58 protein-coding genes and 1 pseudogene (1 of these 59 cut by a window edge) are annotated in these 57,671 nt (G+C 41.1%); 28 read left to right on the forward strand and 31 right to left on the reverse strand.

The annotated features are described in order from the left end of the window. Window positions 1-231 carry the 3' portion of a 1,2-dihydroxy-3-keto-5-methylthiopentene dioxygenase gene (locus C2M30_RS14460; RefSeq protein ID WP_105172150.1) on the forward strand. The gene continues 312 nt to the left of window position 1, outside the view, so only the last 231 of its 543 coding nucleotides appear in the window; its start codon lies off the left edge, out of view; its stop codon occupies window positions 229-231. A 295-nt stretch (window positions 232-526) separates the two neighbouring features. On the opposite strand, the gene mtnA is transcribed toward C2M30_RS14460, so the two are convergent. Then, on the reverse strand, window positions 527-1,549 hold the full coding sequence (mtnA, locus tag C2M30_RS14465; protein ID WP_105172151.1) for an S-methyl-5-thioribose-1-phosphate isomerase: 1,023 nt from the start codon (window positions 1,547-1,549) through the stop codon (window positions 527-529). A 121-nt stretch (window positions 1,550-1,670) separates the two neighbouring features. On the opposite strand from mtnA, the gene mtnK reads away from it, so the two are divergent. Next, on the forward strand, window positions 1,671-2,873 hold the full coding sequence (gene mtnK, locus C2M30_RS14470; protein ID WP_105172152.1) for an S-methyl-5-thioribose kinase: 1,203 nt from the start codon (window positions 1,671-1,673) through the stop codon (window positions 2,871-2,873). Between the two features lie 156 nt (window positions 2,874-3,029). On the opposite strand, the gene C2M30_RS14475 is transcribed toward mtnK, so the two are convergent. Next, window positions 3,030-3,698, reverse strand: coding sequence for a DUF2306 domain-containing protein (locus C2M30_RS14475; RefSeq protein ID WP_105172153.1), 669 nt, complete (start codon window positions 3,696-3,698; stop codon window positions 3,030-3,032). 148 nt (window positions 3,699-3,846) lie between these two features. On the opposite strand from C2M30_RS14475, the gene C2M30_RS14480 reads away from it, so the two are divergent. Next, window positions 3,847-5,043 carry a helix-turn-helix domain-containing protein gene (locus C2M30_RS14480; RefSeq protein WP_105172154.1) on the forward strand — a complete coding sequence of 399 codons (1,197 nt, stop codon included), beginning with the start codon at window positions 3,847-3,849 and terminating at the stop codon, window positions 5,041-5,043. A 76-nt stretch (window positions 5,044-5,119) separates the two neighbouring features. Here the strand turns inward: C2M30_RS14480 and C2M30_RS14485 are convergent, their stop codons facing one another. Then, window positions 5,120-7,081, reverse strand: a complete 1,962-nt coding sequence (locus C2M30_RS14485; protein ID WP_105172155.1) for a methyl-accepting chemotaxis protein — start codon at window positions 7,079-7,081, stop codon at window positions 5,120-5,122. 114 nt (window positions 7,082-7,195) lie between these two features. On the opposite strand from C2M30_RS14485, the gene C2M30_RS14490 reads away from it, so the two are divergent. After that, a complete protein-coding gene (locus C2M30_RS14490; protein ID WP_105172971.1) occupies window positions 7,196-8,257 on the forward strand; it encodes a hypothetical protein in 1,062 nt (353 codons plus the stop codon). Between the two features lie 97 nt (window positions 8,258-8,354). Here the strand turns inward: C2M30_RS14490 and ltaE are convergent, their stop codons facing one another. Then, window positions 8,355-9,356: a low-specificity L-threonine aldolase gene (ltaE, locus tag C2M30_RS14495; protein WP_105172156.1), complete on the reverse strand. Its 1,002-nt coding sequence runs from the start codon at window positions 9,354-9,356 to the stop codon at window positions 8,355-8,357. Between the two features lie 247 nt (window positions 9,357-9,603). On the opposite strand from ltaE, the gene C2M30_RS14500 reads away from it, so the two are divergent. From C2M30_RS14500 to C2M30_RS14520, 5 genes are all read left to right on the forward strand, one after another. Then, window positions 9,604-10,308, forward strand: coding sequence for an ABC transporter ATP-binding protein (locus C2M30_RS14500; RefSeq protein ID WP_105172157.1), 705 nt, complete (start codon window positions 9,604-9,606; stop codon window positions 10,306-10,308). Window positions 10,309-10,330: 22 nt separating this feature from the next. Then, a complete protein-coding gene (locus C2M30_RS14505; RefSeq protein WP_105172158.1) occupies window positions 10,331-12,346 on the forward strand; it encodes a TonB-dependent receptor in 2,016 nt (671 codons plus the stop codon). 3 nt (window positions 12,347-12,349) lie between these two features. Further along, window positions 12,350-13,750, forward strand: coding sequence for a DUF3526 domain-containing protein (locus C2M30_RS14510; RefSeq protein WP_105172159.1), 1,401 nt, complete (start codon window positions 12,350-12,352; stop codon window positions 13,748-13,750). Further along, window positions 13,747-15,084 (forward strand): DUF3526 domain-containing protein, encoded by a 1,338-nt coding sequence (locus C2M30_RS14515; protein ID WP_105172160.1) that lies wholly within the window; start codon window positions 13,747-13,749, stop codon window positions 15,082-15,084. Before C2M30_RS14510 ends, C2M30_RS14515 begins: the two co-directional genes overlap by 4 nt. A 143-nt stretch (window positions 15,085-15,227) precedes the next feature. Then, window positions 15,228-15,710 (forward strand): DUF2938 family protein, encoded by a 483-nt coding sequence (locus C2M30_RS14520; RefSeq protein ID WP_105172161.1) that lies wholly within the window; start codon window positions 15,228-15,230, stop codon window positions 15,708-15,710. Here C2M30_RS14520 and C2M30_RS14525 read toward each other — a convergent pair. From C2M30_RS14525 to C2M30_RS14540, 4 genes are all read right to left on the reverse strand, one after another. Continuing rightward, window positions 15,663-16,343 (reverse strand): GNAT family N-acetyltransferase, encoded by a 681-nt coding sequence (locus C2M30_RS14525; protein WP_105172162.1) that lies wholly within the window; start codon window positions 16,341-16,343, stop codon window positions 15,663-15,665. The two genes, C2M30_RS14520 and C2M30_RS14525, sit on opposite strands and share 48 nt — an antisense overlap. A 7-nt stretch (window positions 16,344-16,350) precedes the next feature. After that, the gene (locus C2M30_RS14530) at window positions 16,351-16,803 is read right to left on the reverse strand and encodes a DMT family transporter (protein WP_105172163.1); all 453 of its coding nucleotides are present in this window, start codon (window positions 16,801-16,803) and stop codon (window positions 16,351-16,353) included. Further along, complete coding sequence (locus C2M30_RS14535) at window positions 16,800-17,426, reverse strand: nitroreductase family protein (protein WP_105172164.1); 627 nt, start codon at window positions 17,424-17,426, stop codon at window positions 16,800-16,802. The genes C2M30_RS14530 and C2M30_RS14535 overlap by 4 nt, the downstream gene beginning before the upstream one ends. 82 nt (window positions 17,427-17,508) lie before the next feature. Further along, window positions 17,509-18,105: a Crp/Fnr family transcriptional regulator gene (locus C2M30_RS14540; protein ID WP_105172165.1), complete on the reverse strand. Its 597-nt coding sequence runs from the start codon at window positions 18,103-18,105 to the stop codon at window positions 17,509-17,511. Between the two features lie 226 nt (window positions 18,106-18,331). On the opposite strand from C2M30_RS14540, the gene C2M30_RS14545 reads away from it, so the two are divergent. Continuing rightward, complete coding sequence (locus tag C2M30_RS14545; RefSeq protein WP_105172166.1) at window positions 18,332-19,957, forward strand: endonuclease; 1,626 nt, start codon at window positions 18,332-18,334, stop codon at window positions 19,955-19,957. Window positions 19,958-20,057: 100 nt separating this feature from the next. On the opposite strand, the gene C2M30_RS14550 is transcribed toward C2M30_RS14545, so the two are convergent. Together C2M30_RS14550 and C2M30_RS14555 are read right to left on the reverse strand one after the other, a co-directional pair. Then, window positions 20,058-21,116, reverse strand: coding sequence for a Kelch repeat-containing protein (locus C2M30_RS14550; RefSeq protein ID WP_105172167.1), 1,059 nt, complete (start codon window positions 21,114-21,116; stop codon window positions 20,058-20,060). A 255-nt stretch (window positions 21,117-21,371) separates the two neighbouring features. Then, entirely contained in the window at window positions 21,372-21,608 is a 237-nt protein-coding gene (locus tag C2M30_RS14555; RefSeq protein ID WP_010558272.1) for a glutaredoxin domain-containing protein, read from the reverse strand. Window positions 21,609-21,692: 84 nt separating this feature from the next. Between C2M30_RS14555 and C2M30_RS14560 the strand changes: the two genes are divergently transcribed. Beyond that, on the forward strand, window positions 21,693-22,598 hold the full coding sequence (locus C2M30_RS14560) for an AraC family transcriptional regulator (RefSeq protein WP_105172168.1): 906 nt from the start codon (window positions 21,693-21,695) through the stop codon (window positions 22,596-22,598). A gap of 3 nt (window positions 22,599-22,601) precedes the next feature. Here the strand turns inward: C2M30_RS14560 and C2M30_RS14565 are convergent, their stop codons facing one another. Together C2M30_RS14565 and C2M30_RS14570 are read right to left on the reverse strand one after the other, a co-directional pair. Beyond that, window positions 22,602-23,069: a YHS domain-containing (seleno)protein gene (locus tag C2M30_RS14565; RefSeq protein ID WP_105172169.1), complete on the reverse strand. Its 468-nt coding sequence runs from the start codon at window positions 23,067-23,069 to the stop codon at window positions 22,602-22,604. A 132-nt stretch (window positions 23,070-23,201) separates the two neighbouring features. Beyond that, on the reverse strand, window positions 23,202-23,999 hold the full coding sequence (locus C2M30_RS14570) for an ion transporter (RefSeq protein ID WP_010558275.1): 798 nt from the start codon (window positions 23,997-23,999) through the stop codon (window positions 23,202-23,204). A 210-nt stretch (window positions 24,000-24,209) separates the two neighbouring features. Between C2M30_RS14570 and C2M30_RS14575 the strand changes: the two genes are divergently transcribed. From C2M30_RS14575 to C2M30_RS14580, 3 genes are all read left to right on the forward strand, one after another. Further along, window positions 24,210-24,749, forward strand: coding sequence for a hypothetical protein (locus C2M30_RS14575; protein ID WP_234004743.1), 540 nt, complete (start codon window positions 24,210-24,212; stop codon window positions 24,747-24,749). A 62-nt stretch (window positions 24,750-24,811) separates the two neighbouring features. After that, complete coding sequence (locus C2M30_RS21810; protein WP_234004744.1) at window positions 24,812-24,979, forward strand: hypothetical protein; 168 nt, start codon at window positions 24,812-24,814, stop codon at window positions 24,977-24,979. Between the two features lie 137 nt (window positions 24,980-25,116). Beyond that, on the forward strand, window positions 25,117-25,566 hold the full coding sequence (locus C2M30_RS14580; RefSeq protein WP_105172170.1) for a hypothetical protein: 450 nt from the start codon (window positions 25,117-25,119) through the stop codon (window positions 25,564-25,566). Between the two features lie 298 nt (window positions 25,567-25,864). On the opposite strand, the gene C2M30_RS14585 is transcribed toward C2M30_RS14580, so the two are convergent. The 11 genes from C2M30_RS14585 to C2M30_RS14635 all read right to left on the reverse strand — a co-directional run bounded on the left by C2M30_RS14585 (window position 25,865) and on the right by C2M30_RS14635 (window position 36,822). Then, window positions 25,865-26,323 carry a hypothetical protein gene (locus tag C2M30_RS14585; RefSeq protein ID WP_105172171.1) on the reverse strand — a complete coding sequence of 153 codons (459 nt, stop codon included), beginning with the start codon at window positions 26,321-26,323 and terminating at the stop codon, window positions 25,865-25,867. Between the two features lie 79 nt (window positions 26,324-26,402). Beyond that, window positions 26,403-26,852, reverse strand: coding sequence for a hypothetical protein (locus tag C2M30_RS14590; RefSeq protein ID WP_105172172.1), 450 nt, complete (start codon window positions 26,850-26,852; stop codon window positions 26,403-26,405). A gap of 447 nt (window positions 26,853-27,299) precedes the next feature. Beyond that, window positions 27,300-28,592 carry a methyl-accepting chemotaxis protein gene (locus tag C2M30_RS22070; RefSeq protein WP_105172173.1) on the reverse strand — a complete coding sequence of 431 codons (1,293 nt, stop codon included), beginning with the start codon at window positions 28,590-28,592 and terminating at the stop codon, window positions 27,300-27,302. A 289-nt stretch (window positions 28,593-28,881) separates the two neighbouring features. Next, window positions 28,882-29,670: a hypothetical protein gene (locus tag C2M30_RS14600; protein WP_105172174.1), complete on the reverse strand. Its 789-nt coding sequence runs from the start codon at window positions 29,668-29,670 to the stop codon at window positions 28,882-28,884. A gap of 295 nt (window positions 29,671-29,965) precedes the next feature. Next, window positions 29,966-31,588 (reverse strand): chitinase, encoded by a 1,623-nt coding sequence (locus C2M30_RS14605; protein WP_105172175.1) that lies wholly within the window; start codon window positions 31,586-31,588, stop codon window positions 29,966-29,968. A gap of 635 nt (window positions 31,589-32,223) precedes the next feature. Continuing rightward, entirely contained in the window at window positions 32,224-32,763 is a 540-nt protein-coding gene (locus C2M30_RS14610) for a hypothetical protein (RefSeq protein ID WP_105172176.1), read from the reverse strand. Beyond that, the gene (locus C2M30_RS14615; protein ID WP_105172177.1) at window positions 32,763-33,029 is read right to left on the reverse strand and encodes a hypothetical protein; all 267 of its coding nucleotides are present in this window, start codon (window positions 33,027-33,029) and stop codon (window positions 32,763-32,765) included. The genes C2M30_RS14610 and C2M30_RS14615 overlap by 1 nt, the downstream gene beginning before the upstream one ends. A gap of 492 nt (window positions 33,030-33,521) precedes the next feature. Next, window positions 33,522-33,902: a GFA family protein gene (locus C2M30_RS14620; RefSeq protein WP_105172178.1), complete on the reverse strand. Its 381-nt coding sequence runs from the start codon at window positions 33,900-33,902 to the stop codon at window positions 33,522-33,524. A 72-nt stretch (window positions 33,903-33,974) separates the two neighbouring features. Beyond that, on the reverse strand, window positions 33,975-34,193 hold the full coding sequence (locus C2M30_RS14625) for a hypothetical protein (RefSeq protein WP_105172179.1): 219 nt from the start codon (window positions 34,191-34,193) through the stop codon (window positions 33,975-33,977). After that, a complete protein-coding gene (gene drt5 / locus C2M30_RS14630; protein ID WP_105172180.1) occupies window positions 34,190-35,674 on the reverse strand; it encodes an antiviral reverse transcriptase Drt5 in 1,485 nt (494 codons plus the stop codon). The genes C2M30_RS14625 and drt5 overlap by 4 nt, the downstream gene beginning before the upstream one ends. Before the next feature lie 425 nt (window positions 35,675-36,099). Next, window positions 36,100-36,822, reverse strand: coding sequence for a hypothetical protein (locus C2M30_RS14635; RefSeq protein WP_158683461.1), 723 nt, complete (start codon window positions 36,820-36,822; stop codon window positions 36,100-36,102). 202 nt (window positions 36,823-37,024) lie between these two features. Between C2M30_RS14635 and C2M30_RS14640 the strand changes: the two genes are divergently transcribed. Beyond that, window positions 37,025-37,321: a DUF6482 family protein gene (locus tag C2M30_RS14640; protein ID WP_105172182.1), complete on the forward strand. Its 297-nt coding sequence runs from the start codon at window positions 37,025-37,027 to the stop codon at window positions 37,319-37,321. Between the two features lie 28 nt (window positions 37,322-37,349). On the opposite strand, the gene C2M30_RS14645 is transcribed toward C2M30_RS14640, so the two are convergent. Continuing rightward, window positions 37,350-37,793 (reverse strand): hypothetical protein, encoded by a 444-nt coding sequence (locus tag C2M30_RS14645; protein WP_105172183.1) that lies wholly within the window; start codon window positions 37,791-37,793, stop codon window positions 37,350-37,352. Here C2M30_RS14645 and C2M30_RS14650 point away from each other — a divergent pair. Together C2M30_RS14650 and C2M30_RS14655 are read left to right on the forward strand one after the other, a co-directional pair. Beyond that, complete coding sequence (locus C2M30_RS14650; RefSeq protein ID WP_105172184.1) at window positions 37,778-38,977, forward strand: PQQ-dependent sugar dehydrogenase; 1,200 nt, start codon at window positions 37,778-37,780, stop codon at window positions 38,975-38,977. The two genes, C2M30_RS14645 and C2M30_RS14650, sit on opposite strands and share 16 nt — an antisense overlap. A 184-nt stretch (window positions 38,978-39,161) precedes the next feature. Next, window positions 39,162-39,938, forward strand: a complete 777-nt coding sequence (locus C2M30_RS14655) for a substrate-binding periplasmic protein (protein WP_105172185.1) — start codon at window positions 39,162-39,164, stop codon at window positions 39,936-39,938. Between the two features lie 8 nt (window positions 39,939-39,946). On the opposite strand, the gene C2M30_RS14660 is transcribed toward C2M30_RS14655, so the two are convergent. The 4 genes from C2M30_RS14660 to C2M30_RS14675 form a co-directional block, all read right to left on the reverse strand. Beyond that, complete coding sequence (locus C2M30_RS14660) at window positions 39,947-40,600, reverse strand: XRE family transcriptional regulator (RefSeq protein WP_105172186.1); 654 nt, start codon at window positions 40,598-40,600, stop codon at window positions 39,947-39,949. A gap of 181 nt (window positions 40,601-40,781) precedes the next feature. Beyond that, window positions 40,782-41,285, reverse strand: a complete 504-nt coding sequence (locus tag C2M30_RS14665) for a YgjV family protein (RefSeq protein WP_105172187.1) — start codon at window positions 41,283-41,285, stop codon at window positions 40,782-40,784. A 70-nt stretch (window positions 41,286-41,355) separates the two neighbouring features. Then, window positions 41,356-41,931 carry a Crp/Fnr family transcriptional regulator gene (locus C2M30_RS14670; protein ID WP_105172188.1) on the reverse strand — a complete coding sequence of 192 codons (576 nt, stop codon included), beginning with the start codon at window positions 41,929-41,931 and terminating at the stop codon, window positions 41,356-41,358. Beyond that, on the reverse strand, window positions 41,928-42,959 hold the full coding sequence (locus C2M30_RS14675) for an NAD(P)H-dependent flavin oxidoreductase (RefSeq protein ID WP_105172189.1): 1,032 nt from the start codon (window positions 42,957-42,959) through the stop codon (window positions 41,928-41,930). The genes C2M30_RS14670 and C2M30_RS14675 overlap by 4 nt, the downstream gene beginning before the upstream one ends. 392 nt (window positions 42,960-43,351) lie before the next feature. On the opposite strand from C2M30_RS14675, the gene C2M30_RS14680 reads away from it, so the two are divergent. Beyond that, window positions 43,352-44,734 (forward strand): Na+/H+ antiporter NhaC family protein, encoded by a 1,383-nt coding sequence (locus C2M30_RS14680; RefSeq protein WP_105172190.1) that lies wholly within the window; start codon window positions 43,352-43,354, stop codon window positions 44,732-44,734. 59 nt (window positions 44,735-44,793) lie between these two features. Here C2M30_RS14680 and C2M30_RS14685 read toward each other — a convergent pair whose 3' ends face one another. Further along, window positions 44,794-45,852 carry a peptidase M42 gene (locus C2M30_RS14685; RefSeq protein ID WP_100914701.1) on the reverse strand — a complete coding sequence of 353 codons (1,059 nt, stop codon included), beginning with the start codon at window positions 45,850-45,852 and terminating at the stop codon, window positions 44,794-44,796. Window positions 45,853-46,096: 244 nt separating this feature from the next. On the opposite strand from C2M30_RS14685, the gene C2M30_RS14690 reads away from it, so the two are divergent. The 3 genes from C2M30_RS14690 (at window position 46,097) to C2M30_RS14700 (ending at window position 48,824) form a co-directional block, all read left to right on the forward strand. Beyond that, window positions 46,097-47,398 carry a hypothetical protein gene (locus tag C2M30_RS14690; RefSeq protein ID WP_105172191.1) on the forward strand — a complete coding sequence of 434 codons (1,302 nt, stop codon included), beginning with the start codon at window positions 46,097-46,099 and terminating at the stop codon, window positions 47,396-47,398. Between the two features lie 228 nt (window positions 47,399-47,626). After that, window positions 47,627-47,935 carry a hypothetical protein gene (locus C2M30_RS14695; protein WP_105172192.1) on the forward strand — a complete coding sequence of 103 codons (309 nt, stop codon included), beginning with the start codon at window positions 47,627-47,629 and terminating at the stop codon, window positions 47,933-47,935. A gap of 124 nt (window positions 47,936-48,059) precedes the next feature. Beyond that, complete coding sequence (locus C2M30_RS14700; protein WP_158683463.1) at window positions 48,060-48,824, forward strand: substrate-binding periplasmic protein; 765 nt, start codon at window positions 48,060-48,062, stop codon at window positions 48,822-48,824. A 60-nt stretch (window positions 48,825-48,884) separates the two neighbouring features. On the opposite strand, the gene C2M30_RS14705 is transcribed toward C2M30_RS14700, so the two are convergent. Next, a complete protein-coding gene (locus C2M30_RS14705; RefSeq protein WP_158683465.1) occupies window positions 48,885-50,099 on the reverse strand; it encodes a hypothetical protein in 1,215 nt (404 codons plus the stop codon). A 347-nt stretch (window positions 50,100-50,446) separates the two neighbouring features. Between C2M30_RS14705 and C2M30_RS21825 the strand changes: the two genes are divergently transcribed. From C2M30_RS21825 to C2M30_RS14725, 5 genes are all read left to right on the forward strand, one after another. Beyond that, complete coding sequence (locus C2M30_RS21825) at window positions 50,447-50,629, forward strand: BlaI/MecI/CopY family transcriptional regulator (protein WP_234004745.1); 183 nt, start codon at window positions 50,447-50,449, stop codon at window positions 50,627-50,629. Between the two features lie 28 nt (window positions 50,630-50,657). Beyond that, the gene (locus C2M30_RS21830; protein WP_234004746.1) at window positions 50,658-50,822 is read left to right on the forward strand and encodes a hypothetical protein; all 165 of its coding nucleotides are present in this window, start codon (window positions 50,658-50,660) and stop codon (window positions 50,820-50,822) included. 162 nt (window positions 50,823-50,984) lie between these two features. Then, entirely contained in the window at window positions 50,985-52,136 is a 1,152-nt protein-coding gene (locus tag C2M30_RS14715) for a M23/M56 family metallopeptidase (RefSeq protein WP_158683467.1), read from the forward strand. Window position 52,137: 1 nt separating this feature from the next. Then, window positions 52,138-53,394: a M23 family metallopeptidase gene (locus tag C2M30_RS14720; protein ID WP_105172196.1), complete on the forward strand. Its 1,257-nt coding sequence runs from the start codon at window positions 52,138-52,140 to the stop codon at window positions 53,392-53,394. Between the two features lie 298 nt (window positions 53,395-53,692). Next, a complete protein-coding gene (locus C2M30_RS14725; RefSeq protein ID WP_105172197.1) occupies window positions 53,693-55,342 on the forward strand; it encodes a hypothetical protein in 1,650 nt (549 codons plus the stop codon). 49 nt (window positions 55,343-55,391) lie between these two features. Here C2M30_RS14725 and C2M30_RS14730 read toward each other — a convergent pair whose 3' ends face one another. Next, window positions 55,392-56,273 carry a LysR family transcriptional regulator gene (locus tag C2M30_RS14730; RefSeq protein WP_105172198.1) on the reverse strand — a complete coding sequence of 294 codons (882 nt, stop codon included), beginning with the start codon at window positions 56,271-56,273 and terminating at the stop codon, window positions 55,392-55,394. A 106-nt stretch (window positions 56,274-56,379) separates the two neighbouring features. On the opposite strand from C2M30_RS14730, the gene C2M30_RS14735 reads away from it, so the two are divergent. After that, window positions 56,380-57,027, forward strand: coding sequence for a peroxiredoxin-like family protein (locus tag C2M30_RS14735; RefSeq protein ID WP_105172199.1), 648 nt, complete (start codon window positions 56,380-56,382; stop codon window positions 57,025-57,027). 286 nt (window positions 57,028-57,313) lie between these two features. Then, window positions 57,314-57,525 (forward strand): annotated as a pseudogene (gene cspE / locus C2M30_RS14740) (transcription antiterminator/RNA stability regulator CspE). Window positions 57,526-57,671 lie beyond the last annotated feature (146 nt).

The following is a 57,671-nucleotide window of genomic DNA, read 5'->3' on the forward strand; positions in this document are numbered from 1 at the left end:
CGCTTTTTTGTCAAAGGCCAAGGTTTATTCTGCCTGCATTTAGACGACAAAGTGTATCAAGTGCTTTGCCAGCAAGGTGATTTAATTTCAGTGCCGGCTAATACTAAGCATTGGTTTGATATGGGCAGCGATCCTGAGTTTACCGCAATTCGTTTTTTCAATAACGAAGCGGGTTGGGTAGCACAAAGCACCGAAAGCAAGATTGCCAATGAATTTCCAATCTTGGATTAGAGCGTGTTGGTCTTTATGGTCTAAATTCTGTTCAAATCCAAAGCGTTTTGATCGCGGCGTTGCTTTGTAGGCCTAGCAAGCTAAGTCAAGAAGCAACAACAAAGAACAAAACGCTTTGGGTTGAACCTGTTAGGCAGCGTCTGTTTGGCGTTTATACTGCGTTATCGTTCATTTATGTAGAGTAACTACAATACAATCACTCTGCCTTGTCTAAATGCCAAACAAACTGCTGCAGAAATAGACAGCAAAGGTCAACACGCTCTAAGTAGAGCACCGAATGGTGCTCTTCTTATATTTAGAGCTGTTTTAACACGCCGTCTTTTACTTGCTGTAAATTGTAAACGCCGGTATCAAGTACCCAACCCGTCACCAACTGTGCTGGCGTTACATCGAAGGCAGGGTTAAATACCTTGGCATTGTTTGGTGCCCATTGGCACTCACCAAAGCTACCACTGACACCTTTTACTTCAGCATCAGCACGCTCTTCAATTGGGATATATTGACCACTTTCACAGTCAATATCCAGGGTGGTAATTGGTGCAACCACATAAAACTCAACATTATGAAAATGTGCCAGCACGGCTAAATTATAGGTGCCGACTTTATTGGCAAAATCACCATTAGCTGCAATGCGATCTGCACCCACAAAAATCTTATCTACTTTACCCGCAGCCATTAAACTGGCGGCCATATTGTCACAAATAAGGGTGTACGGAATTTGCCAACTTTCAAGCTCAAATGCCGTTAAACGACCGCCTTGCAGTAATGGGCGTGTTTCATCCACCCAAACATGAATATCACCGTATTTTTGATGGGCGTGGTGAATTACCCCAAGTGCCGTACCTACCCCTGCTGTTGCCAATGCGCCCGTATTGCAGTGAGTTAAAATATTATCGCCCGGTTTTACAAGCGTTGCACCTAGGCTTGCCATGGATTCACACAGCGCAATATCTTCATTAAATAGCTGCTCGGCAGTTGCTACTAATGCGTCAACAAAATTATCTTGAGCTAATGCTTGGCGCATACGCTTCATGCAATGCATTAAATTAACCGCAGTTGGACGGGTTGCCTCTAAATCATTTATTGCCTCTGCAAGTTGGCTATGAGATTCACCTTGCTCTGCTAAATGGGCAACTAATAGGGTTGCAGCTAAACCAATTAGCGGCGCCCCACGCACTTTTAATGTCAAAATCAATTCTTGCATCTCAGGTACACTGTTACACACATGCCAATGCTGCTGGTGTGGTAAAAGGTACTGATCTAAAACGAATAACTGTCCGCCTTGATATTTAAGACTGCGTGCGAGCAAATTTTGCATGCTGTGAAACTCCAAACTATTAACGCGCTCATTTTACACCAAGACACAAAGAAGTATAGACATCTAAACATTCATCGGTATAGAATTCCGTAATTATCTGTATTTTTGAATAGCGAACACCATGGCTGACTATATTGCTTTTGATAATGAGCGTGCACTTAACTATGTTGCACAGTTAAACGAATTTTTTGCCCCTAATGCTCAATTAACCTGTAATGAGTTTGGTGATGGCAATCTCAATTTAGTCTTTCGCATTGCTGATGAAAGCGGTAACAGCATTATTTTAAAGCAGGCATTACCCTATGCCCGTTGTGTTGGTGAGTCGTGGCCTTTAACCCTTGATAGAGCGCGTATTGAAGCGGCGGTGCTTGAAAAACATGGTGCGGTGTGCGAACCATACACAGCAAAAGTGCTGCACAAAAATACCGAACTTGCCCTAACCATTTTGGAAGATTTAGGCCATATGGCGATTTTGCGTGGCGAACTAAACCATGCAACAACCTTTCCAAATTTAGGCAGCCAACTTGCAAATTACCTTGCAACCACCAGCTTTTATTACTCAGACTTTTACTTAACACCTGCAGAAAAAAAAGCCTTGGTCTGTGAGTTCACAAACCCCGAGCTGTGCGCCATTACTGAAGATTTATTCTTTGATGATCCATACCGCACCTCTCTGCGCAATAACTACCCGGCGACACTTGAAAGTGAGGTGAAGAAGCTTCAGCAAAACACCGAACTTCACATTAAAGTGGCTAAATTAAAGCAGCTATTTTTATCCTCGCCACAAAGCTTATTACACGGCGATGTGCATTCGGGCAGTATTTTTGTTGATGCGCAGTCGACTAAGGTGATCGACCCAGAGTTTGGCTTTTTTGGCCCAATTGGTTTTGATTTAGGCTCGTTTATCGGTAATTTTTTGCTTAATTATTGTTCGCAAAATGCTCGTATTAGTGAAATTCCAAAGCGCCGCCAAATGCAAACCTACTTACTGACGACGATTCAGCAAGTGATCAACGAATTTGCAGAATCGTGGCTGTCACTTGCTAAAGAGCAAACCCGTGATTTATCGCTTCAGGCACCAGGCTATGCAGAGTATTTTGTAAACCAAATCATTAAAGATGCACTTGGTTTTGCCGGCACTGAGCTTGTTCGCCGCACCATTGGCCTTGCCCATGTGTCAGATATTGATGGTATTGAAGATGATGCTGCACGACTGCAAGTACAGCAGCAAACATTAATACTGGGTGAACAACTTATTTTACATGCCGAGACCGCTCACGATAAAGAATCTGCATTTAATCTGATCATTAGCCTCGTTCAGTAAAACTCAGCTCTATAAATTTCAGCCTAAAAAGCCAGTAACCGTGTTACTGGCTTTTTTCTAAAGTGCTTTAGTTGATGTTTCTTCCCGCATTAGTGCTCATCTCTAAACATCTTCATTTCGCTTAAATGAAATACCTCAAGGTACACAAATTCATCGCTAGCTATGGTTCTTTTTAAATAACCAATGCGCAATTTGAAGATTCAAAACCAAGCCGATTAAACGCCCATAACCGTGCATAAGTTCAGCTCCCATATTACCCATTAACATCGCAATAATTTCTAAGAATAGTGGGCTAACTACCGCTAAACTGGCAGCTGCTGCAAAATACATCCAACGCTGATGCTGTTTGAAATCCTTTTTAATTGCATACTTAACAGCAATAATAAACGTTAAGAAAATAGCTATCGCAACTATCACCAAACTCACATAGCGCGCGCCAAATTCACTAGGCGAAAATACATGATGCATCCACACACCAGACACCGCCATCACACACGCAGAAATAAAAGCAAAGTAGCCATTAATTTTATGATAGCGCGGTTTTGTTTGTCTTAACTTTGGTGAAAACTGAAATGGCATTGTTACAAAAAACACAATACCTGATACGCCATGGCAAATAATCACAAGTGGCATATCAAAATAGCGCGCGTTAATCATTTCACTTAGCGGCGAATCAACACCACTACCCATTACAACTAAAGCAACAATAAATACTGCTGGTATTGCAGGAATACCTATCATAAAGAGTAAAAAGCTAACGCCAGCCCAATTAAACGGTGTTTTAAATTCATTTGGTTCTATCATCATTGCATTTTGGTATGTCATTTTTTAATCCTTACACCATACGCTAGTTAAGTTAGAAACGATTATGTAAAATACCTAAAGCAATATCGTTCTAATCTGTTGAGCAGAACCAAAAAGAAACAGCAAAAATAAATAAGATGCTGTTTATAAAGGAATAAAAGGATTTAACTTGCAACCATCAGAGATTTACTTATTTGCGATTAACATTGCAACAATGACCTTATTAGGCTTTAACGCAAGTTTACTTATTACTAAAAAACGCCAAAATTTCGGCTATGCATCCCTTTCTTGCTGCTTTATTGCCATTGCAATTGTGATATGCCAACCCAGCTTAAAATTACTCGCACCAGAGTGGCGGCAAACGCAACTTATCGTATCGTTACCTGCATTATTATTAATCGCCCCAAGCTTTTGGTTTTACATTAAAAGCCTCACAGCAGAATCGAAATGGACGCTTACCAAACACGACAAATGGCATTTTGCACTGCCCGCAATCGGACTATTTATTTCACTTTTTACATTAGTTTTACCTAACGAAATTCAACACGGACTTTTGGTTGACGGTGATGATGTGGTGCTTAAAAGCGCATCACCCTTCTTGCGATATAGTGTGTATGCTGGGTTAATTATCACCTTTTTATTGGTGATAAGCTGGGTTATACAATCGGCATTTTATGTGGTTAAAACCATTGTTCGTTTAAACCGCTACCGCGCCCATTTAAAAGACATTTTTGCCACAACAGAACAAAAAGAAATGGGTTGGCTTACTGCGCTTGCACTTTTAGTCGGTATTCCTTGGGGGTTATTTGCTATCAATTTAACACTCAATAACTTGCTGTTCCCAAGTGATCTGTATACGCCTTTTTCAAGCTTACTATTACTGATTTCAGTAACCTTTTTAGCGACTTGGACGCTTCGCCAAAAACCAGGGTTTGAAGAGATATTTGATGATATAAGCAAAGATGATGAACCTAGTGTGTTGTCAGCGAAGCAGAATAAATATAAAACTTCGGCATTAAGTGAAGATAACTTAAAACACATTGCAAACAAATTGGAAAGCGCAATGCAGCAACAGCAAATCTATTTAAACGCCGCCTTGTCACTGCCAATACTTGCAAAAAGTATCAATACTTCTTCCAACTATATTTCTCAAACATTGAACGAGCGTTTAAAAGTAAACTTTTTTGATTATGTAAATGGCTACCGTGTAAAACACGCTAAGAATGAACTCACAAACAGCAATAAAACGGTACTCGATATTGCAATGGATGCGGGTTTTAACTCTAAGTCGGCGTTTTACACCGCCTTTAAAAAATACACCGGTATCACCCCAATGCAATATCGCAAGCAGCACACTAGCCTCTAACGCACCGAGGCTGCAGTGCTTAGAGTAACGAGCGCTATTTTACCACCCGCTTCTCACCATAACTGACAAACAAGCGTTAGGTTTTAAACTTTTTAACCAACGCAGTTAAAGCAGCTGAAAGCGATGCCAGGCTATTGGCATTTTCATCGGCGTCATTAGCAAGCCCTGAAATTTCATCCGCACCGGTTTTAATATCCACAACGTTGCGATTAATCTCTTCCGCTACATGTTGCTGCTCTTCTGCTGCGGTGGCTATTTGCGAGTTCATATCACTAATAAGGTCAACCGAATGCGTAATGGAATCAAAACTGGCTTGCGCTTGTTTTGTGAACTCAACGGTTTGCGAGGATATATCGAGACTTTGTGACATCTCTTTTGAAATCGCTTGAGTCATATTTCTAAGCTTACCGAGTTGCTGTGCAATTTCTTCTGTTGATTCGGATGTACGTTGTGAAAGCGCACGAACTTCGTCTGCTACCACCGAAAAGCCTCTGCCTTGCTCGCCTGCGCGCGCTGCCTCAATTGCGGCATTAAGTGCTAACAAATTTGTTTGCTCAGCAATGCCGCGGATCACATCTAAAATTGTGGTAATGCTTTCACTTTCACTGTCCAAATCACGCACATTTTGCTCTGTACTTGCGATAGTGTCTGACAGCCCCGACACACTTGATACCGTTTTATTAATTAACGATTGCCCTTCAATGGCTGATTGTTTAGTTGAATTGGCTGAATCTGCTGCCGATGCGCAGCTTGATGCAACTTCGTTGGCGGTTGCCGCCATTTCATTAATAGCGGTAGAAGCTTGCTCAAGCGCTAATTGTTGCGTCATTAACGATGAATTCATCGACGTAACTAAACGTGAGCTTACTTCCGATGCGTTGCTAACATTAGCAGAAGAACCGTTAATCTCTCGCACCAAATCAGCAATCGAATTTAAAAATTGATTAAAGCTATTAGCCAGTTGTCCAGTTTCGTCTTGCGTACGAATTTTTAAACGTTGGGTTAAATCGCCTTCACCTTGCGAAATATCTTCAAGACCACGGGTCACCTCAACAATCGGACGAGATATTAATTTTGAAATATACACCGAGAGTACGGAGAAGATACCAATCAGAATTAAGCTCACCACAATAATTATCATCATCAGCGTATTTGCTTTCGCCATTACTTCTGATTTTTTAAGCAGGCCGATAAACTTCCAATTGAGTTTGGGCGAGGTATACACATTGGCAAGATAAACATCGCCATCAATTTCAATGGTGGTATCGCCAGATTCCATGCGGCTTAATCCAGCGTATAGATTGCTTTTAACACTCGCAAATTCTTTAAAATTATTTTCAGGGTGTTTAGCATCAACCAAAATTTTGCCGGAATCTTCTATTAACATTAAAAAACCCGACTCACCCATTTTGATATTTTGGATCATGCTCGTTAACCCTTTTAACGACACATCCATGCCCGTTACACCAAAATTGCTACCCGCACTATCTTTAATAGACATCACGGTGGAAACAATAACCGCGTCATCAGGTTCCCAATAATACGCTTGGGTACGAATCGGTTTAGTTGTCGCGCCTGTGCCTGTTTTAAACCAAGGACGCGGTCGTGGGTCGTAGTTGGCGCTCACACTGCCTTTTGGCCATTGCGTATAACCACCTTGTTGATTTCCCATATAAATATAGGAAATGCCCTCATGTGATTCACCAAATTGCGAAAACAAATCGAATACCCGTTGTTCAATTACGTCGTTTTGTTCTGGCGTAATTTGGCTGGCGGATGCGCTATTCATATATGTTTTAATACCGCTTTTGGCCGCCACTAAATCGGGGTGTTTCGCTATGTATACAACGTCTTTACTGATCTCTTCGAAAAAGAGCGAAATCGCTTTATCTATCTGCGTCACTTCTCGCGTATTGGCAATAGTAAAATTATCGTGCGCTAAATTGCGGGTCTGGTTAATCATGATCACAGCAATCACAATAATTGGCAGTGTTATGGTAACTAAAAAAGCAATGATAAGTTTTTTGGAAATCGACATTGAGCTAACTACATATGGCTAGTATTGAATTAAATATGGTTTGCAATCTAGTGCTAGTCAACTTCATAAGTTATGGTCTAAGCTATTTTAAAGTCATCTATTTACATGGTATTTATGTTGAACTCGAAACCCCTTTTATTTACCTCGCTGTTTGCACTTACAATTTCGGCGCAGCTCGCAGCATCGCCAACGTTGGCAGGCGGCTTTTGGATTAACTATAGCTTTAACGAAGACACCCACGAAACCGACTTTGGCGACCAAGCAATTATTGGTTACTTGGATGGTGCAAAATCAGATCAGTCACCTTGGTTTTACTCTGCAGAATTTCGCCTAGGGCCCGGCAGTTTTACCGACGTTGATAACAATTCAAGCGGGCAAAAATACGTGATGCACAAAGCATGGCTAGGTTATGCTATCGATGACAATAACTCACTGACCTTTGGCAAAAGCCAAGTGCCATTTGGCTGGAAAACCGCTAATTTTTGGCCAGGGGATATGTTTTTAGCCGCTTACGGCGACCAAATGGATGTCGGCGTAAAATACCAAGGCGGCGTTAACCAATTCAATTACCAACTTGCCTATTATTTGGCTGATGACTGGGCAAGTAAATCAACCGACAGCACCGATGACAACCGTCACTGGGGCAGCAGCTCAACCTACCGAAAGGTAGACACCGCCGTTGTTGATTTTTCTTATACATTTAACAAGCAACACACCTTTGCCGCCTCCTACCAAAACGGTAAATTAGAGGAGCTGATCACAGGAGACAGACGTACCGATGGCGATCACAGCGCTTATGTAATTTATTACCAAGGCCAATTTGACCAGCTTACTACCAAACTCAGTTACATTGACGGTAAGCGCGATTTGCCACAAGCCTACCTTGCGGCAAATCCCGATGTAGCAAGCACAATCGACAACACCCGTTACGCAGGTGAACTTGGTTATACGTTGGGTGATTGGTATTTTGTATTAGACGTGACCTTAGCTAAATCAAACACAAATGGGGTAGATAGTGACACAGTTTATGCATTTGCGCCTGGCGTGCGCTACAACTATGGCCCGGGGTGGCTGTACCTTGAATACCTCAATCAAGATGCGTATTTCGACCGCAATATGCAAATCAATCAAGGGGACTTTGCGGCGTGGTACCTCACCTTCGATTACTATTGGTAAATACTGGAGCGTAACTTAGTAGCAAATTACACTCATACTAAGGCAGATAACCAATATCTGCCTTAACGTTTATTTTAACAATTCAATGTAAATAAAACTAAAGTGCGTTCTTTATTGCGGCAACCACTGAAACACAATCTTCACGTGTCACATCTTTATGAAGTACCAAACGAATTTGCTCGCCAGGGCAAATATTAACGCCTTGACGATAAAGTGCGTCGGCAAATTCAGTAACTGGCTTACTTGCCTGATATTGCAAAAACACCATATTGGTTGCCTGCAAAACAACACTTATACCGTCGATATTAGACAGCTCTGTTGCTAAAAACTCGGCGTTTTTATGATCTTCAACCAAACGGTCAATATTGTTTTCAAGGGCATACAAACCCGCAGCTGCAACAATACCAGCTTGGCGCATGCCGCCACCAAGCATTTTACGCCACTTATGTGCTTCATGAATAAAGGCTTTTGAACCACAAAGCACACTACCAAGCGGCGCTCCGAGGCCTTTCGATAGGCAAATCGATACCGAGTCCATTTGCGAGGTAATGTCTTTAATCGCAACTTGATGATGTACCGCGGCATTAAATACCCGCGCGCCATCTAAGTGCAAACCTAAACCATGTTCGTCACAAAACTTGCGGGCGTCAGATAAATAAGCCATTGGCAGCGGTTGACCCGAAACCGTATTTTCAATCGACAAAAGACGCGTGCGCGCGTAATGGTGATCGTTCGGCTTAATTTTTCGTTTAACTAACTCGAGTGACAAGCTGCCATCTTTTTCAAACTCTATTGGCTGTGGCTGAATGCTGCCAAGCACTGCTGCACCGCCACCTTCATATTTATAGGTATGGGCGTCTTGACCAACAATGTATTCATCACCACGCTGACAATGGGCCATAAGAGCCAATAAATTACTTTGCGTGCCACTTGGCGCAAATAATGCGGCCTCGTGGCCGGTTAATTCTGCGGCTTTGCGTTGCAGCGCATTTACCGTAGGGTCGTCACCAAACACATCGTCACCCACAGGAGCACTGGCCATCAGTTCGCGCATTGTTGCACACGGTGTGGTTACGGTATCACTGCGTAAATCTATCATATTGTCATTGCTTTAAACTGGTTTAGAGAAGGCTTCACTGTAGCGTGGCAACACAACAAAGACAATGACATTGCGCTAATCAAACAAAGCGTAATGCGAGCGATTCTCATCGCACAAAGGTTTACTTTACTTTAGTGTTATAATATAACATACCTCGATTTTTCTCAGTAACACTAAAACACTTGTTCTCTTCAGTCCCGTTTTAGTGCTGTTTCATTCATTAATAACTTTTGGTTGTACAAGCATTATGCAAAACAACACTCTTAGTGTTTCGGCCTTAACCAAGCAGTTTGGCAACAAAACCGCAGTGAGCGAGTTAAGCTTTAACTTACATTCTGGCGAGGTTTACTGCCTACTTGGTTCTAACGGCGCCGGTAAAACAACAACATTTAATATGCTTTTGGGCAATACTCATCCCGATGCAGGTGAAGTGCTGCTTAACGGCGACTCAATTTTTGCCAGCAATTTCAAATTAGATCAGCATATCTTTTATCTACCTGAAAACGTTAGTTTATACCCAGAGTTTTCAGCAGTAGAAAACCTTGCATACCTTGCGTCATTAGCATCGCTCGATGTTGATGACCGCGCCCTGCGCGATGCACTTATCCAATGTGGCTTAAATCAAGAAGCGCTCGATAGACCAACGCGTTTTTACTCAAAAGGCATGCGACAAAAAACCGCTATCGCATTGGCGCTATTAAAAAATGCCAACCTAATGCTACTTGATGAACCAACTAGTGGCCTTGATCCGGTTGCTACGCGCGAATTTGTCGCCTTAATTAAACAACTTGGCGAAAAAGGGGTAATGACCGTGATGATCACACACGATCTCAGTTGTGCTCATTTACTTGCAGATCGCATCAGTATTTTGCACCAAGGTAAACAAGTTGCCGAACTGCCGCAAAGCGAATCGTTCGAGTCACTTGAAAGCACCTATTTATCCCTTGTTTAACTGTTTATTTTCGGAGTAGTTTGTGAAAATCAGTCGCCTTCCTTTATCTCTGAGCGCCATATCGATTGCACTTTGCGCTCAATTCGCTGTAGCAAATCAAGACAAGTCACTTGAATCAATTGTGGTCATTGGTAAATCGTCATCGGTTAGCTCATCTAACCTTGCGGGTTCATTTGATTATATGGGCCGTGAAGAAATTAGTTATCAACATATTGATGATTTAAAAGAATTATTTACTAAAGTGCCAGGAGTTTATCTCTCGCGTTTTAACCAAGGCATTGTGAATACCATTTTATCAATTCGTGGTTTTGCCGGAGACGGAGCCAGTCCTCACGCTAAATTATTGATCGACGGCATTCCAGCTAATATGCACGCAGGTTATGGTGAACTCGATCAGTTATTCCCGATTGCCATTGATCATATCGAAATGTTTCGTGCCACCAGCGATCCCCGTTATGGATTATTTAATATTGCTGGTAACTATCAAGTAAAATCGCGTAGCGACAGCAGTGCCGACCTAGAACTGACTCTAGGCAGCTTTAATACCCGTGAGATTCAGGGTTATTTTGGCCAAGAAGGTGATACGTTATCACATAGCTACTCGTTAGGTTATCGTAAGAATGAAGGCTATCGTGACCATACCGATATTACCAAAAAAGCCATTTCGGGCCGGTGGGACTGGCAATTAAATAGCGATTCAACACTTGGTGCAATTGCGCGTTATAGCCGATATGAAGGTTCAGCCCCAGGTTATTTGAGCGAACAAGAAGCAAGGGATAACCCAACCATGTCGGCTGATTATGCGAGTCAAGATGGTGGTGTTAAAGAAAATCATCACATTAGCCTGCATTACGATATCGCCATTAACAACCAAGTTGATTGGGCAGTAAAAGTTTATAGCCAAAACTTTCAGCGTAATCGTTGGGTACGTTTTTCAGCGCACAGTGATATTCAAAACCGCTTTGATGATCAAGATATGCTCGGCGCAATTTCAACGTTAACATGGCAAATTGACCCAAATTGGGCGTTACTGTGGGGCGTTGACCTACAAAACGAAGAGATTATTGAGCAACGTTTTGGCACAGTGGGTCAAACGCGAGAGCGTGATGATCAAGTTGTTAAGCGTAACCGTCAGTTTAGTTACGACACAAAAGGCAGTTACCTGCAACTTCAGCATCAGCCAAACGACAAACTGAACTGGAATGTAGCATTACGTGTTGATGACCTTTCAGGTGATTACAGCGAGTTTACCGCCGATGGAACGCGCAGCGACCGTGAAATGTATGATTTTGGCCTAGTTGTTCAACCTAAACTTAATGTGATTTACGCGCTCACCGATAACACAGCGGTATTTTTCAATACTGGCAGAAGCTTTCAACACCCAACGGGCAAAGCCGCGTTTACCAGTGGCGATATTAACGCCCGCGAAATGACACACAACGACGGTGCAGAAATCGGCTCGCAGTGGAGTGTTGATGCCGTTGAGCTACGTGCATCATACTGGGTGCAAAAAGCCAAAAACGAGTTTGTATTAATCGATGGCGAGCAAAAGAACGTTGGCAAAACAACGCGAAACGGTATTGATTTAGCAGGTAACTGGCAGGTATCTAACGCATTTACCGTATGGGCAAACTACTCGTATATCGATACTGAAATTGTCACGCCAAGTAATACCGCAAACGTAACTAAAGGCAATCAATTAAGAAGTATTCCTGATTTTACCGCATCGCTTGGCGCAAGTTTCGACGCCACAGAAAAACTCGTTTTACGCGTTCACTTAGATGCCCAAGGCGATTATTACGTTAATGAAGAAAATGCCGGCAAAAAATACGGTGATTACACTTTGCTCAATGCCAGCGCCGATTACCACCTAGATTGGGCCACCATAAAGTTGCAGCTTAATAACCTCACTGATGAGTACTACGAATATGTATACGATTTTGGTGGTGTAGATAGCAACGGCGTGTACCAAACTGACACCGTTCATTCACCTGGCGATGGCCGTAATGCCAGCCTTTCCCTCTCTATGAGTTTCTAAATTATGTTAACAACAATAGTCAAACAAGAATGGCGGCGATTACGTCGTCACCGTTTAGCACAAGCCGTGCTAACTCTGGTTGTTGTACTGGTAAGTGTCATCGTACTGAGTCATTGGCAACTACAACAAAATGCCATTGATGCACAACAAACATGGCAGCAAACCGCCGATGAATTTTGGCAAGCACAACCTGAGCGCCATCCGCACCGCGTTGCACACTATGGCCACGTGGTATTTCGCGAACACTCACCGCTTAGCTTTCTCGATGTTGGTGTCGCACCATTTAATGGCAACTTCTTATTTTTAGAAGCGCACAAACAAAATGCCAGCGCTATCAAAAGTTACCCAGTGAACGCCTCTAGCCTCGCAATTGGTTTTCCGTCTGTTGCCACCTTCTTTTGGTTTGTATGGCCTTTGGTATTAATTATCTTGGCGTACGGCGCAATTAGCGACGAAAAACAAATGAATCGCTACACTTGGCTGTTAAGCCTTGGCCTAACAAAACGCACATTAATGTCTGCCAAAGCGGTGTTTTACATCGTGTTAAGTACGATTATTGTTGCGTTTATTGCCTGTGTTGCAGCACTATTTATTGCTTTAACTGCACATGTATCTGCCCAGCATTGGTTCTCTTTTGCAGCAATGATGGCAAGTTTTTGGTTATACAGCATTATGTGGGTGCTGATCATCGTTACTGTGTCGGCAGTTGCCAAAAACAACCTGCAAAGCTTGTTAAGTAGCTTAGCGGTTTGGCTGTTTATTTGTGTGCTCGTGCCAAAAATGGCTGCACCAATTGGGCAAAGCTTAGCGCCTGTTCCTGAGCACGCTAACTTTGTCAGTCAGCTGAAAAAAGATGTAAAGGCAGTCGGCGACTCACACAATCCAAACGACCCATATTTCAATAGTTTTAAACAATCTGTACTTGATCAATACGGCGTAGAGACGATTGAAGAACTGCCGGTTAATTACAACGGTTTGATCATGGCCGAGGGTGAGCGCATCACAAGCGATATTTACCAGCGTCATTTACACACGTTAGAGCAAACCTTCGCAGAGCATGAACGCACCCATCAATGGTTATCATGGCTTTCACCTACGCTTGTGTTAAGCAAAGTATCGGTATTACTGAGCGGTAACGACCGCGCCAGTATTGATGAGTTTGCAAAACAAGCCGAGGCCTATCGTTTATCACTGATCCAAGCGCTCAATAAAGTACATACTGAGCAAATTGATCACCATAACGAGCGTGCGCAAAAAATAAGTGGCGATGTATGGCGTGATATGGCGCTGTTTGAATTTGACATGAAACCCGCTCAGCTCCCGCTTAAAAACTTACTGCCGTTTTTAGTCTGGCTAGTGCTTATCGCTGGCCTGTTTTACCGTGTAGGAGCAAAGCAATCATGAGTTTAGTTAACTTAGAACTAAAGCTGCTATTTAGAAATCGCGGATTTCTTTTGCAACTGGCGGTATACCTTGTTTTATCGCTTGGTGCAGTTGTTATTGGCTTTAATCATTACAACAAGCAACTTACCGAAATCGAAAAACAACATCAGTTTGCTGCGGCAGACATAGCTCAGTGGCAAGCAGCTGGCGATAAAGCAACACCAGGTGGACTTGGTTACTATTTACATAGCCCTGCGGTTAAAACACCGAGCCCATGGTCAATTTTATTTAAAGGTGAAAGCCAAGAGTTACTCACCATCAATCGCATTCGTTTATTAGCACTGCAAGGGCAACTCTACAACGAACCAATAAATAACAGCGAACATTTGCGCCTTACATGGTTAGATTTAGGCTTTGTATGGGTTTATTTATTGCCATTGCTGATTGGTTTTATCACAGTAACGCGACTTGCCGAAGATAAACAAACTGGGCGCTGGCAGTTATTTTCTGCCAACCTATCAACTGGCAGTAAATTATTAATAACACGTATCACTATTAGCGTAAGTGTGCTGTTTATCTTAAATGTATTGGTGCTATTAGCAGCTACCGCTTTTACGGATATCACGCTATCGCTCGATACCGTGTGGTTAATGACTATTTTGTTTAGCTATATGCTGTTTTGGGCAAGTGTTAGTTATCTCATTAGCAAGTTGGTAAAACAGGCTAATTTATCGGTGCTGGCTTTTGTTGTGAGCTGGCTGGTACTCGCAATTGCCATACCTTCTGCGCGCTTTTCAAGCCAGCTAGACGTAAGCCAAAGTAATACTGGCGTATCGCTATTAATGACGCAGCGTCAAAGTATTAACGATAGCTGGGACCGAGATAAGCAAGCAGATCTCGACACCTTTTTAGCGGCTTATCCAAAATGGCAAGAAACCAGCAAGCTAGGCGAAGCATTCGACTGGAAATGGTATTACGCCATGCAAACGTTAAGTGACGATGCCGCCAAACCAATGGCAAATGATTATCTAACCCATATTGAAAACGCCAACAAAGCGCCTGTTTTTAGGGCTCTATCGCCTGTACTAAATGTGGATTTATTGCTAACCCGCCTTGCCAATACCGATAGGCAAAGTGATTTAGATATGAAAGCGCAAGTAACCGATTGGTATAACGCACTAAAAGACCACTGGTACCCTTACCTATTTTTTAATAAAACGTATTCGCCACAAGCCATTGCCGATGCACCAAAGTTTAGCTATTTAGCAAATACAGCTAAAGATGCGCTGCAATTGCTGTGGTTGTTGTTACTTACTGCGTGTTTAATTGCGCTAAGTTACAAGCGCAAATCCTAGTTCCAATTCTAGCCAAAAATTGGATTCTGTTGTCACACCCAAAGGAAGCATTTGCTTCCTTTTTTTTATTGCATCAAAACCTTGACTTAAAGCTGACTTGAAGTTGCAAAATTTCCTTTTAGTTGAAAATTAAGGATAAAACCATGACTTCAATATTATTAAATAGCCTGATAATTGGTGTAGGCGCTACGCTTGTAATGGACTTAGCCGCTTGGTTATGTTTGCGATTATTCGCTATTCAGCCATTAAATTATGCTTTTGTAGGGCGTTGGTTAATCGGTATCACGCGTGGAAAGCTGCGTCATAATCCGATTATGGCATCACCAAGTGAAAAGCATGAATTTGCCATTGGTTGGTTTTGCCATTATGCAATTGGGATTATTTACGCATATATGTATTTGATACTGGCGAACATACTCACGCTTAACACTGGCAATATAGCATTATTATTACTATTTACGCTCTCAACGCTGGTAATGCCCTTTTTTGTTATGCAACCGTGTTTTGGTTTTGGCATCGCTGCCAGTAAAACACCACTCCCGCTGCAAGTCAGACTAAAAAGCCTGCTTGCACATTTGTCATTTGGTGCTGGGCTTTACATTATGATCTTGTTGCTGCTCAGCTAAATGGTAGCAAGCACCTAACTCTAGAAACCCCATTGACAGATACATCGGCAGGCCAGCTTGCGAGGCCTGCAAACTAATAAAATCGCAACTATTTTGCTCTGCAAACCACAGTAAGTGCTGCATTATTGCCTTGCCAATGCCTTTGCCTTGGTAACGTTTTGGCACGCCAACTTGATGAACACCTAGCGTGTGATTAGTGATATAGGCGATGGCTGTTCCGCAAATTTCACCATTTTCAATGTAGGCGAAAATTGTTGCATTGCTATCACAAAGTAATGGCCGTAAGGTTTTATAATCGATCAAATAACCAAAAGCCTCACCGCATATGTTGGCCCACTGTTTTAAACTCTCTTCTGACGTTATGCGTTCAATATACTTATTCAAGATAGCGAGTTTTTGCGTACCTTCAAGACCCATTGCAATCAGTTTATTACGGTAGTTCTCACGTTGAAAATCATTAGGTTCAGTGGTTACACAGACATGTTGCTGCCACGCATTTTGGTCAATTGCCTTAAAATCGCTGCGCCATACTTTGTTTGGCCAGCTAGTGTGACGATGCACATTCGAAGCTGTAGTATGCGCTAATGTTGACCAAAACTGGTGTAAATTTGCGAGGTTCCTATCTAATAACATAATCAATTTAGTCCTTATTTATCAATACAATGCCAGCAATCAACAACACTGTGCCTAACGCTTTGGTAATACTAATGAGCTTTTGTGGGCTATCAAATAAGCCAAAGTGGCTAATTAACATAGCGAAGATAATTTGCCCGGTTAACGCGTAACTCATTAAATTGCCTACCCCCATTTTGGGAATAAGCCAATACATGCTACCAACGCCTAAAACACTTAATACACATGACCCCCACAAGTACCAAGGCACAGTGCTCAGCTGTACATTTTGCAACGTGACCGAGAGCGTTTTTGCATTGATTATCAAAAGCACCAGCGAAACCAAAATAAAACTGGTTAAAAATGCATAACTCGTTGCCAACCATGAGCTTTTTAATAGTTGCCCTAAGCGCGCATTCATCGCAGCTTGCATTGCAATACACGCCCCTGCGATAAAAGCGACAGGCCAAAGGGCGTTCATAATAGACTCACTAATTGATTTATTGGCTTACGATATTTTGCTCTCAGCGCACTGTGGTCGTCTCTGCTACGAATGCCTACTGGGCATAATATTTCAGCGTTTAACCCACGCTCTGTCAGCCCAAGGGCATCACTTACTGCTTTTTGATCAAAGCCTGTCATTGGGCACGCATCAATGTGATTTATTGCAGCACAACTGAGCAATTTGCCAAGCGCGATATAACATTGGTTAGCACTCCATTTTTGTTGCTCAAATGGTGATAGCGATAACAAATCCCCACTAATGGTTTGCTTGTAGCCCGCTAGTTTTTCAACATCAATTTGCTGATTTTCTGCAAGCGCCGAAATATAGCTATCAATATCATGCTGTGAAGTGGTAACACGGTTTGCTAACACCAATAAATGTGAGCACTGTGCAATTTTATCTTGCCCGTAACTAAACGGCACTAGCTGCTGTTTAATGTGTTCCTTGCTTATCACAAGTAACTCATAGGGCTGCATACCATAAGAACTAGCGCTTAAATGTACGCTATCGATAAGTGGTTGCAACTGCGCTTGTGAGAGTTGTTGTGAAGAAAATTTATTGACCGCGTAACGCCAATTGAGTGAATTAATAAAGTCCATTGCCTTGCCCTTGTTTAAGTTGATACGGCAAGGTTACGCACTCTTTATTCTTATCTCCTTTACATATGTTGATAACCCATCATTATTTTAAATCTTTTTTAATGCGGCTTAGCTGAGTCGGCGTAATACCTAAGTAACTGGCGATATGATACTGCGTTAAGCGGTTGATTATTGGGTTAAACTCTTCCAAGAAATTTAAGTAACGTTGTTTTGCTTCAAATTGCAAATAGCCGATTTCTTTTGGCTCTTTTTCAAGTAACCAATGGGTTTCAAGGTAATTAATATGAAATGCCATCAACTCATTACTATCAAACAATGCTTGGCGAAATTGCTTAAAGTCTATTTCTAAAATCTCGCTTTTTTCGAGGGCGTCAATTGCCATAAAGCTTGGCTTATTAGTAAGTAACGCCGTCATACTGCCGGGAAAGCGCCCTTCAGCAAAAAAGGTTTTGTTAAATGCATTACCTTGCTCGTCAATAACATATGCGCGCATCAAGCCACGGTGCAAAAACGCAAAGTGGCTAGGAGTTTGGCCAATTTCATACAATACTTCGCCCTTTTCTACCGTGCGTAATCGCGTGCAATTTTTATAAGCTAAAAACGCTTCATCGCTAAGGGGATAATAGTTGTTTAACGTGGTTTTAAGGTGAGATATTGCATCCAAAACAAATACAGCCAAATCGAAATAGTAACGCCAGTTTACCTAACGAACACTAAAGCGTTAAGCCATTGTTTATAAATATATGTCGCTTATCAATTTGTGGTTCCAATACTCGCTAGCAATGCATTAAACCATCTCAATTAGCATCACTCCCCAACGCCAATCTTAACATTATTGTAACAAATTTCATTTAGCTTATACTGCTGGTTGATTTATCGTCAAAAACACGTTTAAAGGACACACTATGATTTACGGAAAATGGCAAAAGCTACTGCTTGCAAGTAGCCTAATGAGTGTTACAGGGGCGAGTTTCGCTACTGTAAACAATGGTGATTTTGAAACTTGGACAAGTAACACACCAAGTGCTTGGTCTACTATTGATAGCGGTATTACACTTGCACCAGAAAGCAATATTGTAAAGTCGGGCAGTTATGCTGCAAAAGTAACGGTAAATACCGCATCGCAAAGTAGCACAGATATACGTCAAAGCGTTGCTGTTGAAGCGGGTCAAACCTATCAATTTTCTACTTGGGTTTATCACACTGAAGGCGGCATAAAAGCACGCTTAGTTGTTGATGGCTATCAAAATTATTCTAATGCAGCCGTTACACAACAGTGGCAGCAAATAAGCTACCAATACACTGCATCAACAACCACAAACATTGATGTGGGTTTGCGTTTTTATGATGTAAGCGGGTTCGATGGCAGCGAAGTGGTTTATGTTGATGCCTTTTTACCTTCTTCAGGCAGCACACCACCACCAAGTACTGGCTGTAATGATCATAGCGTATCACTGTCGCTACAAACCGACAGTTACGGCGAAGAAACAAGCTGGCAAATTTCCAATAGCCAAAACAATGTAGTTGAATCTGGTAACGGGTATCAAGCAAACACCCAATACAACCAAGATATGTGTTTAGCATCAGGCGACTACAGCTTCACCATTTTTGATAGCTATGGCGATGGCATTTGCTGCAACCACGGTAGCGGCAGTTACAGTTTAACCAATGCAAATACTGTGTTAGCAAGTGGTGCAAGCTTTCAAAGCTCACAAACAACAGCGTTTACACTTGGCGGCTCAACCGACCCTGAACCTCCAACAACGCCAACAGGTTATTATGCATCAACCCAAGGGCTAACAGGTTTTGCGCTAAAAACCGAGCTACACAATATTATCAAAAATCATAATTCACGCGGCTACTCAGCTATTTGGGGATTTTACGATAGCGCATCACGCGATAAATATTTCGAGAACGACAACACCATTCTCGATAGATACTCTGAAAACCCAACCGGGCAAGATAGCTACAATTACATTGCTGTTACCAATCAATGCGGCAGTTACAATAGCGAAGCCGATTGCTACAACCGCGAACACTCTTTCCCGAAAAGCTGGTTTGGCGGCAAAGTAGAGCCAATGAATTCGGATATTCACCATATTTTTGCAACCGATGGTTATGTCAACGCAAAACGTGGCAGCTATCCATTTGGTGAAGTCAGTAGCGCTAGTTTTGTGTCAAACAATGGCAGTAAACTCGGTAGCGCAGCCTCATCAACAGGCTATAACGGTACTGTATTTGAACCGATTGACGAGTTTAAAGGTGACTTTGCACGCGCCTATTTTTACATGGCTACGCGTTATCAAAACGTTATTGGCTCATGGCAAGGAAATAGCAGCAGCGCCAATGATGTGCTAAATGGTACAACTAATCAGGTATTTGAAAACTGGGTAGTGGCACTTTTATTAAAATGGCACAACAATGACCCTGTGAGCCAACTTGAGCGCGACCGCAACCAAGCGGCTTATGATTACCAAGGTAACCGCAACCCATTTGTCGACCACCCTGAATTTGTTGATATGATTTGGTAAAACGCCATTTTTCACGCAACAAGTAAAAGCAAAAAAAGCTAACGTATTCCGTTAGCTTTTTCTTTAAAGTATGAGCACTAGCAGCTCAAATCCGCCGCATTTACTGCGCCACAGGCGCGGATGTTATCACTTTGTTTGTTGTTTCTTGTGGCCCAACATTTGCTGCACCACCAAGAATATAAAGATGACCTTTTAGCGTAACGCTGCCGTGTCCATGAAGTGTATTAGGCAAACTAGCAAGCGCCGTCCACCTATCAAGGGCTGGGTCGTATTGCCATACGGAATCGAGCGCCTTGCCAGCGCGCCAATCACCATTATTTGCAAAGACTTCACCACCTGTAACAATAATTTTATCATCTACCACACTTGCCGAAAGCCCTGCAGCAGCAACGGGTAACGGCGCAACCTCAGACCACGAATCGGTGCTTGCGTCGTAAACTTCTACATAACTTAGTGTTTTCGCATCTTGCCCTGAAGTACGCCCACCAATCACGTAAATTCTATCGCCAATTACCGCGCTTGCGGCCGAATTTCTGGCTATCGTGGGCGGTTTTGCTTGTCGCCAATACGCATTACTCACTAACACATAATGCGATGTGCTATCGATGTGTTTGCCAGTGTCAGGTGACAGCGTTTTACCACCAATTACATGAATATTTTGCGAAACATTAGCATAAACCGACTCAGCCAATGGGATCGGCAGTGACGCACTTTTACGCCAACGCTGCAAGTTACCATCTAGGCGAAATACCGAGCGCTGAATTTGCCAAGCGTTTTCTCTATTGCCAGTAAAACCACCAATGGCATATAAGTAATGATGATTACTTACCATACCGAGGTGATGTCTGGGCTCAGGTAAATCTGGGGCATTTTGCCAACGGGCTCGGGCAGGATTTAAAATAAATACTTTATCACTTGGCCCTAAACCAAAAAAAGAAGGTGTTTTAGAAGGCGTAAAACCGCCGCCAACCACAATGCGTTCTTCAAATACCGCGGGATAAATTTCTTGTAACGCAATCGGTAATTCAGGCGCATCAAGCCACTGTATTTGCTGCGTAGTGTCAGTAGGAGAATTGGCTTGGTTTGCAGCAAGTGAACTGCTAAATAAAGCTATAGAAGTAAGTAGTAATAACATGTGACCGGCAGAAAAAAGACGCATCTAAATTCCTTAAAAAGTGTTCTGTAGTTTGTACGTAAGCAACCAACTACAAGTTCATCTGTAATCAAATGATTAATAACTAGAATTAGCTAGAAAAATACAGATATTTGTCACTTTATATTAAGCCGGAATTGAGATCTAGCTAAATCTAAACCCACTAAAGAAAGGTCATCAGTTAGGTACTCAATAAATACAAAAACGGTAATATTAGCGAGTGCGAATCTCGCTAATATTGCCGCCTAATTACACATTAACCTACAAGGCGTGTTTAGTAAGATAGGCTTTAAAGTCATCACAACCGCCAATATGCTCACCATCAATAAAAATTTGGGGAACCGTTTTACGACCACTTAACAACACCATTTGCTTAAACTCATGCGAGTTATGGGTGACATCAATCTCTTCATATTGCCAATTTAAACCATCCATCAATGATTTCGCCGTTTTACAGTAGGGACAATAATCTTTTGCATAAATCTTAATCTTGCTCATTGGGGGGATTCCTGTTTGATTAAATTTCAATACCAAGTTTAAATAGGGGCTTACTCAAAGAAAATGTCGCATCTGATTTAATTTATGTCTGAAAGTCCGAATATTTACCTAAATGATCCTGATCCGCTCAGCGTATTGCTAAAGCGTTTGTCGTTAAACGCCGAAGTGTATGTAAACGGTGATTTTTGTGGCACGTGGGCGGTCGATACATCAGGCAGTCGGCGAATACCATTTCACCTGATTGGTAAAGGTGAAGCGTGGCTACATATGGGCGATGAAAAGCACAAATTAGATGCCCGCGATCTGGTTATTTTTCCGCACGATCATCAGCATATTATTGCCAGCAGCGCAGCAACACCTCAGCCGCATTTAATCAATGCGCCCATGAGTAATGATGGCGAAATCACCAATATGGTGTGCGGTTTTTTCGAGTTTAAAAACACCCTTATTAATCCATTATTAGATGCGATGCCAAGCGTTATTCATTTGCCTGCAACACCCAGTAACAGTAAAGCCCTTGCCCTCATTGATTTAATGATTATGGAATTAAGTGAATCACGAGCTGGCTGCTACACGGTTGTTGATCAGCTTGCCTATTTATTGTTTGTTGAAGTGTTACGCGTACAAGTAGAAAGCGACAAACTGCAAAGCGGCTTATTGGTTGCGCTTTTTGATTCACGTATTGGTAAGGCATTAAACGCTATTCACCAACAGCCAGAGTATAACTGGAATTTGGCACAGCTTGCAGAAAAAGCCGCCATGAGTCGCTCTAATTTTGCCGATAAATTTAGCAAGTTAGTAGGCAGTAGTCCGATGAATTATTTAATAAAATGGCGGATGATCAACGCGCGAAAATTACTGATCACGAGCGATTTGACCATTGCCCAAATTGCAGAGCAAAGCGGCTATGAATCGGAAGCCGCATTTCGTAAAGCGTATAAACAACATCAAGGGCACGCACCTGGCAGTGTGCGAAGTGGTGCCCACTAACGATTACAGCTCGCCTGGGTTAGTTAATTCAACCGTTGGCCATAAATTATTTGCTTCAGAAATATGTTTAGGTACAGCTTTCGCCCATGCTTTGTAAACATCTTGGTTTTTATTTACAAACAATTTGCCATCAACAATTTCAAATGCCTTGCCGTCTATTTCAAACTTTTTACCAAAGGTCATGCCGTAGGCACAAAAACCACCATATTGTGGTGCGTATTTTTCTGGGTTTTGTGTAAATAAATCACGATTTTCGGCAGATTTAAAACGATAAATTGCATCGTTATAAACGGCGGTAAAATCGGCACTACCTAACACCGGCTTGCCTTCCGTAAAATAACCAATCACATCGTGACCCGCTAAAATTACGCCGTTTTTGTCGGTTTCTGTGTCGTAGCCTGCTTCAGCAAAGCTAGAAAGGCCAATAAAAGCCACTGCCAAAATTGTTTTTAATGAATGAGAAAATGTCATAACACGTGCTCCTAATGCGTTTTTGTTAATGCATAGAAATGATACGTGCACTCATTTAGTCAAACTATATCCAAAAAAACTGAAATTATGTCCAAAAATCCGAACCTCACTTTCAGCTTTTTTGGCAGGTGATTACTGTTTCTTATTGATTAAGGCATCAATTTTTGCTTCAAGGCGCAATATATCTTCTTTGGTGGCGAAGGTTTGCTCTGGCTTGCCCTCTTCTTCGTGCATTACTTGCATTGCATCAACAATAATACCAATGAACAAGTTAAGCACCGCAAAGCTGGTGATAATAATAAACGGCACAAAGAACAGCCAAGATTGCGGGAACAGCTCCATAGTTGGGCGCACAATCCCCATAGACCAGCTTTCTAACGTCATGACTTGAAACAAGGTGTACGCCGACGCACCAATACTGCCAAACCATTCTTGCATGTTCGCATCTGGGTGTTGGCCAAACAGCTTAGTAGCAAGTACCGCGTAAACATAAAAGATAATACCCAGTACGCCAATTACCGACGCCATACCTGGCAGTGAGTGACCCAACGCACCAATTACACGGCGCATTTGTGGCACCACCGAAAACAGCCTTAAAACCCGTAAAATCCTAAACGCGCGCAGTACCGATAATGCTCCACTGGTTGGCGCCCACGAAATGGCCACAATTAAGAAGTCGAACCAATTCCAGCCGGATTTAAAAAAGCGCAGCCGATACACAATCAGTTTAAGTGCCAGCTCTATGGTAAAAATGATTAAAATAATAAAATCTAACGCGTGCAGTATGTTTGCGTTTTGCTTACCAAACTGTGTGGTTTCCAAACCTAACGTAACGGCATTAAATAAAATAACCGCCACTAAGAAGTTATTGAACAGTTTATTTTCAACTAAAGTTGTTAACTTAGAAAGAAAGGGATTTGTTGATTCCATTTAAGTGTAAATTTATAAACTAATTTATGATTTGCATAATCTGGTTTTAGAAGACGTTTTTCAAGCCTCAATCTAGCAATAACAAGCAAATACAACCATTGCCACTAGCTTAAGTATGCCGAACATTTTAGGTATAGTAATTCCATCTTTCAGCATTTTGCAGTAAGCTGCTTCAACGCCAGAAATAAGTAACAACATTAGGAGTACGTGTTGAATAAACGAATTGAACCTGAACTATTTGGTAGTACGCCCGACCTAGATCAGGTTGCGCAATCAAAAGAGCCGATTGCACAATCGAGTAAGCAAGCGCCAAGCGCGCCGCAAAACGTACCTGACACACCTGCCGTTAAAAAAAGTAGCAATGTATTTACCTGGCTGGGTGCTATTTCCATTATTGCGTTAGCAGCAGGTGGATACACACTTTACCAACAAAATCTTGCAACCCAAGCTCAGCTTGCTGCATCAAATCAACGCATTGCTGAATTAGAAAGCGCACTTTCAGCAACAGGCGAAGAAATGGGTGAATCGGCAGGCGCCATTAAAGCCAAAGTAAGCGCACTTAGCAAACGTACCGACGAGCTTTGGACACAAATGGACAAGCTTTGGGCATCTGCGTGGCGACGCAACCAATCTGAAATTAAACAGTTAAAAGATCAAGCTAGCGACATCACTAAAAACCAAAAAACAGCGCAAGCAAATGTTAGCTCTGAACTAAAAACATTGTCGCAAACCATACTGAACTCACATTAAAGCTTTCGGTACTTGAAGAGCAGCAACAAGCAACTAAGGCGCTTAAAAATCAATTAGCTGCAGTGAATACCGAACTTGACCAAATAAAGTCTAAATCACAAGGCCGCGACGCCAAACAAGTTGAAATTGGTGGCAGCATAGCCGAACTAGAAATGACGCAAAATGCACTCGCAGAGCAATTGCAACGCTTAGAGAGCAAACTTGCAGCAGCAAAGCCAGCTCAACTTTAACGGATCAGGCAGCGAAAGGGCCAACGCATAGTTTGGCCCAGCTATATAAACAAAATTAAGTCGCTTTAAAGGTATTACTGCGGCTTGCTTAAGGTTGACGCCCCGAACCTATACAAAACCAACTAAGGATAGTAACGGTGACAAATACGCTTACGGACAAGCCAAAACACAGTGTAAAAGTTAGCTTAGTAAAACAGATTCCCACCATCCTGCTAGGTTCTTTACTGATAGGCTTAGGTATTTATTATCTTAAAATGGAGCTTGCTGTTTGGGGTTTAATATTCATTACCATGTGCATGATTAGCTACTGTTTTAATGCATGGCATTTTTACGCTGACGCTTTTGAGCTGAAAAAGAGTGTTATATCAAAGCGTATTAGAATAAATCATGCGGATTTACGCAGTGCAAAAGTGATCGAAACCGATACAGGCCTCAAAGAGTTACATTTCACTCATATTAAACACGAAGAATCTCTAAACGAGAAAATACCGCTTATGTCTTTTAGCAAAAAGAACATCGCCATTATCGAACAGCACATTGCTGAGATAAGCCAAAAGCTAAATTTACCAAGCGCCATAAATTCATAACAATAATTAACCCAAGTTTAAAGCAAAGGTTTATCCGTTTTTATTCCGGCGAATTAAGTCAGCTCGCCTAATAACGTGTTGTATTTGAGAGCAATAAAAATTAGTTATCTAAATAAACCTTCACTTGGCCTATTTGCCTAGAATAAGATAATAAAATCAATTCTGACAGTTACAGATGTGCCACAAGCTGTCATTCGTAACGCCGCAAATAAACGGCTAAAAATAGTGGGCTAAAATTTAGCGACGAAAGAGCGCAAGCCTGCTGTTTTGCGTCCACGGTTTAATTAATTTGTTAGGGTTACAAAAGATCTTTTTTGATTGAGTGTGCTTCAAGTTCCTTTGCTATTAAATTTCGATCCATATCGTCAGGTAATAAGAATGTGATTTCACTATCATCAGTAAACTTAAAAACGATGCCGTTAAATATAAACCTGTACGAAGAGATCAGCTCCCAAGGTATCGAAGTTATATTATCTGCTTTGATTCTGACAAGGCCTTTGGGACCGGAATCAATTTTAACTGGTGACAGCCACGTGACCGTATACAAAACCCAAGCTAAAGTGAAACCTAGCACAGGAGCAATCCAAATTGTTTTAGCTAGATGACTGATAAAGTCATCTTTAGTCAACAGGCTTACAACTGCCAAAAAAACGAAAAACAACGTCCATAGTAAGCAGCTTGTTAACACCCCCTTTGAAATGAGGCTATATTTCTCTTGGTTTTGGATTGATTTAATCCAAGGTTCAGTCCACTTCATTGCCTGATTGTAACCCTAACGCCCGCATTTGCGGCTGGTTTGGAGCGCAGCGGAAAACCAGTCCGGCAACATGCGCTTGTTAGGGCTGATATGCGTCATAAAGCGCCTCCCATGACATTTTACTAATTCCGTGTTCATTGCATGTAAAAACACAATTGACTGGAATTAGATCACCAAAGCCAATGAATTTTTCGCGATTAATTGACTGAAATGCACGACTATAGAACTGTACAGAGCTGCCTGGGATTAGAATGGCATAACGACAGTTGTTGCGATTATCTCTTCCAGTTTCTTTTAATAACTCACCGAAAATTTTGTGAACTGTATTGTGGCGGTCTTTTGAATCGTCGCTTTTCGCTTCAATTACCCAGTGCTTATTAGAAATTGACACAAATTCTACATCGGCAAACTGTTTTGCTTTACAGTTTTGGTTTATCACCTCAGATATTCGTAGATCGTCATCTTCATGCCCCTGCAAATAGGCCATGAATTGCTCTATTAAATCCTGTTCAGGTGTTCGGTTTGGCATCGATATTCCTTGTTGCCCTAACATGTTTATAGCGAGCTAATCGCGCGTTTTTCTACCAAAGCGTCGCTCGTTTTTCTGAATGACTCATTTGTAGCAAACTTCTTAACTAATTGCCATTACTACTAAAATACAGTAGTTCTTGCTTTTTTTTCAGGACAAAAACGAGCGATTGGGTCGTTTTCCTGACTATGCAAGCAATATACTTTGACGAAATAGAAAAGTAATTTTGAATGACCGCTGTTCGCTCATTGCCGCCGAGTACATAATTAAGTTCAGAGGGCTGCTTCTGCTAAGTGCTAACTTGAGTGATTCTGCTACGGTTTAAAATTGCCAATAAAGCCTAAATAATAGGCTTTAATCGAACTCATATTTACGACAAAGAACAACTAAAAGTCCTCGACGCGACGACGTTATTTTCTGCTTCGACCAAATAGTATTACCGTACAGCTACAAACGTTTCACCACTTCAACTATTCCAGACATTCCCTGATTTATTTCTTTAAATATGCCATCTACACTGCTAACAAGTTGAACACCTTTTTTGGATTTTTCTTGTGCTGCTTCGATGTTATCACTCAAACGGAGGGTTAACTCTGTATTACTTTTTACTACATTAGCGATTTCTGAGGTGGAGTTAGATGTTCTAGCAGCAAGAGTGCGAACTTCATCAGCTACTACCGCAAAACCTCTTCCTTGTTCTCCAGCACGAGCCGCCTCAATCGCTGCGTTAAGTGCTAGTAAATTGGTTTGCTCTGCAATAGCGGATATAGTGCTCACAATCGCATTAATTTTTTCAGACTCATTATTAAGTTCTTTTATATCAATGAAGACGACATCGATATCGTTAGAAATATCGTCCATTGTAACAACGGTTTGCTGTAACATTTGCGTCGCTTCGGCGCTAACTTGTTCGGTTTCTGTAGATGTTGATTGAACTGCTTCAATTGTATCTTTAATACTTTGAGTTTGTTGGGTTACATCTGACACAAATTTAACAACCCTGTTGACACTGCCATCCCTATTGAATATTGGGTGATAAGCGCCTTCTAACCAAAGGGTGTTTCCATTAGAATCTACACGCTCGTACAACCCACGTTGAATTTTACCTTCTCTTAACTCGTTCCAAAACTGCTTGTATTCTGGCGATGAGCTAATTGATTTGGGACAAAATATTTGATGGTGTTTACCAATTATGTCTTGCTCGCGATATCCAACGACATTTAAAAAAGCCTCTGTTACTTCTAGTATGTGGCCGTTTACATCAAAAGAGATCCCTGCCATCGCTCTCTCTATCGCTTCTAATAACCCCGCTTTTTTCATTTCCGCTTTTTGTAGCTCTGTAATATCAGTCGCTAACTTAACTACACTTGTAACTTTACCTTGTTCATCTAAAACGGGAGTATAAGAAGCTTCAATCCATACTGAACTGCCATCTTTTTTTATGCGCTCGAATCTATTTGAAGATGATTCGCCTCGAGCTAATTTATCCCAGAATTCTCGATACTCGTTTGAGCTGACTTCGTTAGGTGAACAAAACATACGGTGGTGCTGGTCAACAACTTCACTCAGCTCGTAACCAAGAGTAGATAGAAATAGCTCGTTAGCAGTAATGATCTTACCTTGCGGGGTAAACTCAATATAAGCAAATACTCGTTTAATTGACGTCATAACATTAAAGTCATGTTGGTAAGTTGGCGTAATGTTAGTTTGTTTGGCTTTTTCTTTTTTGTTCCAAAACATATAGTTCCCTATAATAAGTTAGGATCAAACTGGTTAACTTAATATTAGCAGCATTTTATTTTTTTAAGCCTTTTCTATCGTTTATATATTAAGCAAAGTTTTTAGACGTGTTCTAAGGTAGAAATAAGCCTGATTTGAAACAATGTAATAAAAACTAAGGAGTCTACTTACCGCCTCTTAAACGCTCATATTGGTTTGTCTGGGAGGTTTAAACCTATTAGCCTAAACCGTCTGAGCAGATATTCCATATCAATCCCTTGAAACAGTTAGGTGTTATTGCGAATTGGTATTAATTTTTCTCTAAAAAATCTGGATGGCCGTTATTATTTTTATCTAGTTTACCTTCTTGCTTGTCGGCTGTGCCGTCACCGTCTGAGTCGTCATCTTGCCAGTTAAATTGGCCATCATTATCAGCATCAAGCAGCTTTACTGAGCGCGCTAACAAATACTCTAAGCCATCAATAATGCCATCATTATCTTGGTCGTTTTTATTTACATCGCTCAATAACCTGCGCTCTTTTCGGTCGTCAAAGGCATCTACATCTGTATCGTGGAATACGGTAATTTTATAGCTTAAATCATCGCCACCCGCATAGTTGTTATCCATTACGCTTAGCTGATAACGACCCGCTTTAAACAATTGAAAATGAACAACATAAGTGCCATCTTTTGAAAATGGCTTCATAACATAGCTATCGATAACCAAGCCATCGGCATTTGAAATATACACTTGTGGAGAAAAGCGCTCTGCTTGTGTCGTAAAAAACGCAGTGATCATCGTTCCTTCTGACGCATCAAAGCCAAATAAGTCGCCTTTATCAACACGCGATGAAATTGTGCCAGCAGCAATAAAGCCATCATCGAGTTTCGCAGGTGTAGCAATGCCTGGATTATCATTCGGTTCTTGCTCAATAAATACCGGATAATGATGTTTGGTTGCATCAAATGGGTAATCATCAATCACGTCCAGTATATCGTCACCGTCACTGTCTTTTTCATACCAAGGCGTTTCGCCACAGCCACTCAGAGCCATAGTTGCAATAAAGAAAAGACCGAACGGTCGCAAAGTAAAAGGCATAATGCGCATCCTGCGTTAAAAACTATGAGTGACTAGGGTAACCGAAAAAGTACACTGTAAAAATATATTTATAAAAACAAAACCCTAGATATTTTATTTGCATATTTAAACGTTAATTGATCGTTTTTGAAAATCGTAACGTTTAACTAAATGAAGGGTCGATAAGGTGTAACTCACCTTTACTAGCCAAATTTATTACCCCTTCGCCATGTGAACAAAAAAAGCGCACTCATCTATGTGCGCTTTTTCATTTGTGGTTAGTTTAAATCGGCTAATTGCTTAAAAGCCGGCTTAATTACTGCCATGCATTACTGGTATTTGGTTGTTCGCCCTGATTCCACCATTTTGCCGTGTAGGTTTTGCCTTCAAACACTGCTTTGTCGCCGCCAACATAAACGACTGTTGATTGCCACTGTGCAACCGTTGTTGGTGGCTCGACTGGCGGCTCAGCAGGCGGTTCGCTAGGTGGCTCTGTTGGCGGAGTTACCTCACCAATTAATTGCCATGGACCACCCGCGTTTGGTATATAACCTTGTGTCCACCATTTTGCTTGGTATTCAGCGTTTTGATACACCACTTTATCGCCTTGAACATAAACCTTATCCGCAGACCAAGCATTGCCTGTTGATGGCGGTTCGACGGGATCAGGCAAGGTATCAACTAACCTTACTTCAGGCCAATTGGAGTGTGAGGCATAGAAATTAGTAACGCATTTTTCATAATCGCCCGGTACCAACGCCGAATACGCCGTTTGATATGCCACTAATTTACACTCAAATGCATAACCACCGGGTCTATCTGCGTAATACGCCCAGTCGCCTTCCCAGTTGGTGTAAAGCACGTCGGTTGCGCCTTCTAAATTTAAGCTGCCATACGGGGTTTGTTGCCAACACGTGTTTTCTTCATCCATTTCAATCGGTATTTGATAATGCGCTGAAAGCCCTTCCCAGTAGCGAATACGATTTACCGGCTGGCCTTTATTTTTATTTTGTGCACCACATTCAATGCCACCATTAATAATATTGATGGTAGTGCCAAAACCGTACCCGATCCCTGCAGATGTTTCGCGTTCTGACGGCGTCCATGTGCGATCTATCACATGTAACATTGCCGGTTTGGGCGCTTGTGGCGTTAAGAAAAACCAAATCGCCGAGGCTAAGTTTAACCATGAGTCTGCAACCAGGGCTGGGTTATTTAACAGTACCGTGGCATCACCATCAAACATTGCTTCAGAGAAAGCGCCATAGTTAAAATGATACGACAGCTGTTTTGCTCCGCGACCAAAATAGCCTTGATTTGGTGCACATGGCCAGCGGCGATTTTGCCAGTCATTCTGACCACATCCCGTGGTGTAACCGGGTTGCCCTTCAGACCAGCCCATTTCTCGTACGTGTACAAGCGCTTGCTGCCATTCTTCCAAGCCTTGCGGGTTATCTGAGGTATTGTCTTTTGCAATATGGCCGCCCGTTTCTTGGGCAAAGTGGGCAAATGCGGTAACGATTGATCGTTGACAAATCGCATCGGCATCACGTCCATCGCTATAATCACCACAAAACGCTGGGAACTTACCAATTGCGCGTAAAAAACGCGTGTAAGTATATTCAGGTGCAGCCATTTGAGTTAAAAAGTCCCATTGCGCTTGGCCAAAAACCCGCTCTGCACGCTTTACATTGGCGGGGTTGCTAGCGGCATTTGGTACAATCGCCTCAACTAACGCGTTATCAGCGGTGCGCAGCGCATCTGACCAAATTGCGTACATTGGATTTGCGGTTTTAGTTTGTGCCGCAGTCGCTACTTCGCTTTTTAATAGCACATAACCATTGGGGTTTTGTGGGTCGGGTTGCACATTAAGTGCGTGCGTCGCAAGTGGCGTTAACAGCGCTAAATTTAGCGCCAACGCTAACTGTGTTCTTTTCATTTTTCTGCCCTTATTGGTTAACCTCAAGTAGAGATAACGAATGTGCTTCTAACGGTTACTTTTACTGGCTTAACCGTAAAATGTGTTGGCAATAAATTCGCTCTTAATGCGCGTTATTGCTCCAAGGGCTATGCCTTGAACTTTGAAAACACTTGTCGCAAGCCCTTTAAAACAGCTTTAACTATTTCAAACTTATGTACTTTCACTATTTGTTATCTGAGCCTGAGGTTAGTTATTCTTGGAAACGTTAACAACAAATTAACGTACCGAATACTGGTACTTTTTGACAGCGTTGTCAAACGCTATTTTTAATAAAGGCCTTATCAGTAGTATTGGTTTAGCAAAACCATAAAAAAGGCTTACAGACTCGGGCAAGTCTTATCGTTATCACGAACGGTAAAATGAGTATGGGCAGTTACACGCAACATTGTTAGTTTTGGATTTTCGCGCTGTAACAAAAGCGCATAAGGTAACAGCGTTAAAAAGTAATTAATAAACAATAAGTTTTGAATATACCTTGTTTGATTACAGGGCATTCATAATCAACAGCTAAAAATACCATAAAAAACACTCATGCTAATGACACATGAGTGTTTTATGTCTCTCACTTAATTTCAGTGCTGGCAGTTAACAAACTAAGTTTGGTTAGCTGTTTGCTTCAACTTTGAGCGCTTAGCGGCAAATACCTGCGCTACTAGTTTATCCCATGTTTCACTTGGATACGCTTTTACAAAGTCATTATTAAATTCACTGATTTCCGGCATATTGCTAATACCTATTTCAGCGAAATAATGACCTTTTACCACCATAAATTGATGCTTAAACGGCACTAAATAACTGTGTTTCGTTAATGCCTGCTGCGCCTCTTGGTAACTTGCAAACCATTTATTTAAAAAACGATCGCATGCACTTGAATGCAACACACTACCAAAGTTAGTTTGCCCAGTATTATCAGCGATTTCTGCCGATAACAGCTGATGCAACTGTTGCCAATCAAATAGTCCCGCGTCTTTCGCAACAAGGTGCTGACACATTTTTAGCTTTAACTCTGTCGGGTGGTTTTCATCTAACCTGTAATACTTTTTTAGCCGTTTTAATACATTTGTGTTACCATTTTTTGCCTCTTTTAGCAGCGTTTTCGCTAATGATTTGGCGTGTTTTAATGCATATTCCATTAAAGCACCTCCTTGCGAACTTGCGCCATTTGGCAAATCGTCATCGCGCCTAAAACAGCCGTTAAAAACACTAAAAATGTAAGGCCATAATCACTTAATATTGAAAATAAAGTGGTAAATGGCAATTCTAAAAACGCCACAAAGCCAAAGTAATTAAAGGAATAAATATAAAATAGTAATACCGCTAACGGCAGTGCTGCTCGAAAAGATTCATGTAACTTGGCAGATAACAACCCAAAATTACGGGGGTAAGATTGCAGATTCATAACAAATCAAAACTCCTAAGTTCTTTTGGTGTTCCGCGATTACCAAACTTATTTGTTTCAAATGTTTGAATGTATTTTGATGAGAGTGACATCGTCTTTAGCGGAGAAGGCGTCTCTAAAACCTTAACCGCATGCTAAGGCGTGTTGTAAGCTATGTCAACTTGTCGATGAACTTATTCTTCTGTTACATTTTAAATTTTTGAACATAAATAAAAAACTAAAAAAATTAGTTAAATATGTGGAAGTGACTAAAGAAACTCCCAACTTCATCCGCTATGATTGATAACCAAACCTTGCTAAATATGACAAATATAAAGTAAATACCTAGGGTAAATATGAAAGTAGAAAAAATTTTCTTAATGTTTCCATGGTCTGATTTCCTTAGCCTTATAACTTCTCGTTAAGTAGTAACCAACATCGCCACTTAAGCGATTGTTCCGCACAAATACCAAGTCTTAGAAGTCACTTTAAAGTCTTTATTTATAACAATACTTAAGGCTTCTTATCCTTAGGATGATGAATACCATCATAGATTTTAACGGGCTCCAGATCATAGGGGTTTATTCCCTCAAGACACGCAACATTAATAGCAAATTGATGTGGGTTAGAACGCCTTTGGTGGTGAGTATATATTCCGCATGTTTTACAAAAGTAGTGCTTTGCCGTCATGGTGTTAAATTGATACAGAGTCAAATTGTCTTCACCTTTAAGAATTTTAAGGTTTTCAAGCAAAACAGAAGCTGCAATTGCCCCACGTTTTCGACACATAGAGCAGGAACAACGACGTGGATCTTCTAGACCATTTGGCATCGTCAGCTCTAACTCAACTGCACCACAATGACATTGAGCTCTGTGTACTTTTTTTATATCCATATTGTTGCCTTTATTTTGACTCTCTAGAAACCGTTAAAACACTTCGAGATGATGTTTTTAGCAGCATAACAATTAAAAGTATTGCAGACTTGTGTAGCTTTCATCGCTTTTCAGCAAACTACTTGTGATTTTCATTTCTATATCAGACACTTTATTATCGCCAGCTATAGAAACGTAACGCCGCGCACAGCGGCTGGCAAAGCTGGCGGTTTTTGTGCGAACAGCACAAAAAGTGACAGGCTTGACAGTCCGTTGCTGCGCCTTGTTAGCTGCTGTTGATTTCTTAGTCATAGCTTTTTAACACCTGATGCCACCAAGAAATTCATTGGTGATCCTTTAGAAAAGTAATCAAGCACGTAGTTTCTTTCTCCGGCGGGTAATGATCTCGAGCCAATAGCAGATGACCATGACAACCAATCGGACTGTCCAGTTTTCAAAAGCTCGTCGCGGATTTCCTTAAGCCCAAAGCCTTGTTCAGGTATTTCAAGGATTTTTGCTCTAGCGATTTTAAATTCGCTAGTTAGCTCGTATATTTTGATTAGGCATTCGCCATAGAGATCAGTGCCGCTTAGGAAGTCTTCTAATATTGCCCCCAACCAAAAAAGTTGATATTCCAGTAAAGCGGTTCCCGAGTGAAGAAAGGCGTGGATTATTCTCGTTAGTTCGATTTTGTCAGCAATTTCAGAACTAAGTGAATAAATGTGTTTTATTATATTAGGGAACTTTTCAAGTAATGTCGGGAAGATCTCTAGTAACTTATTGCTATGAGAACGAAGAAAGGTCAATATTAAATCTGCATCGGACTCTTCTAAATCCTCATTCCTTAACAAGGCCATTAACCCGTCAATTTGAGCCTGACTTAAGCTATTTTCAATTTCAACTTCTGTTTCAATTACTGCCACACCAGAGGCTGTTGGAAATTCTTCATAATCTGTGATTATTTCTTTGAGCGATTGTTTGATATTGGTTAGCGTAGCCTCAATAGCACCAACTTTGTTGTCGTAATATGTTTTTGATGGGTTTACATTTAGCGCAAACTTTCCCAGTAATTGTTGTATGCGTATAAAATCCTGCTTTAGAACATTGGGATCGTTGTCAAAGAGTGTAAAGTCGTCCATGAACCTTACTATTCTTGATGATTTCAAAAGCCCCGAAAGATCAACAAACTTTAAAAATTCATTCCCAATCATTTTGCATGGATATATTCCATGAGGTAGAAAGTCGACGCTCCTTCCTGAGTTTGTTTCTCTAAAAAATTTACCAAGAGCATTACTATCAACGCCAGTGACACCTGGTTTAGACGCAAACCAGTGCGACAAGTCATGGTGATATAGGCTGTTAAAATAGGAAGCAATATCAAACTGTATGTTGTGCGAAAACTCACCTGAACTTTGGCCAAGCTGAGCTTTATATTCAGAGTATGATTCATGCACAGGAATATGACGTCCCTCTCGAAACCTGTAACCATAGCTACGCCGCGTGTCACTCACTTGGGGTCTAAAAATCGACCTGTTTCTGTATATAACATCATAAATGAAGTACTCAGAAACTGGATCCAGTTTAACTGTTCGCCTTAGATGCCCTCTTGGTTTTGTTGCGTAAACCTTGTGTTGAGAAAGAAAATTGTCACCTTCGTGCTGATCACTCAATATCCTGTTATCGATATAATCTTTTATCTCATCCCCAATGACTTCCGCCAATATCAAGTTGGTCTTAAGTGGAAATAGCGTTGAGCCAAAATCCTTTTTAATAAATTCAAGAGTACTTGTCATAATTGTCTATTTCTACACTCTGAGGCAGCTAACAGTTTATTAAGAGGCAAGTTGCCTCTTTTTCTACCGCAACATCGCCTGTTTACATTCTAGAGCAATTTATAACACTAATAATTAGTTGCCACTAGTCCGATAGTTATTTGAAAATTAACATTTTATAAGTTGCGGAAAACAGGCAAATTGCCTGTTAATATAATTAAGGGGGAAGTAATCATTAATAAATGGAATAGGCATAATTTTTACTTCTAACAACTAAGAGTTTGCTATGTGCATTGAGTAATTTATTCAATGACCGTTCCTCGCTCACTTAAGGCCCTAACAAGGTTTTCCTACCAGCACTAAATATCTAAAGCCCTGCCGCTGTATTCTAAGTACAACGCTAAAAACATACTCCGCGTTTACACAAAAGTATTTAAACCCAAACTCTAAAACAACTTATCACCCAACAAAATTAACGCATTACCGATTGCGCCAAGTGCGAATAATCGCAGTAAAATAATCGACATGGTGCCGATACCACCGGCTGAGGTGTTTCTAAATTTCAGTGGGTATTGATGAAATACTAATAAGTACAAAACATTAAATAACCCAACACGCATAGCGTCGAGGGAGATGGTTTTACCGTCGTTTAAATGAATATCGCAAGTATGCAAAACGGCGCGTGTTTTATTAGCAACACCACCGACTCGGTGCTTATTTTTGCGAATATAGGTGTAATTAAAAACCACTTCGCTTATATCGCTTTTATTAACTAACTCACTGCCACCTTTTTTGACCTTTTTAGCAAGTTCTTCAATTTCGATGTGATTTTGGCTAATGGTCATTACTTTTTTACTGCCAAAACCATACTTTTTAATTGTCACTAAGCGCTTAATAATAAACACCGTTAAAAAGCTGCCTAAACAAATTAAAAAAGCGATGCCACGTGGGTAATGTTCTACTAAATACAAACTTGATAGCGCAATCGCCATCACCAAAAGGGCAAAAAACACTTCAGCCCAACCTGATAACACCGCTAACGCAGGCAAAGATTGAAGTCGCGTTACTGAATCGGCTTGTAGCGATGATTTACCCTGAAAGGAAGCGTATCTAAACCAATCTTTGTCGGTTAAATCAAGGTCGAGCGAGTGCTTTGCAATTGAGCGCATATTAAATCCATTTGTGCTAGCGATGGTTGTTTTGATTAACGGTGATTCCGTTGTTGCCTTGCCTATTTTATTGGCTTTAATAAATATGTAAATAGAACAAACTATTAGCTTGTCTAACACATAAAAATTAACGCTAGTGGTTAATCTAATTTGAATTGGTGTACGTAATAAGCAAAGTAATAGTTTAAATAAGAATACAACAATGAAACTGAGCAAATTAGAAAAATACTTTGAAGTTGAAAAACTTGTTTTTAATAGCCTTGATTTAGCGCTCTACAACGTAAGTGCCGTGGTTGAAGGGCAGGAATACATCATTACTGACGAGCGAGGTGAACGCATAAAACACCATAATTTATTGGCACTACAACAGCGTTTTCAGAATGTAAAAGCTAAAAAACAGGTGGTACGTCAAAGCAGCGCCTACGATGAAATGATTGGCGGCCCAGTTAAAGGGAGTAATGAGATGGAAGTGTCGCTTGGAGATAATAAGCTGTACTAAATAAGCTTACTTTAAAGCTAACAACTTATTATTTACGTGTTAGCGCGGCACTTACTTTTGAAAACACAAAACCACCTGCGGCACCAGCGAGTAATTGGGTATAAAATCCCCAGCCTCTTGCGCCCGCAATCACGTTAATTTTCATAATAAGTTCAAACGCGAATAACACAGTTGCAAGCGCTGCAATACCTGCAAAGATAAACCATACATCGCGCGAAATAGCGTATTTTTTGCTAAGCCAATTGGCAACCGTAAACGCGATTGCTAATGCAACTGCGATGATCACGCCATAGGTTGTGGTCATGCCAAGCCAATCTTGCGCCATTATATTAAGACGATCACCCAATGGCACCACCACCCCAACATTTACTAACTGATTGACAACATATTGGCTATGGAACAAGCTAGCTATGGTAAAGCTCAGCAGCCATGCAACTAAAAACGAAGGTAATAAACGTGTTAAAAATAACAAGGTTAGCGCAACTCAACAAAGGTATATTCCCTCACACTAGCAAACACTTAAGTTGTAAACAATGGTTGCTTTATATCGCCTTTAGTTTTGCCACATCTGTAGGTGTTTCAAAAAACGCCGCTGCAAACGACACCACCTTACCGTTAGAAACTTACAACATACATACCCTTGCAACCGGATTAAACGCGCCTTGGAGCATGGTGGAGTTACCCGATAGAACTTGGCTAATTACTGAACGAGACGGCCATGTAGTAATGGTAAAAGGCAACAGCCAAAAACGGCTAAACGTTAACTTTGAAGGCCTGTACCTTGCAGGGCAAGGCGGCTTACTTGATATACTGCTTGCACCCGATTATGTGCAATCAAACACCGTTTATTTTACCTACGCTCAAGGCAACTTAAGCGCTAATCGTTTAGTGATCGCAAAAGCACAGTTTAATGGCACTGAATTTTCAAAACCTCAAATTGTGTACACGGTAGCAACCGATAAAGGCACACCTCAACATTATGCTGGTCGCGCACTAATACTGCCTGACAATACCTTGCTGTTTTCAAGTGGCGACGGCTTTGATTATCGTGAACAAGCACAAGTTGTAACGAGTCAATTAGGAAAAATGCTACGCATAAACCTAGATGGCAGCATACCTAACGACAATCCATTTAAAGATCACACAAACCCAAACGCTCATGCGGTTTTTTCTCTTGGCCACCGCAATGCACAAGGGCTTGTGTACGATTACGATGCAAAACGCATTGTAAGTCATGAACATGGCCCTGCTGGCGGCGATGAGCTAAATTTTTTAACCGCTGGAGAAAATTACGGTTGGCCGGTGATCACCTACGGTAAAGACTATTCACAAGCGCGAATTTCGCCGTTTACTCAATACAAGGGTATGAAACAACCAAGCATTAATTGGACACCCTCTATCGCCCCTTCTGGCATGGCTTACTACGGCACACGAGATAGCGCGTTCCCATCACTGCAAAAACACCTACTTATTACCACGCTCGTTGATAGAAAACTGTACGCAGTTGATATTAACAATAATCGCTTTAAACAAACCGCTGTATTTCCCGAAATAAGCGGTCGCTTGCGCGACGTATTTGTTAGCAATAGCGGTAATATCGCCATTCTAACCGATGGCAAAGATGCCAAATTGCTACTTGTTTCTGCGGCTAAGTAACTAAACTAAATTCGATAGGCATTGTCACACATGATTTATGTTAGCAACGTAAAACATATAGCTTAGCTATGTTTTACACAATTAACCAAATGTTGACCAAAATGCGTTTTGTAAGCTGCTTTTTTGCATAGCTATTTCAGGCAAGTAACATATAATTACCACTACTCAACGACAAAGAAATACTATGCTTTTAAACGCCTTACTCACATTTTTGCTTGTAGTTAGCTTTAGTATTAATGCTAAGCCTTGGCGACTTTGTCATGAAGATAAAGAGTACCCGCCTTATCTGATTAATTCTGTGCAAAACACTCAGCCTGAAGGGCTTGTAATTGACGTGTTATCGGGGGCAGCAAAACACGCTAATACACCGATTGCTTTTGTTGCTCGTCCATGGAAACGTTGCAAGCAAGGGGTCAAAAATGGCACATATGACGGCTTGTTTGTAATGCTTAGAACGCCTAAACGCACAGAGCAATTTGCATACCCAACAAATGAGCAGGACTACTTAAATAAAGTAGATTATGTCATTTTGTATAAAAAAGGCTCGCCGCTGCATCGTGCCGAATCGAACGGCAAACTGTTTAACCAACAAGGTCAGTTTAATTTTAATTATTACAAGCGCATACAAGAATTTGGCTTACAAGCACCCACAGGCTATGTATTACATCAATTCTTAAAACAGCATAACGTTGCCGCTAACGATAACTATGATTTAGATTTGGGCATCAACCAAGTCGCTAATGGCAGGCTTGACGGTTATGTAGTTGAAAAACGCGCGGGGTTAAAACGTGTTGAAGCACTCGACAAACAAGGCATTGTTATCAGCAGTCAAGGAGTGTTAAAACGCACCTATTGGTACGTGCCGTTTAATCGGGATTTTTATAACAAGAATAAAGACGATGTGGCGCGTTTTTGGCATCACATGCAATTAAGCCGTGAGCAAATCTTAGCTCACGACTAAATGTTAAATTAAATATCGCGACCAAACCACACAACGCGACCAACAATACGTGCTTGTTCACCCGTGGCATGGGTGATGTCAAAGCTTGGGTATTCTGGATTGTCACTTATTACTTTTACGCCGCCACTAAATGGTTTTAAGCGTTTAGTTAACAAACCATCTTCGGTGTGTACTAAATAAATATCTTCTTTATTCGCTTGTTTTTGCGACATATCCACTAAAATCATATCGCCGTGTTCTAGGGTTGGTTGCATGCTGTCTCCGCGTACAGAAACAAACGCCAACTGCTCTGAATGCACACCTAATTGCGATGATAACCACTGTTTCGAAAAACCAAAATGGTCAGAAATTTCTTCCCCTGCGCCAACTTGGCCAAAGCCCGCACTGGCTTCTACATCAAACTTAGGTGCAAGTACCATATCGGGTTTAGTGCTATTGGTAACCTCGTCGGTAGCGCGCTGACCTGTAATTAGCCAATTTAAATCAATGCTAAATTGCTCACTTAATTGTTCTAAATAAGCTAGCGACGGGCGGCTGCCACCTCGACACAAACGATAAATAGTTGAAGCCGAACGCCCTGTTACTTCAGCAAAACGCTTTTTGTTGCCTTCTGTGATTTGGTCAATTAACGAAAGAAAGCGGCGAGAAAAGGCAGTGCTCATAGTAAGTTCAGCTCCAAAATTTTAGTGGAGGCTGACTTTACCGATATTCACACTAAATTCAACGTAACCAAGCTAAACTCTTAGCTGTATGCCTTATTTTTAAACACTTCGTTGGATTTGCAGTCAATAAACCTGAGCTTAGCTAAACAAACCCCTTCCAGCACAAATCCCCTCAACCTAACTAAGTGTTAACCGATAACTGCTTTTTGGCATAAAAACGCCACAAGCCAATCAGGTTACTCATTAAGAAAACACTTTCCATCAGTACAGCTACTGGCGAAAACACCAACACATTGTGCAAAATCCAACATAAGGTGCCAACAATCATAAAACAGCGCAAAGTAAAATCATTTGCTTGAAACGACGCATAGGTTTGCAGTAAAGCCGCAAGCAGCGCAATTAGGCTTACCCAGCTATGCCAAGTAATATAAACCGCAGCAATACTCATCGTCATAAAGCCAAGCATTACACGTGGATCTCGTGCAAAAATACAATAGCCATAACGCAATGCTGCCAACAGCATTAAACATGCTGCACTTATTTTATCCAGCAAGAAAAAGTGCACTGCGGTAAACAATACTGAAGTAAATAAGCAGGTTAAAATCGCACTGCGCGATTTAAATTGAAACGAGGCTAAATCAAGTAAAGTAGCGATTGCTACCAAACACTGCGACACAATAAACATAACGGCTCCTGTAAAAAGGGGCAGTCTAATCAGGCGCGAATGTAAAAACCTTAACTTAAGTTAATTGCCGTCAAAATGATTTGGTTAAATTTAGACGACGGCGAATGCGCGACAATGATATTGCCGACACTCCTAAGTACATTGCCACTTCGTTCAAACTGAGCGTTTCTAACCAATGAGGTTTATTGTCGAGTAAATATTGATAGCGTTGTTCGGGCGTATTGAGCAATAAAAAAGCCTCTTTGGCTTCTTTAAATAATAACTGTTGGGTTATAAGCTGTTGTTTTATTGGCTGCCAATCTGCATTTTCCATTAACGATAATGGCACCTTAATTACGCGAGCCTGACGTATTACTTTTAGCTGATAAAGCGCAGGGCTGTGCGTTAGCCAATTGCCATACAAAAGTGCAAATTCATCTTTAAAATAAAACTCTTTGCATTTTTGCCCACCATCGGAACTTGCATGCAAAGCCCCCAGCACCCCCGACAAAATTAAAAACCCCGCGTGTTGCGTTTCGCCTTGTTGTAATAGTACCTCGCCTTTGGCATAGGTTTTAATATCAAATTGCCCCGCTAACTTTTGCTCAAATACGCTTGCAAGTTGCTGGTAACTATCACCTAGTTCAAGGATTTTTGGCGTATTCAATTGTGCCAACCTCGCATCAATAATTGAGTAATATCACTTGCATTCACGCCATCACGCACCACAAAATGCTGACCACACCAAAGTGGCGAAAAATCATTTTTGCCAGTTGTTTCTGCACGGGCGCGGATCGCCGTCATCGCAATTGACGCAAATGGAAATGGCGGCACATGTGACGGCATGCTGCCAAGCTCAGTTATCGCACGGTTGACTATTCCGCGCGCAGGACGACCAGAGAATACCGTCGTCAGCACTGTTTGGTGCGGCTTTTTTAGTGCCGTGCGATGGAACTCACTTGTTGTGGCTTCATCACTTAATAAATAGGCACTGCCAATTTGTACCGCGGCTGCACCCAGTTGCTGAAATGCCGTAACGTCTTCAGGCTTACTAATACCACCAGCAGCAATAATGGGAACGCCTAGTGTGACACATTGTTTTACCAATTGCTTGGTTGTTGGCTGCTGCATGATGTTAGTCGATAAAAAATGGCCGCGGTGACCACCGGCTTCAATGCCCTGTGCAATAATGGCATCAACACCGTTTTCTTTTAAAAAATACGCTTCTTCAAACGTGGTTGCCGATGACCATACTTGCCCACCCCACTTTTTAATTTGCGACACAATCTCCTTGGCTGGCAAGCCAAAATGAAAGCTCACTACAGGCGGTTTATATGGCGCGATAATCTCCAATACACTTTGATCAATTGGCGTGCGCGATGCACTGGTTGAAAACCCTGATGCATCAATATTAAACTCGGCAAAATAAGGGGCGAGTAATTGATGCCAATCCATTTGGTGCTGTTTGCTATAATTTGGCGTGGTGTGGCAAAAAAAGTTTAAGTTGTAGGGCTTATCTGTATGGCAGGTTAGGTAGTCTAATTCGCTAATAAGCTGTTCTTTTGTCAACATGGCACACGGCAACGACCCAAGCCCTCCTGCATTGCAAACCGCAACCGCCAATTTGGTATCTTGTACTCCCGCCATCGGCGCTTGAATAAGCGCAAGCTCAGTATTAAAAAACGTTTTTGTCATTGTTACAGTCCTTGTTGTAATGAAGAATAGCCAAAGTGTTAGCGCATTATGCTATTCAAATAAATTAAAGTAACTGAGTTTGCGTTAAGGTGTTTAAATTAAACTGTTTTTTTTAAGTGAAAAATAAAAATGCCGTAGCAGCACATTTTGCATACTCACAATTAATAGTTAATAACCTATTGAAATTTAATAATTAAACCCATTGATTAAAACTATTTTTTGATAAGACAAAAATTTTAAATTGACGCAAAACACAATCCTGTTTATTTTCGCCGTGATGTTTCAAGAAGGGCCATACTAAGCGCTGGTCAACCCAATATTAAGCAGATATCCGCATGCCTACTACTGCGATTTACACCTTTAAAGGTAACCATAATATTGGAACCATTTGAATGACCGAGCCGAGCGTTATCAGCTTAATTCCACCCATTGTTGTACTGACTCTTGCTGTAGTACTTCGCCGCCCTATTTTAGCCCTTGTGTTAGGTGCGTTAGTAGGCTTAGCCCTGCTTGATTTTACGACCATTTTAAGTAATTTTGCCGAGGCATCATTAAAAGTGATGGCCGACGAAACCATAGGGTGGCTAATTTTAGTATGCGGTAGTTTTGGTGCACTTATTGCGCTATTAGTGCGTACTGGTGGCGCGCTGGCGTTTGGTCGCAGCGCGCTCAAACTTGCCAAAGGCGCTAAGTCGTCACTGCTTATGACCTATTTGTTGGGCGTGGTGATCTTTATTGATGACTACCTAAACGCTTTAACTGTAGGCGAAACCATGCGCCGCGTTACGGATAAATTTAAAATCTCCCGCGAAATGCTGGCCTATGTGGTTGATTCAACCGCCGCACCTATTTGTGTGCTGGTACCTCTGTCTACTTGGGCGGTGTTTTTTGGTGGTTTACTGGTTGATAACGGTGTTGCCGCAGAAGGGCAAGGCATTAGCGTTTACATCGACGCGATCCCCTACATGCTGTATGCATGGGTTGCCGTGTTTATGGTGCCATTGGTTATTATAGGGGTAATCCCACTTTTTGGCCCTATGAAAAAAGCCGAACTTGCAGCAAAAGCGGGTAAACCAGCACTTGAGCAAGTCGATTTAAGCGAAGTGCAAACACCCGATGAATACGCTGCAAAAGCAATCGAGCAAGAGTTCGAAAATGCCGATAGTAGCGGTAAGCTCTACAACTTTTTAGTGCCGATAGTGCTCCTTGTAGGCTTTACCGTGTACTTTGATATTGATGTGTGGAAAGGCTTACTGGCAACATTGGCTGTGACCATTCCATTTTATATGGCGCAGCGTTTAATGCCGTTGGCCGATATGTTGGAGCAAATGATTGATGGTTTTAAATGCATGTTACCTGCCATTGGTACGGTTATCGCTGCATTTATTTTTAAAGATGTGTGTGACAAATTGCTATTGCCACAATATGTAATGGACACGCTAAGCCCGTATATGACAGCACAATTACTGCCTGCGATGGTGTTTTTATCAATGGCTATTTTAGCGTTCGCTACGGGGTCGAGTTGGGGTATTTTTGCTGTAACAATCCCAATTGTAATGCCACTTGCTGTTGCGGTTGATGCGAACATTCCGCTGGTGATTGGCGCGCTATTATCAGCGTCTTCTTTTGGTAGCCAAGCGTGTTTCTATTCTGATTCAACGGTACTGGCAGCGCAAGGCTCAGATTGTAACTTAGTCAGCCATGCTGTAACACAATTACCTTACGCGCTGCTTGCAGCTGCAATCGCATTTATTGGCTTTTTGCTACTGGCATAAACTCAATAACCTGATAATAAAAAAGCGCCAGCAATATGCTGGCGCTTTTTTATTGGTAATTAGCCTCTTTTAGAGAGGGCCATTAATACATTCAAAAAGGCTTCTACCGATGCGATTGAACCTGATTCATCCATTGTGTGGTAGCTGGTTGTTGGCACTTGAATAGTAGTACCATCCACTAAACCATTCGAACTGGCGATAATACGACCAAGCTCAGTACTACCAATAGAGCGTGGCGCTTCCCCCCGCGCGGCAAGCTCTTTATTTATTTTTTCCATATATTCATCTTTATAGATGTAGCTTAACTGCTGCTCTTTACAGATTTTTTCCACTAACTTAGTTGCCGCTGAATTAAACGAAGCGTTGGCATCTTTTTTTCGCAGCACTAAATGTTGTTTGTTGGCTGATTCAACATCGGGAAACGGGCTAGTATCTACCACAAATAAGCGGTTAGTTGAGCCACCAAAACGACGAAACCATTCCAATAAATAGCGCCAACTTTTACCTGCTTCTTCTTGCGCGGTGAAAAACACTGTGCCTTCAAAGCCCAAACTAAATAAATGCACGAGCGCTGCCGCCGACAGCACATTATCGAGCTGACCGGTTAATCGCTCTTCGGAAATACGCAGTTTATCTTTAAACGCAACCGGTGTTCCGGCAACGGCACTTTCAAGGCCGTCAATTTCAAAAATAAGGTTATTTCGATACTCACACACATAAGAATGCTTGATCATGCCTTGCCCGCGATACGCACCAGACCAAGGTTCGTAAGCATACACTGGGGTAGACTTATAGCGCTCGGTGATTTTAGTCATGAGTTCTTCAGACACTGAGTTATTGAGCAAATCAGTGCGGTTTGCAGCAATAAATGCTGCATATTGAAATTCGTTCGGCCCAGTGCAAATTAAACCATGGCGGTCGATATGTGCGGAAAACATTGCACTGAACGGCTTTTTACCCTGCGCAACTAATAGTCCTTCGTACCAAGTTACAGTGGCTCCTCGCTCTTCAAGCTCGCGCTGCAAAACACGAAAAAACGAATGCTCCGCCCCAACCACACTTGGATGGCGAATAATTTCTTTTAATAAATCGATATACTCTTGGCTTAATGTGCTCATTAATTTCACTCTAAAACACGCTAAATAGCCCCTACTAAGTTTAAAAGCCTAGCGAGAAGCCGTCATTTTTTGCCTAGTTCGATATCTTTGCACAAGCGTTTTATGGCTAAATCTAAAGCACCGAATTAACTGCAAGTATCTGCCTGAATCTACAAACTAGCAAGTAAAATCAAAGCCAAAATAAACACTAAATTATTGGGGTAATCTGCCGATAACATATTGATTCACAAACAAGGACGTGATTATGAAATTACCTAGCATAAATAGCTATGAGAACCTCTCAAATGCGGTGCAAAATAAAAACGCCAGTATTGAACAAGCCGTAAACACAGCAAAAGTAAACGCTAATGACCAAATAGCGCCAGATTCTGTATTTATTAGCCAGGTTTACCTTGTTGATTTTGATTTTAACAGTTGGTTAGCTGAACCCGACCAAGCCAATTTATCCGATGAGCAAAAACAGCAGCTTACATCATTGTATGAGCGACTTTCTGAAGAAGACTTCATTAATTTAGCAAAAACAGATGTCCTTAAAAACGAACAATTTTTATCATTGTCAGGGCAGCTCGATGACGAGCATTTAAATGGATTAGTAAGTGCTATTTCGGGCTTGTCTGTGCCTGCAAGCATGTTATTTGTGCATGTGAATGAATACCAACCTCCGCGCACGGAAGAAGAAAAAATTGCGCAATTTATTGACGTGATTGCCAACCAAAATGAAGTAAACCGAGACAAAATTATTTCGCAAGCGGCACTTTATAGCGAGTCCGTAAATACATACAAAAAAAATAGTCGCGATGACGGTACCTACTCGGAAATCAATTTGTACTTTAGTACCGATTCAAGCGCGAATAACCTACAAAATTTTGTATCAAGTGTCATTTCGTCAGATAACCCAGGTGATTTAGTAGACCAACTCAGTAATTTTAGTGAGCAGCAGCAAAGTGCAATGTTAAATGTACTGGGGTTTGATAATCACCTTGGAACACGTTTACTTGATCAGTTACACGACAAAGATGAAGCCGCACGTCAAAGCATCGTTTCATTTTTAGGTGATATTACGCAAAAATCGGGCGCCTTTTTAGAATTTTCCGCCTTTTCGTCTCGTGACCCCGATAACCCACTTTATCTCCGTAAGGGCCATGGCGACAACATGTATACAACAGTGCAAGATATGGTGAGTAAAACCGTCAATTTATTAGAAGATTACGAGTTTTCTGACGAGCAGCTAAGCAAATTTGGCGAAGACTTAACAAATCATCCACGCCAGCAGCAAATCGCTTATCTAGACACCTTTACTATTGGCTTAGAAAATCTTATCCAACGCGATGAAAACAACCAAGAAACCTATAATCCGCTAGAAGATGCCAAATCTGCGACGCAACTGTTTGCACTTTTGAATGATGAAGCAGCACTAGAGAAAATGTATCAAACCAGACAAGGAGAGGATTATCGCGCAGGCACTTTCTTTAAGGTGAAGTCGTACCAAGAGTATCAAGCGGATGCAAAGCAGCTGATGGCGCACTATTTACCCTCAATTTCTTAATCCCTTGTGCGCCAACGGTGCAGGTAACGCTGTTGGCGCTTATTAATTCACAATCCTAATATATAAAAGCCGATAATCTAACATTGGTAGCCTGTTAAATCCTTGGTTATAATACCAATTCACTTAAGTAGCTGATCACATACTTAACAGAATTGGTATAATTGACGTTTCGCAGGCTGAACGCTCTGCTTCCCCATTTGATATTTTCTTAGTGAGCATCGAAAAACAATGAAAAAACTCTCAAAAGTTCAACTAAAACAACAAGCTTTGGTGCTTAGTATTGCCGATGCGCTAGAGGCAAAAGCGTTAGCGGAAATTCCGGGGATGGTGCAATGCTGGTTTGATGTTGAATATCACTTGTTTCCAGGTTCGCTATTACTGTGCTTTCAATTCGAAAATGAGCAAGCCTTAGCCGCTGCTGAGCCTAATCTGCTCACTTGGCAAAAACGCTTAAGTGCAGCGCTGGTAAAAAAAGGGGTAGTATTAAAAGATATGCGTAAACATCTGCAGTTTACTCTTAAAGGGCCTGACGATTAAGCTACTTGGTACTAATTTGCATTGAGCTACAATTAAAGCAAGATTAATATCTGGCTAAATGGCTGGAAAAAGCGCATACATTTAGGCAATGTGTGCAATGGGTTGTAATTGTCGTGTGTTCTTTATGAAAAACTCAGTTCTTGTATATGTCATACTTATCGTCACTCTTTTTTTCAGTGTCACTTGCTCTGCTACACAACTTCGCTTTGTCGCTGAAGACTTATACCCGCTTCATTTTAAAGATAAAAATAACCAGCCAGACGGCTTTTTAGTTGATGTCGTTAACGCTGTACTTGATGACTGTGCGTGCGCTGGCAAAATTGAAATCATGCCGCAAGCAAGAGCGTTTCGTGAACTACAGTCGCAGCCGAATGTAGTTATGATGTCGCTGCTTAAAACGCCCGGTCGTGAAAAAAATTACTTATTTCTAGGTTCAGTATTTAACGCCCACGCTTATTTAGTTGGTTTGAAAAGCAATCAATTTGAGTTATTTAATTTACACAGTGCACGAGGATTACGTGTTAGCACAGTGCGAGGGTATTTTAGTCAACGCTATTTAGAAAACGCTGGTTTTTCACTTGAACGCGATTTAGTGCTTGCACCAGAGCCTGAAAGCTTAATGAAAATGCTTTATAAAAATCGTACCGATTTGGTGCTAACTAACACCTTGCATCTCGATAAAGAACTTACCAGTATTGGCCTTGATCCAACAAAAATTGAGAAAAAACTGCATTTACCTGATTTTCCAAATGAGCTGCATATCACAGCAAACAAAAAATTAGAGAATACGCTCGCGATAAAACTAACAAACTCGCTCAACGCCATTAAACACAACGGGCAATACCAAATGTTGTTAGCTAAATGGAACCTAAACGAACAGGCACATTAAATTCACTTAATAAATACGTGAATACGCGCCTTTTAACGATTTAACCTGAGCTAAAGTTATTTACAAAACATCGTACACTTTCACCCTATCAGAATCGCTACCAATAGATTGCAGAGCTAATTTAACCGTTTCAGTAAGTTGCGCTTTATGAGGTGATTTTTGACAAATATGGATCAACGCTTTGCTTAATTCATAATCGGAGTCAATAAACTTGCTAGCTAATTCAATCGACTGAGCGGTAGTTGCGCGGTCCATTGTTTGATACGGCAGCGAAAGAAAGGCCCTTTTCATTTCATAATCTGAATCAATTAGCTGCATAAAAGTTAGCATAGCTTCAAAATCATCTGGTGTTTTAACTTCGCTCGCTAATGCATTTACGACGCGGTAAGCCTCATAATCTGAACCAATATCAGCGCTTGCGGTAAACATATCAGCAATTGATAAGTGTGTTGATTGTGATGATATTTCACTTATTAATCTGAATTTTTCATAATCACTATCAATGGTTTTTGACACATCAAAATAAGCTTGATGAACTGTTTGCGCGTTAGGCAGTTGTGGTGCTAGCTTGCTGAGCAAAACACGTGTTTCATAATCTGAACTCATGCCATTTAATCCACGTAAAAGCGTAAGCCATGCTTGCTCTGGAAACTGCTTTTTCTTGTCTAAAAAACGCTCTACTGTCACTCTTTGGCTGTAGTCACTCTTTATTTGAGCAACTACAGCCAACACCCGTTTTTGCGCCAAAAAGTCTAAATTATTGGCACTAATTGCTGTGATATACGCCGATTTTGTATCATCGTTATTTGCTCGCTCCATTTGGTTAAGTGCTGCAGATATTCCCTGCTGTTCAATTAACGCCTTCGTGCGCTCAACAGCAAATAATGGGGTATTATCAAACACGCTTGTCATAAACTGTTCAATTTCGTTTTTGCTTGGCGTATTTCCTTTTTGATCACTATAGGTCACTTCGCCATTTTTCTCGCTGATCATCAAAAAGTCATCTGATTTGAAATGCTTAATCTTAACAAAACTGCCTTCACTCATACTTGCTATCGTTAACGCGTCTGAGCTTAAGATGATTGGTCCGTTAATTTCGGCAATAACCTGATATTCATCACCAAATTGCTGATAATTCTTTTTAATTTCGGTAATTGCGCCATTTGAATTGGTTTTGATGTATTGGTGACTCACAACGCCACTACACCCTGACGCAATAAGAACGATGGCAGCTAAGCTTGTAAGGTGAAGCGATTTAAAAAGAGATGTGTGCATAAGATTGTAACCCATTATTGTTTTTAGAATATATTCGCTCTAAGGCAAGGCGCATACCAAATTGTAACCCTATGATATTTAGTTATTTAATAATATACACGGTGAAATATACCAAACAAAAAAACAAAAGTTAGCACTTTTAACCATATCAAGTTAGATCTAACTTACTGAATATGCTTGAAGTTTTAACATAAGCTTACCTTCTTTCTCAAAGCCCATTTCACCTAGAATTAAAAAATAAAACACCAACTGCGACTTGTGTCACACTAAAAACACTGTTAAATTGCGACATCTGTCACACAAATTGTGATTTTCCATATTCGAATAAATATAAAAAGGAAACTGTTTTGCAACTTACCGGCCCAGAACTCGAAATTCTCAAGTCTTTATGGCAGCAACAGCCGCTAACGGGTAAAGAAATTCACCAACGGATGGAGTCACTCTACGGTTGGAGCTATTCATCTACCCGCAAAACATTAGAGCGCATGGCGCAAAAAAACTATGTCAGTGTAGAAAACGCAAGGGAATAAAAAAATCTATTCAGCATTACTTGATAAAGTGCCTACGCTCGCTGCATTTGTAAAAGATTTCTCTGAACGCGTACTTGAAATAGACGGCAATTTACCCGTTGCCATGTTCTCTGGCAGCCAATTATTTGAACAAGATGAACTCTCTGAATTGGAGGCTCATTTAAATACATTACAACAACAGAAAAACAACTAAGTTATGTGGTTAATCTCATTTTTATGTTGGCTAGTAATTAGCTTTTCACTAGCTGCTTTATTAAAAAAAATAGCGCAAAAAGAACGCCTTTCACCGCTCTTTTGTTGGGCCGCACTCATCCTTCCATGTGCCATATTTTTACCAAATTTCGACGTTTTTAAGGTGACAGAAGTCAACTTTATTTGGCTTAACTCTAGTGCGCAACAACAAATGCAATTTGTTGGTGAAGTGGCGAAGCAAACCACCAGTCAAAACGGCTTTAACATTAATTGGTTGCTTTTTGGGGGGCTTTTTATCCCATCTGCATATCGCCTAATGAGACTAACTAAACGCTATCGTAACGCAAAGGCATTAATTGCGACGGGTACTCCGTATCACTTAAGTACTGTGCCTTGTATGGTGATGCCGATGAATCAATCGCCATTTGTTATTGGTTTTCATAAACCTACGCTTGTGTTACCTCAGTATTTTATGCATTTGAGCAAACAGCAGCAGGGTATTATTCTCGCCCACGAAGAAATGCACATTGCTAACCGAGATCATTTTCATACCTGGCTGTGGTTAGTTTTGGTTGAAATCTGTTGGTTTAATCCCGCTATAAAGCGGCTCAGCGAATTGTATGTAAATGCCATGGAACAACGCTGCGATTTACAAACAATCTCGCGCCATCGCTATACGCCGCAAGATTACGCTAATACCTTGTTGCTCAGTATTAAATTATCGCAGCAAGGCGCTTTAAACCCATTTGCTGCTCATTTTACAGGGCAAACCATCAAGGTAGCCGACTACAAGCAACGCTTTACGTTTATTTTTAGTCACGCGCCAGTCCAAATTAAAAAATCACTTTATGTTTTCAGTTGTGCGCTATTAATTGTTGTACTGGCAAAAGGCGCAATATCACAAGTTTATGCAGGACAAGATAAGTGGCAGTATCCGGTCGCAAATATTGATATCAGCTCTCATTATGGCCACGTAACTTCGTTTCGCAAAAACCGCCCTCATCGCGGCATTGATTTAGTTGATGCAAAAGGCACATCCATTGTTGCCGCAAAAACTGGCAAAGTGATTATTGCCGACAACAAAACTATGGCAGCTGCATTTGGTAACACCATTGTGATCCAGCACAGCAATGGCTGGCAATCGCTCTACGCGCATTTAGACGAAATTTCAGTTACTCAAGGTCAGTGGGTTAAAAGCGGCGAGCTGATAGGAAAAATGGGCGATAGCGGCAAAGTAACAGGCACACATTTACATTTTGAACTAGCAAAAGATGGCCAAACAGTTGATCCACTCATTTATTTAAACGAGAAATAACATGCATTTTTCACGTATTATTTTAGTAGCATTATTACTCGTAGGTTGTGATGAACAGAGCCAATGTAACGATGAAGCGCAAAACAACAACATCGACATAGAAGACACACGTACGCAAGTAAGTTCGCAGGAAAAAGACAATAAAGCTCCGCAGGAGATAACACGTCAAACCTATACCCTAAATAAAGGCGATACACTGACCCATTTATTACGTTTGGCGGGATTTTCATTTTCAGAGATTTACGCCTTAGCCGATGCGATTAAACCACTCTATGATTTTAAGAAAATTCAGTCGCACACTCAGTTTGATGTAATTGAAACGCCAAACAGTAAAACCATTCGATTTGCAGCGAGTTTCGCACAAGTAATTAACGCAAAATTAGTAAAAGGAAATTGGGAAATTACACAAAATGCAATCACAACCCAAACGGAGAAAATAAGTCGTTCTTTTGCAATTAATCACAGCCTTTATCAAGCGGCGAGCGATGCTGAAGTACCCAATAATGTGATTAACAGCGCGATATTAGCGATGTCACATTTTGTTGATTTTCAAAGGGAGATTCGACAAGGCGATCAAATTACCTTAAATTTTAATAGCGTAAAACTCACGCAAGATGCACATTTATTTAGCACCTTTAGTAACCCACAACAGCTGGTTGCAATTTCCTTTATCAATCAAGGTAAAAATTACGAACTTTACCATTACCAAGACACTTTTTACTTTAAAGATGGCAAGCTAGCACAGAGCTTTTTAATGAAAACCCCACTTAATGGCGCGCGATTGTCCTCAAACTTTGGTAAACGAAAACACCCCGTTTTAGGCTACACAAGGCAACATAAAGGCATTGATTTTAGCGCACCAGTTGGTACGCCAATTATGGCAGCAGGTAAAGGCAAAATACTAAAAGCCAGCTACAGCCGAAGCTTTGGTAATCGTGTGCTAATTGATCACGGCAACGGCTATCGCACCTTGTATGCACATTTAAAAGGCTTTGCTAAAGGTATCAAGCATGGTGCTCGTGTAAGCCAAGGGCAAACGATTGGCTTTTTAGGCAATACAGGGCTTTCTAGCGCACGCCATCTGCATTATGAAGTGCATAAAAACGGTAAAGTAATTAACCCATTAAAAATGAAACAACCAAGCAATATTCAATTAACGGGCGACGAGTTACACGCATTCAAAATGCATATTAATGATATTGAAAAACGTTACGCGGCGTTAGTTTACGATAGCAATAATAAAAGCGCTTTAGACTAATCAAAAACCCAGTCAGGTAAATTCTGACTGGATTCTACTCTATCTATCACCACAAAATTTATTTTGATTTTTTCAAAAAACGGAGTGCCTTTTCAATCTAAAAATGCAATAAAAAACGTAACTAACTAATTTTTAGAAGAGTATTTAGTGCTTTGTTGAAACATCGCAAATCCCTCCTGATTTTTAAGAGATAACGCGCCCAATTTTAGGCATTTGTCTGTACGCAAAGAAGCGCAGGTTGACTACTTTTTAAACGCGGGACACTCCCGAGCAAGGAATTAATTAAAAGGAATTCAATATGAAAAAACATAATCTATTAAGTCACCTGATCATTTTTGTATTTTTGTTCTCTGGGAATGCAACAGCGGCTCAAGGGGATGTTGATACTAATTATGGTGTTGGAGGCATAGTTCATACGCCTTCGGGTGCTAACGTTATTGCTGCATCTGCCACTTCAAATAATGGGGTTATCGTTGCTGGAATAGGCCATCATCCGAGCGACTTTAGAATAACCCAACTATTAAGTGACGGAACTGAGGATTCAAGCTTTGGCAGTTCTGGGCATGTTGAAATAAACCTACCCTCAGTACTCGGTATTAGTAACTTCAATTTAACCGATATGGCGCGCACCAATAATCAAGAAACAATTATTACAGGATATAACCTTGGCTCTATTGGTGGCGATGGCGTACTTGCTAAGTTGGATGCAAACGGTAACTTAGATAGCACTTTTGCCAATGGTGTAGGAGCCTTAACATTAAGAAGTTTCGCACCGTTTACTGGTCAAGGTCATATAATTCCTTATGCTCTTGCTGTTGATGCAAATAACCACATTTTGGTTGCCACAAGATGCTTATATGGCACATTAGTTGCGCGCTTTACGCCATCTGGCACACTTGATAATAGCTTTGCAAATAACGGAGTATTGGCCGTTTCATATCCACTTGGTGGTCAATTTCCTCATATGCCCGTTAGTTTAGAAATAGACCCACTGGGTATTATTACATATGGCTATTGGGTACTTACTGGTTCATCAACTGCGTTAACAACCAAAGTAGTGACACAATTAGATCCTAACGGAAACCTCGTAACTAACTTTGGTAACTCAGGCCATATAATTGTACCCGCTGCAAATGGTGAAGAGTTAGTCAGTGTAAAGCGCGATGTAAATAACCGCACTTTATTGCTTACCAAAAACTGCGTTTTGTCACGATATACGACAAATGGTGTGTTAGATACTTCTTTTGGCAACAACGGAGCAGCAAACGTTGTTGTGCCTAATGGCAATTCATCACTATGCTTAGGTCTCACATTGAGACCGACTTCAGCACCTATCGTTACAGGAAGTATTCAACAAAATAATAATCATCAACTTTTAGTCGCACGCTTTGATAACTCAGGTCAACCAGTAGCAAACTTTGCAAACGGCGGTGTTGCTATCGTTGGTCAACCGCCATTTGCCGGAATCGTGAATGCTTATGGCGCAGCCTTTTCAGTTTTACAATCAAATGGACACATTCAGGTAGCCACTACCGAACGCCCTTATTTAAACAATTTTGCTGTGACAGCTATTGAAGATACAGCTCTTAATGTATCCCCGCGTCCAGCAAGAATTGGACGCCGAATGTCTGTCGCACTTAATACTTGGACATACTCTATTCCATTTACTGTAAGTGACTTAACGTCTGGTGCCAAAGTTATGGCAACAATTGAACAAGGCGAATACTCCATTAATAATGAACCTTACACAACATCGCCAGGGTTCGTACAAAATGGAGATTTAATTACTGTGCGTCACCGTTCAGCATCTTGCTTCAACTGCAGCAAACGCTCAACACTTGAGTTAGGTGGTTATTACGATGCTAAAAACGGGGGGCAACGATTAGGTGGCAGTCGAACCTACAGTTTTAGTAGCTTAACCAAGGGGCTAATCGTTTCACCGCTTTAACATGCCAAGGGCTAGCATTTCAGCTAGCCTTTGCCGTTGAATATATACCCTAAGTTTTTTCAAACAACGACTTCATAAATTCATAAAACACTTCGGTTTTTCGTGTAACTAAACTGTTTTGTGGCTTTAAAAACCATACCGGCGCGTCATCATCTAACAAGGTGTTTGGTAGAATTTCGATTAATTGTCCAGCCGCTAATTCATCTTGTATTGCCAAGCGCGATTTAATTGCTATGCCCAGCCCTGCAACCGCCGCTTGTGTCATATTATCTGAGTTAGAAATCGTCAGTTGAGTAGTTACACTGTGGTTAATAACGCGGTCATTATCTTTAAATTTAAGCTGCCGTTGCCATGGTAAACACACCCATTGGTGATTACTAAGATCGGTTATCGATTTTGGTGTGCCATGCTTTGCCAAATAAGTAGGTGATGCACACAAAATACGTGAATTACGGGCAATCTTGCGCGACAGTAAGTTAGAATCGGCCAATTGCCCTACCCGAATCGCCACATCTTGCGCGTCATCTACCACATTCACAAATTGATCGGTGATCATAAAATCGAGTTTTAAGTCGGGGTAGTTTGACTCAAACGCAGCAAATGAAGGCAATACAAATTTAGAAAACACCCACGGTGGCATAGTGACTCTTAGCACACCCGAAATGGCCGAACCCCTAGCACCAATTTGATGCTCTGCATCGTATAGCGCCTCTAAAATTGCCACCGCACGTTGATAAAACACCTCTCCTGCAGGCGATAGCCGCATACGCCGACTATCTCTAAAAATAAGCACCGTATTAAGCGCTTTTTCAAGCTTATTTAAACGATGACTTACCGTTGCGGGCGAAAGGCCTTGTGCTTTTGCAGCAACCACCACCCCTTGATTTTCAACAATGGCAATAAAGGTTTCTAAATCACATAAACTGTACATAGCGTTGATTTAACATTTTCAAATTTAGGTTTCGTTTTTCTATTGTATATCTAAAAAATTAAAACTCTATACTGAGCCCATTGTTTACTCAAGAAGCGAAATACACATGACATTAAAAAGCCAAATCGACGCGTTTGAAATCGAAAAGAAAGCCAACCTTAGTAGCGATATTTTAGATTTAATGGATATCACTACAGATAAACTAATTGCGGCGCAATTAAGCCAGCATGCACTTAAAGTAGGTGATACGCTGCCAGCATTTATCTTACCGAATAGCGATGGCACTTTGGTAAGTTCACACGCGCTACTAGAAAAAGGCCCATTGGTACTTAGTTTTTATCGTGGTGGATGGTGCCCATATTGTAATTTAGAGCTGCGTGCGCTTAATGCAATTTCAGCTGAATTTGCCGCGCATAACGCACAGTTAGTTGCTGTTTCACCACAGTTACCGGACAATTCACTCTCTACACAAAACGAAAATGCGCTTGCGTATACTGTACTTTCGGATGTGGAAAATACCTTAGCAAAAGCCTGTGGTTTAGTATTTACCCTTGATGAGCGTTTAGTGCCGGTGTATCACCAACTTGGCCTTGATATTCCAAAAGCGAATGGCGATAACAGCTATGAATTGCCCCTACCGGCAACCTATGTCATCGATCAAAATGGCGTAATTCAATTTGCCTTCGCAAAAGAAGATTACACCTTAAGAGCTGAACCTGAAGACGTACTTGAAGCAGTAAAAAAGCTCAAATAAGCTCTACTTATCAAAGAGAAATCACCAAGTGGTTTCTCTTAATAAACCCGCTTTTATAAATAAAACTAATTAAAAAGTATACAAACTCACATTACTACCGTACACTGCGCAGGCTTTAGAAATTTAAAGCTTTATCTACTACTGCACGTTTTGTTTCTCTTTCTTCTTTATTAATTCTAAGTCGAACTGGTATCTATATTTGCTTTATTGGTTACTGTTTTACTTGTTTATCTATAGCTTTATCCGGTGAGATTTCACCACAAATTAATTAATAAAAGGTTTCAATATGTCTGATTCAGTAACTGGCGTAGTAAAGTGGTTTAACCAAGAAAAAGGTTTTGGATTTGTAACACCAACTGACGGTGGCAAAGATGTGTTTGTACATTTTCGCGCAATCGTTTCTGATGGTTATAAATCATTAGACGAAGGTCAACAGGTTCAATTCTCTGTTGAACAGGTCCAAAAGGCCCACAAGCTTCAAATGTTGTAGCACTATAATTAAGTGCTCTTCCAGACTTAGGGTCTGTTGACCTTTCAAGTTCGTTTTTGCAGCAGTTTGACTGAGTTTTACACAAGGCAGAGGCTGCGTGGCATAGTTATTCTATGTGAGTCAGCCGATAACACAGTAGAAAACTCATTCAAGC

Origin of the sequence: Pseudoalteromonas sp. T1lg24 (assembly GCF_002964745.1) — a bacterium.
GTDB lineage: Bacteria > Pseudomonadota > Gammaproteobacteria > Enterobacterales > Alteromonadaceae > Pseudoalteromonas > Pseudoalteromonas spongiae.

What these genes read in the sequence shown, in the direction of transcription:
- C2M30_RS14695 (WP_105172192.1), top strand. Translation starts at nt 47,627, where the DNA reads ATGAAAAAACTCTCAAAAGTTCAACTAAAACAACAAGCTTTGGTGCTT.
- C2M30_RS14720 (WP_105172196.1), top strand. Translation starts at nt 52,138, where the DNA reads ATGCATTTTTCACGTATTATTTTAGTAGCATTATTACTCGTAGGTTGT.
- C2M30_RS14560 (WP_105172168.1), top strand. Translation starts at nt 21,693, where the DNA reads ATGTCTGAAAGTCCGAATATTTACCTAAATGATCCTGATCCGCTCAGC.
- C2M30_RS14725 (WP_105172197.1), top strand. Translation starts at nt 53,693, where the DNA reads ATGAAAAAACATAATCTATTAAGTCACCTGATCATTTTTGTATTTTTG.
- C2M30_RS14665 (WP_105172187.1), bottom strand. Translation starts at nt 41,285, where the DNA reads ATGTTTATTGTGTCGCAGTGTTTGGTAGCAATCGCTACTTTACTTGAT.
- C2M30_RS14510 (WP_105172159.1), top strand. Translation starts at nt 12,350, where the DNA reads ATGTTAACAACAATAGTCAAACAAGAATGGCGGCGATTACGTCGTCAC.
- C2M30_RS14545 (WP_105172166.1), top strand. Translation starts at nt 18,332, where the DNA reads ATGATTTACGGAAAATGGCAAAAGCTACTGCTTGCAAGTAGCCTAATG.
- C2M30_RS14530 (WP_105172163.1), bottom strand. Translation starts at nt 16,803, where the DNA reads ATGAACGCCCTTTGGCCTGTCGCTTTTATCGCAGGGGCGTGTATTGCA.
- C2M30_RS14705 (WP_158683465.1), bottom strand. Translation starts at nt 50,099, where the DNA reads ATGCACACATCTCTTTTTAAATCGCTTCACCTTACAAGCTTAGCTGCC.
- C2M30_RS14555 (WP_010558272.1), bottom strand. Translation starts at nt 21,608, where the DNA reads ATGAGCAAGATTAAGATTTATGCAAAAGATTATTGTCCCTACTGTAAA.
- C2M30_RS14490 (WP_105172971.1), top strand. Translation starts at nt 7,196, where the DNA reads ATGTTGAACTCGAAACCCCTTTTATTTACCTCGCTGTTTGCACTTACA.
- C2M30_RS14485 (WP_105172155.1), bottom strand. Translation starts at nt 7,081, where the DNA reads ATGTCGATTTCCAAAAAACTTATCATTGCTTTTTTAGTTACCATAACA.
- C2M30_RS14520 (WP_105172161.1), top strand. Translation starts at nt 15,228, where the DNA reads ATGACTTCAATATTATTAAATAGCCTGATAATTGGTGTAGGCGCTACG.
- C2M30_RS14610 (WP_105172176.1), bottom strand. Translation starts at nt 32,763, where the DNA reads ATGGAATATGCATTAAAACACGCCAAATCATTAGCGAAAACGCTGCTA.
- C2M30_RS22070 (WP_105172173.1), bottom strand. Translation starts at nt 28,592, where the DNA reads ATGTTTTGGAACAAAAAAGAAAAAGCCAAACAAACTAACATTACGCCA.
- C2M30_RS14660 (WP_105172186.1), bottom strand. Translation starts at nt 40,600, where the DNA reads ATGAGCACTGCCTTTTCTCGCCGCTTTCTTTCGTTAATTGACCAAATC.
- C2M30_RS14700 (WP_158683463.1), top strand. Translation starts at nt 48,060, where the DNA reads ATGAAAAACTCAGTTCTTGTATATGTCATACTTATCGTCACTCTTTTT.
- C2M30_RS14735 (WP_105172199.1), top strand. Translation starts at nt 56,380, where the DNA reads ATGACATTAAAAAGCCAAATCGACGCGTTTGAAATCGAAAAGAAAGCC.
- C2M30_RS14550 (WP_105172167.1), bottom strand. Translation starts at nt 21,116, where the DNA reads ATGCGTCTTTTTTCTGCCGGTCACATGTTATTACTACTTACTTCTATA.
- C2M30_RS14600 (WP_105172174.1), bottom strand. Translation starts at nt 29,670, where the DNA reads ATGCCTTTTACTTTGCGACCGTTCGGTCTTTTCTTTATTGCAACTATG.
- C2M30_RS14680 (WP_105172190.1), top strand. Translation starts at nt 43,352, where the DNA reads ATGACCGAGCCGAGCGTTATCAGCTTAATTCCACCCATTGTTGTACTG.
- C2M30_RS14605 (WP_105172175.1), bottom strand. Translation starts at nt 31,588, where the DNA reads ATGAAAAGAACACAGTTAGCGTTGGCGCTAAATTTAGCGCTGTTAACG.
- C2M30_RS14675 (WP_105172189.1), bottom strand. Translation starts at nt 42,959, where the DNA reads ATGACAAAAACGTTTTTTAATACTGAGCTTGCGCTTATTCAAGCGCCG.
- C2M30_RS14685 (WP_100914701.1), bottom strand. Translation starts at nt 45,852, where the DNA reads ATGAGCACATTAAGCCAAGAGTATATCGATTTATTAAAAGAAATTATT.
- mtnK (WP_105172152.1), top strand. Translation starts at nt 1,671, where the DNA reads ATGGCTGACTATATTGCTTTTGATAATGAGCGTGCACTTAACTATGTT.
- C2M30_RS14570 (WP_010558275.1), bottom strand. Translation starts at nt 23,999, where the DNA reads ATGGAATCAACAAATCCCTTTCTTTCTAAGTTAACAACTTTAGTTGAA.
- mtnA (WP_105172151.1), bottom strand. Translation starts at nt 1,549, where the DNA reads ATGCAAAATTTGCTCGCACGCAGTCTTAAATATCAAGGCGGACAGTTA.
- C2M30_RS14640 (WP_105172182.1), top strand. Translation starts at nt 37,025, where the DNA reads ATGAAACTGAGCAAATTAGAAAAATACTTTGAAGTTGAAAAACTTGTT.
- C2M30_RS14635 (WP_158683461.1), bottom strand. Translation starts at nt 36,822, where the DNA reads ATGCGCTCAATTGCAAAGCACTCGCTCGACCTTGATTTAACCGACAAA.
- C2M30_RS14515 (WP_105172160.1), top strand. Translation starts at nt 13,747, where the DNA reads ATGAGTTTAGTTAACTTAGAACTAAAGCTGCTATTTAGAAATCGCGGA.
- C2M30_RS14535 (WP_105172164.1), bottom strand. Translation starts at nt 17,426, where the DNA reads ATGGACTTTATTAATTCACTCAATTGGCGTTACGCGGTCAATAAATTT.
- C2M30_RS14500 (WP_105172157.1), top strand. Translation starts at nt 9,604, where the DNA reads ATGCAAAACAACACTCTTAGTGTTTCGGCCTTAACCAAGCAGTTTGGC.
- C2M30_RS14565 (WP_105172169.1), bottom strand. Translation starts at nt 23,069, where the DNA reads ATGACATTTTCTCATTCATTAAAAACAATTTTGGCAGTGGCTTTTATT.
- C2M30_RS14730 (WP_105172198.1), bottom strand. Translation starts at nt 56,273, where the DNA reads ATGTACAGTTTATGTGATTTAGAAACCTTTATTGCCATTGTTGAAAAT.
- C2M30_RS14620 (WP_105172178.1), bottom strand. Translation starts at nt 33,902, where the DNA reads ATGGATATAAAAAAAGTACACAGAGCTCAATGTCATTGTGGTGCAGTT.
- drt5 (WP_105172180.1), bottom strand. Translation starts at nt 35,674, where the DNA reads ATGACAAGTACTCTTGAATTTATTAAAAAGGATTTTGGCTCAACGCTA.
- C2M30_RS14475 (WP_105172153.1), bottom strand. Translation starts at nt 3,698, where the DNA reads ATGACATACCAAAATGCAATGATGATAGAACCAAATGAATTTAAAACA.
- C2M30_RS14615 (WP_105172177.1), bottom strand. Translation starts at nt 33,029, where the DNA reads ATGAATCTGCAATCTTACCCCCGTAATTTTGGGTTGTTATCTGCCAAG.
- C2M30_RS14525 (WP_105172162.1), bottom strand. Translation starts at nt 16,343, where the DNA reads ATGTTATTAGATAGGAACCTCGCAAATTTACACCAGTTTTGGTCAACA.
- ltaE (WP_105172156.1), bottom strand. Translation starts at nt 9,356, where the DNA reads ATGATAGATTTACGCAGTGATACCGTAACCACACCGTGTGCAACAATG.
- C2M30_RS14590 (WP_105172172.1), bottom strand. Translation starts at nt 26,852, where the DNA reads ATGCCAAACCGAACACCTGAACAGGATTTAATAGAGCAATTCATGGCC.
- C2M30_RS14625 (WP_105172179.1), bottom strand. Translation starts at nt 34,193, where the DNA reads ATGACTAAGAAATCAACAGCAGCTAACAAGGCGCAGCAACGGACTGTC.
- C2M30_RS14690 (WP_105172191.1), top strand. Translation starts at nt 46,097, where the DNA reads ATGAAATTACCTAGCATAAATAGCTATGAGAACCTCTCAAATGCGGTG.
- C2M30_RS14655 (WP_105172185.1), top strand. Translation starts at nt 39,162, where the DNA reads ATGCTTTTAAACGCCTTACTCACATTTTTGCTTGTAGTTAGCTTTAGT.
- C2M30_RS14585 (WP_105172171.1), bottom strand. Translation starts at nt 26,323, where the DNA reads ATGAAGTGGACTGAACCTTGGATTAAATCAATCCAAAACCAAGAGAAA.